The sequence below is a fragment of the Nocardioides sp. PD653-B2 genome (assembly GCF_002117935.1).
GTDB lineage: Bacteria > Actinomycetota > Actinomycetes > Propionibacteriales > Nocardioidaceae > Nocardioides.
The window spans coordinates 172223-229893 of record NZ_BDJE01000004.1 but is presented as its reverse complement, the minus strand read 5'-3'; the positions used below and the strand labels follow the sequence as shown (position 1 = coordinate 229893).

Genomic DNA, 57671 nt, shown 5'->3' with positions numbered 1-57671 from the left:
TCGCCTCAACCCGAAGTACACCTTCGAGACGTTCGTCATCGGCTCCTCGAACCGCTTTCCCCACGCCGCCGCGGTGGCCGTGGCCGAGGCGCCGGGCAAGGCCTACAACCCGCTCCTGGTCTACGGCGACTCGGGGCTCGGCAAGACCCACCTCCTCCACGCCATCGGCCACTACGTGCGCTCCCTCTACACGGGCGCCAAGGTGCGCTACGTGTCGAGCGAGGAGTTCACGAACGAGTTCATCAACGCGATCCGTGACGACCGGCAGGACCGGTTCAAGCGGCGCTACCGCGACGTCGACGTGCTGCTGATCGACGACATCCAGTTCCTCGAGGGCAAGACCCAGACGCAGGAAGAGTTCTTCCACACGTTCAACACCCTCCACAACGCCAACAAGCAGATCGTGCTCACCTCCGACCGGGCGCCGAAGCGGCTCGAGGCGCTCGAGGACCGGCTCCGCAACCGGTTCGAGTGGGGCCTCATCACCGACGTGCAGCCGCCCGACCTCGAGACCCGGATCGCGATCCTGCGCAAGAAGGCTGCGATGGACCGGCTCACCGCTCCCCCGGACGTGCTCGAGTTCATCGCCTCCAAGATCCAGACCAACATCCGTGAGCTCGAGGGTGCCCTGATCCGGGTCACGGCGTTCGCGAACCTCAACCGCCAGGAGGTCGACATGACCCTGGCCGAGATCGTGCTCAAGGACCTGATCCCCGAGGGCGGCGAACCGGAGATCACCGCCGCGCTGATCATCGCCCAGACCGCGGCGTACTTCGGGCTCTCCATCGAGGAGCTGACCGGCCCGAGCCGCGGCCGGCACCTGGTCATGGCGCGCCAGATCGCCATGTACCTGTGTCGCGAGCTCACCGACCTCTCGCTGCCGAAGATCGGCGCCCAGTTCGGCAACCGCGACCACACCACGGTCATGTACGCCGACCGCAAGATCAACCAGCTGCTCGCCGAGCGCCGGGCCGTGTTCAACCAGGTCAGCGAGCTCACCAACCGCGTCAAGCTGCAGGCCCGCCAGTCCTGACCTTGTCGTTCGTCCGTGCGCCGTCGCCAGCCTGTGGACGAGGTGTGGGTCGAAATGACATCCACGGCCATCGCCTGTGGACGCGCGACGCCGCCACCACGAGACCCGGGTCGCCGTGCACACCCACCCCCGAGCGGGGCCCGCTGGTTCCACAGCCCCTGTGCACGAGGAATCGCCGCGCTGACCTGCACGGATCCGAGTTGTCCACAGTTTCCACCGTTGCTATGACTACGACGTACCTCCAGACAGATCGATCATCCGTGAACATCCATCTGGGCCCCTGCCTGGGGACAACCCCTCGATCCGGGACTCCTGTCGTCCTCCGGGCCGGTGCGGAAACCACACCGAACCTCCCGCTGCGGGTGCCTGCATGGCAGGATTCGCATCCCAGCACCCACCCCTGTCCGTCCGACCCGAAGGAACCACTGTGAAGTTCCGCGTCGAACGCGACGTGCTCGCCGATGCCGTCGCCTGGGCTGCCCGCAGCCTCCCGGTCCGCCCGAGCGTGCCCGTCCTGGCCGGACTCCTCATCGATGCGAGCGACGAGGGGCTGGTGCTGTCCACGTTCGACTACGAGACCTCGGCGCGCGCGACGCTCACCGCACAGGTCAGCGACGAGGGCCGCGCCCTGGTCAGCGGCCGGCTGCTCGCCGACATCTGCCGCAGCCTCCCGAACAAGCCCGTCGAGATGGTCCTCGACGGCTCGCGCGTCTCGCTGACGTGTGGCTCGGCCCGCTTCAGCCTCCAGACCATGCCGGTCGAGGACTACCCGTCGCTGCCCGACATGCCCGCGGCGACCGGCACCGTCGCGAGCGACGTCTTCGCGCACGCCGTCGCCCAGGCCGTCACGGCGGCGGGTCGCGACGACATGCTCCCGGTGCTGACCGGCGTCCGGATCGAGATCGACGGTTCGACCATCTCGCTGCTCGCCACCGACCGCTTCCGGCTCTCGCACCGCGAGCTCGACTGGAGCCCCCGCAGCCCCGACGAGTCCGCGGCCGCCCTGGTGCCGGCCCGGGTGCTCGGGGACACCGCCAAGTCCCTGACCGCCGGCGGCGAGGTGACCATCGCCCTCGCGACCACCGGATCGGGCGAGGGCATCATCGGCTTCGAGGGCCAGGCCCCCGGGGGCACCCGTCGTACGACCACCCGGTTGCTCGACGGCGAGTTCCCCAAGGTCCGCAGCCTCTTCCCGGCCGAGCACCAGACCACCGCCCTGGTCGACAAGGCGGCGCTGATCGAGTCGGTCAAGCGCGTGGCGCTGGTCGCCGAGCGCAACACCGCGGTGCAGCTCGCGTTCAGCGACGGCGTGCTGACCCTCGACGCCGGGTCCGGCGACGAGGCGCAGGCATCGGAGTCGATCGAGGCCACCGTCACCGGCGAGGACATCACCACGGGGTTCAACCCCCAGTTCCTGCTCGACGGACTGTCGGCGATCGACCAGCCCGTGGTCGAGCTGGCCTTCACCCAGGCCTCCAAGCCCGTCGTGCTCAGCGGCTCGGTCGCGGACGGCGAGCGGGACACGTCGTTCCGCTACCTGCTGATGCCGCGCCGCCTGCTCTCCTGACCCACGCAGCACGGGCCTAGGCTGAGGACGACCGCACCACAGCACGGGAGGAACTCGATGGACATCGGACTGGTCGGGCTCGGCAAGATGGGTGGCAACATGCGCACCCGTCTGCGCGACGCCGGGCACACCGTGGTCGGCTACGACCGCAACCCCGACGTCGCCGACGTCGACAGCCTCGCCGCGATGGTCGAGCAGCTGCCCTCCCCCAAGGTGGTCTGGGTGATGGTGCCCGCCGGCGACCCGACCCGCGAGACCGTGCACGCGCTCGGCGAGCTGCTCGGCGAGGGCGACCTCGTCGTCGACGGCGGCAACTCCAAGTGGACCGACGACCAGGTCAACGCCGAGATGCTCGGGAAGTCGGGCATCGGGTTCGTCGACTGCGGTGTCTCGGGTGGCGTGTGGGGCCTGAAGAACGGCTACGCGCTGATGTGCGGTGGCACCGACGAGGACGTCGCCAAGGTGCAGCCGGCGCTCGACGCGCTCAAGCCCGAGGAGGGCGGCTTCGTCCACGCCGGCAAGAAGCCCGGCGCCGGCCACTTCGCCAAGATGGTCCACAACGGCATCGAGTACGCCATGATGCAGAGCTACGCCGAGGGCTGGGAGCTGCTCGAGAAGGTCGACCTCGTCGAGAACGTCACCGAGGTCTTCGACTCCTGGCGCTCCGGCACCGTGATCCGCTCGTGGCTGCTCGACCTGCTGGTCGCGGCCGTCGAGGAGGACCCGCACCTCGACAAGATCGCCGGCTACGCCGAGGACTCCGGCGAGGGCCGGTGGACCGTCGAGGCCGCGATCGACAACGCCGTCCCCATGAACGTCATCGCCGCCTCGCTCTTCGCGCGCTTCGCCTCGCGCCAGGACGACAGCCCTGCGATGAAGGCGATCGCCGCGATGCGCAACCAGTTCGGCGGACACGCCGTGCACACCGAGCCGCCCGTCGGCGGCGACGCGAACCCCGGGTAGACCCCGACCCTGCCGTGTACGTCGCCCACCTGTCCCTCCACGACTTCCGCTCGTACGCCTCCGCGGAGGTCGAGCTCGAGCCGGGCGTCACCGCGTTCATCGGCCGCAACGGACAGGGCAAGACCAACCTGGTCGAGGCGATCGACTACCTGTCGCGGCTCGCGTCGCACCGGGTCGCCAGCGACGCGCCGCTGGTCAGGGCCGGTGCGCAGCAGGCGGTCGTGCGTGCCGCCGTGGTCCGCGACGGGCGGACGGCGGTCCTCGAGGTCGAGCTCAACCCGGGCAAGTCGAACCGGGCCCGGGTGAACCGGTCGCCGCTCCCCCGCCCCCGCGACCTGGTCGGCCTGGTGCGGACCGTCGTCTTCTCCCCCGAGGACCTGACCCTGGTGAAGGGCGACCCGTCGGACCGGCGACGCTTCCTCGACGACCTGCTCGTGCTCCGGGCGCCCCGCATCGCGAGCGTCCGCGCCGACTACGACCGGGTCCTTCGGCAGCGCAACTCGCTCCTGAAGACCGCCGGAGCCGCGCGCCGCGGCAGCTCGTCGCAGGAGTCCGCGCTCTCGACCCTCGGGGTCTGGGACGCGCACCTCGCCCGCACCGGCGCGGAGCTGCTCGCCGAGCGGCTCGCGCTCGTCGAGGCGCTGCGGCCCTACGTCGGCAAGGCCTACGAGACCGTGGCGCGCGGCGCCACCCGCGACGACGCGGAGATCGACTACCGGCCGTCCTTCGAGCTCGGCGGTCTCACCGACCGCGCCGGTCTCACCGACGCCCTGCTCGCCGAGGTCGAGCGACGCCGCAACGACGAGCTCGACCGCGGCATCTCGCTGGTGGGTCCGCACCGCGACGAGCTGGCGCTGTCGTTGGGGCACGGGCCCGGTGACAACCGGTTGCCGGTGAAGGGCTACGCGTCGCACGGGGAGTCCTGGTCGTTCGCGCTCGCGCTGCGGCTGGCGTCCTACGACCTGCTGCGGGCCGACGGCGACGACCCGATCTTGATCCTCGACGACGTCTTCGCCGAGCTCGACACCGAGCGGCGGGCCCAGCTCGCCGACCTGGTCGCCGGTGCCGAGCAGGTCCTGGTGACGGCCGCGGTCGCGGCGGACGTGCCGGCGGCGTTGGCCGGGGCTCGCTTCGCGGTCGGCAACGGCGAGGTCGTCCGTGAGCTCTGACGAGAAGCCCGAGAAGCCGGAGGTCGCGGGGCCGCCGGAGCAGCCGGATCGCCGCGACGACGGGCTCGACCTGGCCAAGGCGCTGACCCGGGCGACGGCCAAGTCGACCCCGGCGGCGAGGTCGCGGCAGCGGAAGAAGGACCAGCGCCCGGCGCGCGGCCGGGTCACCGGGTCACACCCCGACGACCGTGACCCCCAGCTCCTCGACAGCACGCTGGGCCGCCTCGTCGACGACCACGGCTGGGGGCTCGACCTGCGGATGCACGGCGTCTTCGGCCGCTGGGCCGAGCTGGTCGGCGCCGAGGTCGCCCAGCACTGCACGCCGGAGACGTTCGCCGACGGGCGCCTGGTCGTGCGCACCGACTCGACCGCGTGGGCGACCCAGCTGCGGCTGCTCGCGCCGACCGTGGTCCGCCGACTCAACGAGGAGCTCGGGCACGGCACGGTGGCGCTGATCGAGGTCCTCGGCCCGCACGGACCGACGTGGAAGAAGGGCCCCCGCTCGGCCCGCGACGGTCGCGGACCGCGGGACACCTACGGCTGAGGCGGGTGCGGCGTCGAGAGCCGCACAGAGACGATCTCGCGGACCCGCCGACGTACCGGGACCTGTCCGCACCCCCGTTCGGCGCTCCCGTCGCCGCTCACGAGCCCCTCAGACACCATTTTCCACGCCGGTCGTCCCCAGCGCGGGGGTCGTGACGTGGAATGCGGCCTTCTGACGGGTACCATGGAGATCGGGCCGCCGGCGCTGTGCTGCGGCCCGCTCCATGTCAGCAGGCATGTCAGCGCTCCCCGGCCGGTGGCCGGGAGGCCCGTCGTGAAGAGGTGTGTGTGTCGGACGAGACCCCGATCGAGACTCCGGACAACGAAGTGGTCCCCGCGGCCCCCGCGGAGCCGACCGACCTCCGCCCCAACGGCGTCGACTACGACGCGTCCGCGATCCAGGTCCTCGAGGGCCTCGAGGCGGTCCGCAAGCGTCCCGGCATGTACATCGGCTCCACCGGCGAACGCGGCCTGCACCACCTGATCTGGGAGATCGTCGACAACGCGGTCGACGAGTCGCTGGCCGGCTACGCCGACCGGATCGTCGTCACGCTCACCGCCGACGGCGCCGTCCGGGTCGAGGACAACGGTCGCGGCATCCCGACCGACACCGCGCCCGGCCAGGAGATGCCCGCGGTGACGATGGCGCTCACCATGCTCCACGCCGGCGGCAAGTTCGGAGGCGGCGGCTACAAGGTCTCCGGCGGTCTGCACGGCGTGGGCGTCTCGGTCGTCAACGCGCTCTCCTCCCACCTCATCGTCGACGTCAAGAACCGCGGCCACCTGTGGCGCCAGTCGTTCACGCACGGCGTGCCCGACGGCGACCTCGAGCAGGTCCGCCCGATGGAGCCCGGCGAGCAGACCGGCACGACGGTCACCTACTGGGCGTCGCCCGACACGTTCGAGACCACGACGTACTCCCTCGAGACGATCACCGCACGCCTGCGTGAGATGGCCTTCCTCAACAAGGGCCTGCAGATCGTGCTGCGCGACGAGCGGCCCGCGGCGAGCGAGGTCGTGGAAGCGCTCCAGGACGACACCGTCAGCAACGACGTCGACCAGCGCGGAGCCGACGCGGTGCGCGCCGCCGAGGGCGGCGGGCTCGAGCAGGTCTTCAAGTACGACCGCGGCCTGGTCGACTACGTCGAGTACCTCAACCGCAGCAAGCTCAAGGCCAACCCGACCGTCATCTCCTTCGAGGCCGAGACGCCCGACAGCGTCGAGAACCACATGAGCCTCGAGGTCGCGATGCAGTGGAACACCTCGTTCGCCGAGTCGGTCCACACGTTCGCCAACACCATCAACACCCACGAGGGCGGCACCCACGAGGAGGGCTTCCGTGCGGCGCTGACCGGCTTGGTCAACACGTGGGGCTTCGAGTGGGGCCTGATGAAGAAGCCCGAGGACCGCGTCTCGGGTGACGACATCCGCGAGGGCCTCACCGCGATCATCTCGATCAAGATGGGCGAGCCCCAGTTCGAGGGCCAGACCAAGACCAAGCTCGGCAACACCGAGGCGAAGGGCTTCGTCCAGCGCCTGATGAACGACCAGCTCGGCGCCTGGCTGGAGCAGAACCCGGCCGAGGGCAAGGAGATCGTCCGCAAGGCACAGGCCGCGCAGCAGGCGCGGATCGCCGCGCGCAAGGCGCGCGACCTGGCCCGCGGCCGCAAGGGCCTGCTCGGTGGCGGCGGCCTGCCCGGCAAGCTGTCCGACTGCCAGTCGACGAACCCGGCCGAGTGCGAGGTCTTCATCGTCGAGGGCGACTCCGCCGGCGGCTCCGCGCGCCAGGGCCGCGACCCGCGGGTCCAGGCGATCCTGCCCATCCGCGGCAAGATCCTCAACGTCGAGAAGGCCCGCATCGACAAGGTGCTGGCCAACACCGAGGTCCAGGCGATCATCTCGGCGCTCGGCACCGGCATCCAGGAGGAGTTCAACCTGGAGAAGCTGCGCTACCACAAGGTCGTGCTGATGGCCGACGCCGACGTCGACGGCCACCACATCAACACCCTGCTGCTGACGCTGCTGTTCCGCTTCATGAAGCCGTTGATCGAGCACGGCTACGTCTACATGGCCCAGCCGCCGCTCTACCGGATCCGCTGGAACAAGCCGGCCGAGCACGAGTTCGTCTACTCCGACGTGGAGCGCGACACCCTGATGCGCGACGGCCTGGAGCAGGGCAAGAAGCTGCCCAAGGAGAACCCGGTCCAGCGCTACAAGGGTCTCGGCGAGATGAACGCCGAGGAGCTGTGGGACACCACGATGAACCCCGACGCCCGGCTGATGCTCCAGGTGACGCTGGACGACGCGGCCCAGGCCGACGAGATCTTCTCGACCCTGATGGGCGAGGACGTCGAGCAGCGCCGGTCCTTCATCCAGCGCAACGCCAAGGACGTCCGATTCCTCGATATCTAGGGCTCTAGCACTTTTCCTAGATTCGAGTAGATCCGATGAGAGAGAACAAGACACGTGACTGAGACCCCCACCGACGGCGGCACCACTCCTCCTCCCGGGCCGGGCGGCCGGATCGAGCCGGTCGAGCTGAAGACCTCGATGCAGCGCGCCTACATCGACTACGCGATGGCGGTCATCGTCGGCCGCGCGCTGCCCGACGTACGCGACGGTCTGAAGCCCGTGCACCGTCGGGTGCTCTACGCGATGTACGACGGCGGCTACCGCCCCGACCGCGGCTTCTCGAAGTGCTCGCGCGTCGTGGGTGACGTCATGGGTCAGTACCACCCGCACGGCGACACCGCGATCTACGACACCCTGGTCCGCCTCGCGCAGCCGTGGGTGATGCGCGCGCCGCTGGTCCAGGGCCAAGGGAACTTCGGATCGCCGGGCAACGACTCGGCGGCCGCGATGCGGTACACCGAGTGCCGGATGGCGCCGCTCGCGCTCGAGATGGTCCGCGACATCACCGAGGACACCGTCGACTTCCAGCCCAACTACGACGGCCGGTCCTCCGAGCCGACGGTGCTGCCGGCGCGCTACCCGAACCTCCTCGTCAACGGATCGGCCGGCATCGCGGTCGGCATGGCGACCAACATCCCCCCGCACAACCTGCGCGAGGTGGCGGCCGGCGCCCAGTGGGCGCTCGAGCACCCCGACGCCAGCCGCGAGGAGCTGCAGGACGCCCTCATCGAGCGGATCAAGGGCCCCGACTTCCCGAACGGCGCGCTGATCGTCGGCCGCGAGGGCATCGAGCAGGCCTACCGCACCGGTCGCGGCTCGGTCACCCAGCGCGCGATCATCGAGATCGACGAGGACAGCCGCGGCCGCACCTGCCTGTCGATCACCGAGCTGCCCTACATGGTCAACCCCGACAACCTCGCGCTGAAGATCGCCGAGCTCGCCGACTCCGGCAAGGTGCAGGGCATCTCCGACGTCCGCGACGACTCCTCGGGTCGCACCGGCCAGCGGCTGGTGGTCGTGCTCCGCCGCGACGCCGTCGCCCGGGTGGTGCTCAACAACCTGCTCAAGCACACCGAGCTGCAGACCAACTTCAGCGCGAACATGCTGGCCCTGGTCGACGGCGTGCCGCGCACGCTGACGATCGACCAGTTCATCAGCAACTGGGTGTCCCACCAGATCGAGGTCATCCAGCGCCGGACCCGCTTCCGGCTCGCCGAGGCCGAGCGCCGCGCCCACGTCCTGCGGGGCCTGGTCAAGGCGCTCGACCAGCTCGACGAGGTCATCGCGCTGATCCGGCGCTCGCCCGAGGTCGACGACGCCCGCGAGGGCCTGATCGCGCTGCTCGAGATCGACGAGATCCAGGCCAACGCGATCCTCGACATGCAGCTGCGCCGGCTGGCCGCCCTCGAGCGCCAGAAGATCATCGACCAGCTGGCCGAGATCGAGCTCGAGATCGCCGACCTCGAGGACATCCTCGCCAACGAGGTGCGCCAGCGTCAGATCATCGGTGAGGAGCTCGCCGCGATCGTCGAGAAGTACGGCGACGACCGGCGTACCCAGATCATCGCGGCCGACGGCGACCTGTCGATGGAGGACCTGATCCCCGACGAGGACCTCGTCGTCTCCATCACCCGCGGCGGCTACGCGAAGCGCACCCGCGCCGACCAGTACCGGACCCAGAAGCGCGGCGGCAAGGGCGTGCGCGGCGCGAGCCTGCGGGGCGACGACGTCGTCGAGCACTTCATCTCGACGACCAACCACCACTGGCTGCTGTTCTTCACCACCGCCGGCCGCGTCTACCGGACCAAGGCCTACAACCTGCCCGAGGCGTCGCGCGACGCGAAGGGCGGCCACGTCGCCGGGCTGCTCAGCTTCCAGCCCGACGAGAACATCGCCCAGGTGCTGGCGATCCGTGACTACGAGCAGGCGCCGTACCTCGTGCTCGCCACCCGCAACGGGCTGGTGAAGAAGACCCGGCTCGGCGACTACAACAGCCCGCGCCAGGCCGGCGTCATCGCGATCAACTTCCGCGAGGACGACGACGTGCTGATCGGCGCCGAGCTGGTCAACGCCGAGGACGACATCCTGCTCGTCTCCCGCAAGGGCCAGGCGATCCGCTTCCGCGCGGACGACGGCCAGCTGCGGCCGATGGGCCGGGCGACGTCGGGCGTCACCGGCATGAAGTTCCGCGGCGACGACTCCGTGCTGTCGATGTCGGTCATCCGCGCCGCGCAGGTCGCGGCCGAGGCGGCCGCCGGGCTGAGCGAGGTCAACGAGGACACCGCCGACGTCGAGGTCTCGGCCGAGGCCGCTGCCGAGGTCAAGCCGCAGTACGTCTTCACGATCACCGACGGCGGTTTCGCCAAGCGCTCCCGGATCAGCGAGTACCGGCTCACCAACCGTGGTGGTCTCGGCGTCCGCGCGATGGCGCTGGCCAACGAGGACCGCGGCGGCCTGGTCGGCGCGTTCATCGTGGAGGAGGGCGACGAGGTCCTCTCGATCACCCAGAACGGCCAGGTCGTGCGCAGCCCGATCAACGACCAGTTCCGCGCCACCGGGCGCTCGACCATGGGCGTCAAGTTCGTGACCCCGAAGGCCGGCGACGCCGTAGCGGTCGTGGCCAGGTCGGTCGAGGCGCGTGACGAGGAGGACGAGGTCGACGAGACCGCCCCCGAGGGCGGCGCCGAGACGGTCTCCGAGGTCGGGGAGTCGTCCGATGAGGGTACGGATGCAACAATCGAGGACGCGGCCGACTCTCAGGCTGTGACCACCGACGCCGAGCCCGACACCGACGGGGAGAGTGAGGGCGGATGACCGACCGCCAGGACACCGCCGTACGTGCGCCCCTGGGTGAGCGGATCTCGGCGAAGCTGAACAAGGCCGCCGACGAGCACAAGGCGAACGCCCAGCCCGAGTCGCCGCGTGCCGCCAAGCAGGCCGTCGGCGGGCGTCGCCCTCCGCGCCGGGCCCGTCTGCGGCTCACCCGGATCGACCCGTGGTCGGTCATGAAGACGTCGTTCCTGCTGGCGATCGCCTTCGGCGTCGTGACGGTCGTGTCGGTCTTCATCATCTGGTCGGTGCTGTCCGCCGCCGGTGTGTGGGACTCCATCAACAACACGGTCCAAGACGTCGTCGGCGGTGAGGACGCCGGCAGCTGGGACGTCGAGAAGTACGTCGGGATCTCCCGCGTCATGGGCTTCACCATGCTGGTGGCCGTCGTCGACGTCATCTTGATCACCGCGATCGCGACGCTCGGCGCGTTCCTCTACAACATGTCGGCAGCCCTGCTCGGCGGCGTGGAACTCACCCTGGCGGAGGACGAGCGCTGACCCGGATCCCCGGAGTGCCCCGGCGTTTTGTCGGGCCGTTCCGGGGTGGGGTAATGTCTCCCCTCGGTCGCCCTCGGGCGGCCTTCTGGCACTGGTCGGTCTCCCGGCTCAGTTCCGGGCCTATAGCTCAGACGGTTAGAGCGCTTCCCTGATAAGGAAGAGGTCAGAGGTTCAAGTCCTCTTAGGCCCACCATCCCGGCACGTCACCCCGTCATCTGGGAGCCACCATGAAGAAGATCCTCCTCGTCCTGATCGCCGTCGGCGGCGCCGTCTTCGCGAAGAAGAAGATCGACGAAGGCAAGAAGGAGCAGGCGCTCTGGGCCGAGGCCACGGACACCGTGGACCGCGCCTGACGCAGCGCCACCGGGGGCCTTGGCGCAATTGGTAGCGCACCTGCTTTGCAAGCAGGGTGGGCCAGCTAACTGAACAAGGGGACTTAGCTCAGCTGGTAGAGCGCTGCCTTTGCAAGGCAGATGTCAGGGGTTCGAGTCCCCTAGTCTCCACGTTTTCCCAGTTCAGGGGCCATCTCCGCAGCGCGGAGATGGCCCCTGACGTCGTTTCACGGGTGGAGCGAGAACGGCCTTGCCCGACGGGCTCCGACGGCCAGCCGTCAGGCGGTCAATGAGCCCCTGGTGCCAGAGTGGTGCCAGATCAGACAGCGAACTGGCGAGCGAGGTGCTTCGAGAGGCCGCGCTGGCCGTGTCCGTGGCCGCGAAAGGTCGTGTACCGATCGACGGCGCATCATGGGAATCCGTCGGACGGTGACATACCGTCGATGGGAGCCCGACGGGGTCGCCGCACGTGGTCACCGTCAGGAAGACCGAGGAGAAGGGGTCCGACGTCGCGCTCGCCAGGTGGGACTACTCTCGCCCCTGCAACCGAAGCGCGCGAGCAACGAGTTGAAGCAAACTCAACCGCTGTGGCACAGTCAGATCACCGTCGCGGATATTGCAGCTTGCCAGCTTCCCGACGAGGTCCCCGACGCTCACGGCCCAGTGCGTCGCCCTACGAAGTGGGCCCGAAATTCCGAAGATCCCGCCGAAGCGGGGCCTTCTAACCAGTAGCCGAAGCATCTGGGGGTGTATCACCACAGTAGCGCGCGCGTGTCCATTTGGGCACATCCCAGCTCAGGGTTTCGCCCGGCGCGCGAAGGCCCGCACGGCGTACGCGCCGTCAACCTCCGGCGAGCGACCCATTGGGATCGTGGCGCGGCGGTCGTGGCGCCTCGCCACGCACGACCGCTGTCGCACCTGCCGGATAGCGGCATATCCAGATCAACGCGGTGAGTCAATTTCGGAATGAGGCGGGTGCCATCTGGCTGTCGACTGGCTAGTCCCGGGTCTCGCCAATGGTCGGGGGTGAACGTGAATCGGTGCGCTGAGCGAGCGTGGAAAGACGCGCTTGGCCGCGAAGTGTCGGCGCTGGTCCCTAACCTGCGTGTAGGGACCAGTCCGAGATGAGGGTCGATGGGGCGAAGCGGACCGAAGAAGTTCACCGAAAGCCAGCACAAGGGTCATGCCGGCATCGGTCTGATCCACATGCTCATTTCCGAGATGGGGCACGAGTGGCATGACCGCGTCGTGGATGTCGGTATCGACGGCAGCATCGAACTGCGTGACCCTTCGACCGGCCTGATGTCCAACCAGCACGTGATGGTGCAGTCGAAGGCCTCGGACGACAAGTTCTCGGGCGAGACAGACGACGGATTCTGGTATCTGTGCGATGAGGAGGACATCGAGTATTGGATGAAGTCACAGGACACCCCAGTCATCCTCATCTGCTCCCACCCCAAGGACCGGAAGGCATGGTGGGCCCATGTCCAGCCGTGGTTCGAGGTGCCGGCCAACAGGGCGTCGCGTCGCATCGACTTCAACAAGGCGACCCAGGCCTTCGAGGGCGACTTCACCGGCAAGCTGTTCGCTATCGCAGATCCCCACGGTGTGGCGCACACGCCGGCGGCGGAGAAGAAGCACGAGCGGCTTGTCTCGAACCTCTTGCCGGTCGCGGTGCCTGACGTCGTGTACGTCGCAAAGACCAAGCACAGAGGACTGAAGTCGGTATATGACTCGCAGCGAGACTCCGGGCTGGTCTACAGATCAGACTTCGTCCTGACGAAGGGTCGCATCTACATGTGGTCACCGGCCGAGGGCACATCGCTCCAGGACGTCGTCACCGGCCCGGTTACGGCTATGGCATTCGGTGAGCTCGCTGGTGGCGATGCGGACGAGCAGCGCCTGGCGGTCTGGCTGCTGAACGCAGCACTGAAGGACGATCTACAGGACGACCTTCGCTGGAACAACGACCGGAAGTTCCTGCACTTCAGGGCGACTGACGACCTGACCGAGCGGCGCATTACGTCGATGTCAGGCAAGCAGCGACTCGTCTTCAAGGGTTACTACCAGCGGGTCGACGACCCGACACGACCACAGTTCTACCGGCACGCGGCCCTCCGGACGTACTTCTTGCAAGTCGACGACGAGTGGTTCTGCGAGCTCGTTCCGGACTACTACTTCACCGATGACGGCTACGTGGAGTTCAAGTTCGCAGACAAGAACTTGGCCAAGATGAAGCGCATCGAGAAGAACCAGGCACGCCTGAGCGAAACGCTGATGTGGGTCAGTCTCTTGATCGGGGAGACGACACCAGACCTCTTCTACGAACCGCCTCCCCGGATCCTGGACTTCGGGGCGCCCATCCGATTCGACCTCAACCGCGGCATCACCGACAAGCATTGGCTCGCCCCCGACGCCGACACAGGCGTCGAGCCCACGGACGAGGTCTCTCCATTCACGGTGGCCGAAGACGACGACCTGCTCGACGCCCTCGACGAGCTCGAGGAGGCCGGGCGGTGAGGGCCACATTCATCGAGGAGCCACTGCTCGAGTTCGCCGGCGGCGGACGGCACATCGATCCGCGACACGGCATCTGGGACTACGGGCCCGCAGACATCAAAGACCCCACGCCACGTATCGTCAGGGCAGCCATCATCGGACCCCAAGAATCAATCGACGGACTGCAGGCCTGGCTCGATCGCTGCCGGCTCGGAATCGGCGCCATGACCGACACCCACCTCACCCGTCTGTACGTCCCGTTCCCCGGCTTCGACGTCACCCACGGGTTCCGATCCATCATCAACTTCACCCCGCGACTCACCCGAGCCATCCCCAAGCGGCAACTCGATGCCCTGAACGGACTGCACCCCAAGAAGGCGGTCGCGGCCGCGGTCGACATCTACGACACTGAACTTGCCGCGCTTCACGACGAGCCGTCCTGCGACGTCGTCATCGTGTGCCGTCCCGACAACCTGAACGACGCCGCAATGTCGAAGGCACCGAAGAGCCCAGACGTGCTCGAGGTCGACGGATCATCCAAGGATGGCCGCGACGTCTTCGTCGCGGACTTCCACGCACTACTCAAGGCACGGTCACTGCGGTACAAGCAGCCCATCCAGATCGTCCGCCGCAACACCTGGGACGCGACCTTCAAGGACCCGCACACCGGACGTGCCGGCGCGAACCAGGACGAGGCAACCAGAGCATGGAACCTCCACACGGCCTTGTACTACAAGAACGGCGGCGTTCCCTGGCGCCTACCACGCGAAGCCTCCGACCTAGCGTCGTGCTACATCGGCATCGCCTTCCACAAGACCGCGGACACAAACCTGCACACCTCTGTCGCCCAGATCTACAACCAGCGCGGCGACGGCGTCATCGTGCGCGGCGGCCCGGCCACCGTGTCCAAGGAAGACCGGCAACCGCACCTGTCCGAGGACGACGCGCGCGACCTGCTCGAAACAGCACTCCAGCGCTACCGCACCGAGCACCGAACCGCCCCCGCCCGGGTCGTCCTACACAAAGCCAGCAACTACACCGCCGCCGAGACGGCCGGGTTCAACCAGGCTGCGAACACCGAACGCCTCGATGTCCTGGAACTGTTGTGGCTCACGAGCTCCGACCAACTCCGCCTGTACCGAAAGGGTCAGCAGCCACCGCTGCGCGGCACCTTCGTCAGCATTGGCGAGAAACGCCACCTGCTCTACACAACCGGCGCCGTACCGTTCTACAAGACCTACCCCGGGCACTATGTACCTCAGCCACTCGGGATCAGAACCGTCCAAGCGGAGTCAAGCCCGGAGACCCTGGCGGCCGAAACCCTCGCACTCACGAAGATGAACTGGAACCAGACCCGGCTTGACGGTCGGATCCCCATCACGCTTCGCACCGCGCGCACCGTCGGCATCATCCTCAGGCACCACGAATCCGACGCGCCGGTGTCGGGACGCTATGCCCACTACATGTAATTCAAGAGGTTTGAGACGTGCTGGGATCGGGCGTAGGAGGCCGGGACCCTCGGCGACTCAACCCCGCCGGCGTTCGCGAGTGGTCACAGTGACCGCTCCGATTCCGTAGCGCCGTCCGGACGCGTCCGGAGCCCGACCGGGTTCTACAGGTTCGTGCCGAGTCGATCAGCCAACTGCCGAGCAAAGCTCGAATAGCCCCGTCGGGTGTCGTATCCCTGATGGTCGACGCCGGTACTCGAGACCTGAAGCAGAACGCTGCCGCGGCTGCGGGTCAAGGCGACGTAGAAGCCACGCCGCTCTTCCTGGAGAGCTCGACCCGTCTTCGGCCTGCGGCGCCTGACCGGGCCCGTCCAGGGCGGGATGACCCCTTCGCTCAGCCCGGGAATCACGACGGCCGAGAACGTGCGCCCCTTTGCGCCGTGGAAGGTGGAGATCACGACCCTTCCAGTTCCCGCGGAGTCGGAGGCAAGGTCGGCGAGTGCAACGTGTTCGGAGGTCGTGAGCAGCTCGTTGAGTTCATCGTGCGACCGTGGGTCACCCACGTCCCGGGCAAGCTCCTCGAGGTCCAGCGATTCCACGACCCGACGCAACCAGGCGCGCACCGTGAGGTCTGGCGCCGAGGTATCGCCCAGCAGCGTGGCGTGCAGTTGAGCTACTCGCGCGAGCCGGGGCTGGCTGGGCCTGGGGTTGCCAGCGACCCGGCGCAGCGACTCCAGGCGATCCAGGAGGCGGTTCGCGCCGACCTGGGGCGGCAGGTCCGCGACAGACTGGTCCGACATGCGCACCGCATAGAGCGCGGCTGCCTCGAGCCACCGCCCCAGCTCGGTTGCGGGTCCCGTTGCCAGCCCGCCGTGCTGCACCGGTATCCCCGCGGCGCGGAGCCCTCGCTCGGTCAGGGGCGCCAACGGCTTCCGGTTCCGCACGAGGACGGCCACCTCCTCAGCGGCAAGCCCAGCGTCGAGAAACTGGCGCACCGCAGCAACGACGTTGCGAGCCTGTTCAGCCGGGGTGCCCTCGACCACCCTGAACTCAAGCACGCCTGGATCGGTGCGCCGCGGGTCTGCGCTGTAGCCCCGCGCCTGATCGAGGGTGAGTTCGGCTGCCGCGACCACGGCCGACCCACAGCGATAGTTCGTCACGAGCCGGCGCACCGTGAAGTCATCGCGGTGACACAGCTCTTCGAGATAGACCGGATCGCCGCCGCTGAACCCGAAGATGCTCTGGTCGACGTCTCCGACTGCGGTGATCTCGACCCCCGAGGCCAGGAGCAGCTCGACCAGTCGATGCAGACCGGCACCTAGATCCTGGTATTCGTCGACCATCACGACGGGAAACTTCGCCTGGATGACCTCAGCTATCTCCGGGTGATCCTCTAGGAGCCGCACCGAACTCAGGACGATTCCCTCGAAGTCCCAGATGCCGCGACGTTCGCACAGCCTCTCGTAGTGCTCGACCGCGCGCACGTAGGCCGGCGCTTCGCTGGAGACATCCTCGCCCGCAGCCACTCGTCGTCGCAGCCCGGGGAAGTCTTCTTGCAGATCCCACACGTTGACCCCGATCGCGTCTGCGCACTCCTGCTCGAGGTCTCTGATCTGTGGTCTCGTCATCAGGCGGTCCAGCGGCGGAAGGTTGGTTCCGACCAGCGTTGCGTACGGCAGGACGTGAGCGAGACAGAACGAGTGCATTGTGCCGGCGAACAGGCGCTGCGTAGCTTCCACCCCCAGCTGAGCGAGTCCCTCGCGAAGCTCGGATGCGGCTTGATTGGTGTAGGTGATGGTCGCCAACCCGCGCGGAGCCTGGATCTGGGTCGAGAGGAGGTAGCCGGCCCGGGCCACTACGGTACGGGTCTTGCCGCTTCCTGGCCCCGCCGTGATGACCAGATTGCCCTGTGCGGCCAGCGCCGAACGTTGCTCAGCGTCGAGTTCCTCGATCGCCTCGGCAAGGCGACGCGGCAGGCCACGTGGTCTTCTCACGGAGACGGCCACGTCACGACTCCGTCGGCGGCAGGAGAGCGGTGCCTCGGACAGCTCTGCTCACGCGGTCCAAGGCGCGCAAGTATGCGCGGGCTGGTCCGCTCGACGCGATCAGCTCGGCGTCGACCTCCGTGCTGCCGTCGGTGATGTCACTGTCGACCTGCGGACCCAGACACTCAAGCAGCGCTGCCAGCCACTTCCGCAGATCCACATCCTCGATGTGATGCGCCCAGCGCTGCGCGATGCGTCCCTTGCCGCGAGCCTCCACGCGTGCGAGGACTCGGTCCAGGCGGTGCTGGTGCGTGGCGCGACTTGAGTTCTCTGCGCTCGCCCGATCGGCCAGAGCCTGCGTGGGGGCCGTTATCATGTCTGCTGTTCCCTCGGCGTCGAGGATGAGGCGGATGTCGCGAGCCATGCCCTCCGCTCGGCCCTCGCTCGCGAGCTCGGAGTAGGCCACGGCCAGCTCGTCGCCCAGCAAGGACAGCAGGTCGAGCTCGAGCGTGCTGTCGCCGACGAAGATGTCCTCGGCGGCGCAGGTGTCCTGCAGGGTGCGCCTGAGACTGAGTGCTTCCCTGTTCTCGCCCTCTTGCTCGAGCCGCCTCAGCTCTTCGATGTCGGCTTCGAGTTGCTCGCGGAGGTCATCGTCCTCGACGAGCTGGGCAGCTCGTTGCAGGCCTTGCTCGGATCTCTTAGAGCCACGGAGGGGATCGCCGTCGGTGATGACCACGTGGGGCACCTGGAGGCCGTGGGTTCCGAGCAATTGGACGTAGGGCGCGAAGTCGGTGCCGGCGACGTTGACGACGACGACGCCGTACTCGTCGAGATCGAACCCGGCGGCCCTTGCGATGGCAGGAACGACGTAGGTTTCCGCCGCTCCCTCAACCAGGATGACGAAGCGCGCGAACAGCAGTTCTGCGCGAGTGACGTCGAGATAGCGGCTGATGTCCTGGGACTCTCCGTCAGTCAGCCCCGCGTCGAGGGTGGTGTTTGCGATCGTGCCTGAGGTGCTCGCCCGCAGCAGCAGCAAGGACTCCAGGGGCGCGACAGCGGCGATGTGAGGGCTGTGTGTGGTCAGCAGCATCGCCGGCTCGGTGGCCAGGAGGTGTCGGAACAGGCGGCGCTGGACCGCAACATGCAGATGGGCCTCGGGCTCCTCGACCCCCAGGATTGTCGTCACGAAAGCGCTGGCGGCGCGCCGCACCGCCAGGGCCTCCATGAGCATCCCAAGATAGAGAACATTCGCCGCTCCGAGACTTGTGTCGGCCACGGTCCTGGTACGAGAGGAGTCCACAAATAGGCGCAGACCCCGCAGCAGGGAATCGGGATCCTTGGAGGCGATTCCTACATGGGGGTCGACGGGAAGCTGTGGTCCGACGAGTCGCTTTAGCCTGGCCGCCAGGTCCTTCTGGAGGCGGTCGACCTCTGGTTCGTGAGCCAGTCGGTCGGCGGCGGCATCGATGTCGCCGGCAATCGCCTCTAGCTTGGTCCGGTCGAGGGGCATCTCCTCGAGCAGCGTCCGCAGGGGGCTCCGGTTCCATCGGGCAAGGTCACTCTCGGCGTCGCGAAGGGCTGGCAGGACGCGCAGGCTGATGTAGCGCCGCACCCGTGAACCGTCGGCGTCGTCGTCGGTGCCCTGGGTCAGCTGGAAGTCGTAGTCCAACGGCGTGTACGCGACGCGATCGTCCCCGGGTTCGGGTGGCTCATCGATGTTGAGCGGTGCCCTCGGCGCGAACCGGTACACGAGCCGGGCACGACGCGGCCGCGTCACCTTGGTCAGCGCATCAGACAAGATCGCGAGGGCGTCCGCCTCGTCGTCGAATCCCTCGAAGTCGACCTCGACGACGACTTCGGCGCCGCCCGCCAAGCCATGCCCGAACGGCCCTGTAGCCCCCTCATGGATGTCCTCGGCCCTCAGCTGGCGTGCCGAGTCGGGCAGGTCCGGATCCAGAACGAGCCGGAGCGCGTGCAGCATGTTGCTCTTGCCGATACCGTTCTCGCCCACGATGACTGCCGGCGCGGGAAACGGGGCAATCTCGCACTCAGCGAAGTTGCGAAAGTTCGAGATCCGAAGCCGGCTGATGTGAAGCGCCACGTGAGTTCCCCATCCATCCCCGACCGCTTTGCACACGTCCGCTCGGACTCTAGCCAACTCCGGCGAGGGCGGATGCGTGGTTCGTTGATCAGTTGCGGCCTCTGTCATCGGTGACCGGTGTGGCCCGGGCTGCGTGGTGGTTCCGTCCCGTCGAAGGCCTGAGACAATCAAGCCATGACGTTCCACGCATAGGTCTGGCCGCGTGCTGACGAGCCGGTCTTCGGGCCTGCGCCCGGGCCGGGACCGGGCTGGCAGTGCGTGGGCGAGGTTGCCTCCGAGAGCGCGCCGGACCTCATGAAGGTCGCGCAGCGACGTTTGGGGCAACGGGGCGGCGCCGACCCAGCCAGCGTCACCGGATACATCGAGGGCTTCGCAGACCACCTTCTCAACGCCCAACTGCCGACGAGCGTTGGTCCCCTAGAGAAGCCGGCGCCGTGGTGATCGCGGTGCCGCAGAGTTCTTAGGGAAAAGATGAACCCGTACCACAAAGGAGGCGGGCGGTATGTTGAAAGTACGGGTCGCGGTCGCGGACTTAGCAAGCCGACATTCGGCGTGGTTCACCTCAGACAGGGCGCATCAACTCGTCGAGGTCGGCCCTCCTGACTCGGAGGCCGCGCTTACCACAAACGAACGCCGGTAGGTCTCCGGCGGCGATGAGCCGTCGCACGGTCTTGACCGATGTCGCAATGTAGACCGCGGCCTGCTGTAGGGTCATCCAAGGGCTTTCGTCGGGGTGTGTGAGACCGGTGCGGTTCGCGGTGGTCATGTCACTGACCTCGCTCCAGGAACCGGCGCAGGTCTCCGACGGTCGTGTAGAGTCGGCCGTTTCCGTTGAAGCGATACCAGCGCGGGACACTGCGTCCATCCTGCCGCCATGATCGGACTGTGCGCTGCGGAGTACGGATGAAGGCGCAGAACTCCTCGAAGAGGAGGATGCCGTTGTCGTCCCAATCCTCCGGGACGATGTTCGGTATGATGGTCATGGTCAGAGGTCCCTTCGTGGCTTCGTCCTTCCACGCAGGACAAGCAACCGGCCTCGCGACAGATCGGACATCGCGTGACCGCGCTATTTGGCGCCTGGCCGAGGTCAAGGAGCGCACCCGACGGGCCTACTAGGCCGGCTCCCGCAGCGATGTAGCAACCATGCCGGTGGCGGCTGCGGTGGACGACGCGCGTGGTCCCACCCGAAGTATCTCCGGGATCCCGGCTTCAGCTGCCGTCACTCGGAGTCGGCGGCAGGATTGATCAGGGTGCCAGCGCTGCGCCCGGTGGCGTAGGCAAGCCATCGCATCGTTGCTTCGGTGACGGCTTCTCGGTTGGCCTGCCATACAACGGGCAGGCGGGCACGCGTCCCTCGAGGGCGATCGGCGGTGACTAAGTCGAGGTCCTCGAGGACGGTGAGGTGGCGTGACACCCAGCTTCGTTCGGCGTCGACGAGGTCAGCCAGTTCAGCTGCGGTCATGGCGCGCGCGGCAAGCTGGTGGAGGATCTCGATGCGGGCCTTGTTGCCGAGCGTGTCGATGATCGCGGCCACGTCAGGGGGCATCGAGGCGGGGGACGAGAGGCGCGGCACGGATGCATAGTGCCAGACTTGTCGGCCCCCTTCGTGCTAGTGTGCTTAGCACACAAAGGGCGTTAACCCCCCGTTAGGGCGCCTTTCCCTTGCTGACAACGCGTTCGACAATGACCCTCTCCCGGCGTCCGCGAGGCCGGAGTTTCGGAAAGACACAGGCGCGGCATGGCTCGGAAACACCAAGACCTGTACCCAAGGGGCACTAAGCTTCTCGGGCGGGAGAGTGCGGCCGCCGCCACGCGCCTCACCCCGATGGATGTCAGCACTTCATCGACGCCTAAGGCGCGCAACCGACCGTTTCGACTGAAGCTTCCGATCAGTTCGTCGACGCTGGCTACCGCTTGCCCACGCCCCGGCTCCGGCGCCACCGCGAGTTCGACAGCCCAGCCGCCAAGAGATTCCTCCGGAACTTCTGGCTCTGAGGTGTCCGATCCCGCCCGTGACCAGTTGCTCTCACCAGGTAGCGCGCCAATAGAGGAAGGGGACTTCGACTTGAACCCAATGCACAGGGAGGCGAACACGGGCGCCACCTGTCGACCACGTTCGCTCATGTTGGTGCCCAAGGCTCGTCGACCGGGCACCTCGGGCTCAGGAAGGACCCCCGTGAAACGCACCGTCGTTGCCGCGATCGCCCTCACCCTCGCCGGGACCCTTGCCGGCTGCGCGGGAGACGACGAGCCGAAGACTAAGCCCACCCCGAGCGCTCCGACGAGCAGTGTGCCAACGGCGTCTCCGACACCGACCGCAGACCCTGACGCATGGCGGGCCAGGTTCACTCCGGAGCAGCTCAAGGCGTACGACGCCGCTCTCCAGCGCTTCGAGTCCTACGAATCCCGCTCCGAGCCGATCTACGCGAAGGGGGAGGCGACCAAGGCAGCACAGCAGCTCTTCCGTGACTACTTCCCAAGTCCGGCATGGCGAGTCCGATTCGACGAGCTCAAGACGTACGAGCAGTACGAGGTCAAGATCACCGGCACCCCGAAGGTCTACTGGTCGAGAGCCACGAAGATCAGCGACACGGGCGGCTCAGTGACGATCCGGCAGTGCGTCGACTGGAGAGAAGTAAAGACGACTCAGCACGACAAGCCGACGAAGCCCATCGCCTCGCGGCAGGTTCCTGTGCTCCGTGAGATCAGCCTGAGCAAGCCCGAGGGATACGACTGGCTCATCTACGCACTCATCGACACCCCCGGCGCCGGAGGCAAGAAGGACAAACCATGCGATCCCAACTCCTGACTCGGGCGCTGGGCGGGGCGCTGGCAGCGCTGGTTTCCTCACTGTTGTATGTCCCGGCCGCCACCGCCGGCGACGATGACCCGCCCGCCTGCCCGCCCGGGACTGTACCCACTCAGGCCGGCGCCGGATGGGTCTGCATCCCAGTCTCGATCCCCGGAGATCCGGGCGATCCGGGCGGTGGCGACCCCGGTGACGAGGGCGGCAGCCCTGGCTCTACGGGTTGCCACGACGCGAGTGGGGCCGAGGTGCCGTGCACTGATGGCTATGGCGGAACATGGGACCCGTCGCACCAGTGCTACTCGTTCGCGATCGTCCCCCAGCCGCCAGCCGGTGATCCGATGTGGGAGGGTCACGACCCGAGCGAGGGCAGCGTCTACAGCTGTGACTACACGATGTCGATCCCGGATAACACTTGGTTCGTTCCCGGCGGCGAGGCTCCTCCTGACCCGGGACAGATAGCGGAGTCCATCGTTGAGTCGATGCCGCTGGCGAAGCCAACGGTACACATGGCTCCCCAGCCGCCGTTGATGACCTATGTCGGGTTGGAGACCTGGCTGTGGATGAACGCCGACCAGTGGAGCAACGTGACCGGCAGTGCCACGGTCGGCAACACGACCGTCACGGTGGTCGCCAGGCCGGTTCGAGTCACGTGGGATCTGACTGACGGCACCAAGAAGTGCACCTCCGCCGGGCGGGCTTGGGTGAATGGCATGAGCTCGAGCGAGACCACGGACTGTTCCTACGCCTTCCAGAAGGTGTCGGACTTCCAGCCCGAGGGAGAGTTCCCGGTGACCGCCCAGATCACCTACAAGGCCGACTGGACCTGCTCGGGGGTCTGCATCGACGGCGGCGGCACGCTCGGCGAGGTTCCAGGGTTCGTCAGCGACCCGACCGCGACCCGCGTTGGTGAGCGTCAGTCGGTCGTCATCGACTGAGGAAGGGCAAGAGACCGGTGAGCAACGCGATGGCAAGAGACAGCACTACCAAGGGCCAGCCAGCGCGGAGCCTGCGCGTACCAGTCGAAGGTCTCTTGTCCGGCAGCCGGCGGGCTGCCACTGGCCCGCCCGGTAGGCAGCGCCACCGTTCCTGGGGCCTGGTGACGCTTGCCGCGCTGCTGGTGATTGGAGCCGGGCTCGCGGTCGCGGCGTGGGGCCTGCACGTCGGGCAGCGGGAGTCAGTTCTCGCTGTCGGTGAGCCGATCGCCAAGGGGCATGTAATTGCCCGAGAGGACCTGGTGTCCACCTCAGTCGCGGGGGTGAATGGGGCGATTCCAGTCGCGCAGATCGACACCCTGGTCGGCAAGACCGCGGTGGTCGACCTGGTCGATGGACAGATCCTGACCGCCGGCATGGTCACCGCCTCACCGGTCCCCGGCGCTGGACAGTCCACTGTCGGCCTCGCACTCGACCCGGCCCGCGTGCCCGGTGCTGGTTTGGATCCGGGAGACGTCGTTGACGTGATCGCAGTCCCTGCCACTGACACCGCCCAGAACGACCCGACCGCACTCGATACCCCAGAGGTCCTGGCTAAGGGTGCGGAGGTCTATAGCGTCGAGGGTGCAGCCGCGTCCGGCGGGCAGGTGCTCGTGACGTTGATCGTGGATGCCTCCGATTCGGGGCGGATCTCGGCCTACTCGACCCAGAACCGCATCGCCATCGTGGAGACCGCACCGCCCGGCGCCCAGAAGGCGGGGGAGTGATCCGGTGACGGTGATCGGCCTTTGCTCGATGAAGGGGTCGCCGGGGGTGACGTCGACGGCCCTGGCACTGGCTGCGGTGTGGCCGCGGCCTGTGGTGCTGCTCGAGGCCGACCTGGCCGGTGGTGACCTGGCTTACCGGTGTCGGGCGGCCCCCGGGGGGCCGATCCCGGCGGCCAAGGGCTTGCTGCGACTGGCCGCCGCTGTTCGGGGCGGTGTCCCAGACGGGCACCCTATCCTCGAGGAGGCCGAGCTGCTCGGCTGCGGGGCCAGCCTCGTACCGGGAGTGTCCTCTTCAGCCCAGGCCCGAGGGCTGAGCGGTCTGTGGAGCTCGATCGCTGCCGCGTGCACGGCGGCCGAGGTCGACGTGATCGCCGACCTGGGTCGGCTGGACCGTGCGAGTGCGCATCTCCCGCTAGCGCAGGCGAGCACGTACTTGTTGCCGGTGCTCTCGACCTCGTTGGAGTCGGTTATGCACCTGACCGATGGGCTCCAGGACCTGATGGGTGCCTTGGCGCAGCATGGTGCGGAGAGCGTGATGCCGGTGTTGGTTGGCCCCGATGCCCGCGCGGCACGCGACCGGGCTGATCTCGACGAGCTGCTGGGAAAGGCGGGACTCCCGACCCTGGCCACCCGATCGATGCCCCACGACCCCCGGGCACTGGCTCGGCTCGAGCAGGGCGAGCGAGCCTCTGGTCGGCTGGGCCGCACGCTGCTGCTGAGGGCCGCGAAGGCAATGGCTGGCGAGATGGTCCCGGTCGAGGAAGGTGTGTCGGCATGAGCGAGGTGGACCAGGATCTGGTCAAGCACATCCATCGGCGAACCGGGGAACTCCTACACATCGAGAAGGAGCGGCGCGAGGCGGCCCAGCGGCGAGGGGAAAGGGTGGCGGAGCTGAGCGGCATGGCCGAGCAGCAATTCGCGAGGAAGATCATCGCCGACGTTATCCGTGGACATGCTGAGCAACTACTCGCCCGCGGCAAGCCCACTCTGGGCGACGAAACCGAGTTCGCTCTCGCCGAGGGCGTTCACGCGCGGATGTTCGGCGCCGGGCGGCTCCAGGTGCTGCTCAACGACGAGTCGATCGAGAACATCGACATCAACGGGTGTGACGAGGTGTGGATCACCCGGGCCGGCTCAGCCCATCCCGAGCCGTTCGAGCCGGTCGCCAGCACCGACGAGGAGCTCATCGAGCTCGTCCAGACCCTGGCATCTTACGCGGGGTTGAACTCCCGGCCGTGGGACTCAGCGAACCCTGAGCTTGACCTACAGTTACCTGATGGCTCCCGCCTCTCGGCGGTGATGGGTGTCTCTGTCCGACCATCAATCTCGATCAGACGGCACAGGTTCGAGAAGGTCGCGCTGGCCGACCTGGTCGGCCTGGGCTCGGTCACCGAGGAGGCGGCCGCATTCTTGACAGCCATCGTCAAATCCCGAGCCAACGTGATGATCGCTGGGGCCACCGACGCCGGGAAGACGACGTTGCTGCGGGCCATGGCCGGCGAGATCCCGGCTGAGGAGCGCATCATCACCATCGAGAAGGCCTTGGAGCTCGGGCTGCGCAAGGACATCGACCGCCACCCGAACTGCGTGGAGTTCGAGGCCAAGGTGGCCAACAGCGAGGGGCATGGGGCGGTCCCGATGGCTCGCCTAGTGCAGCGCACACTGCGGCAGAACCCCGACCGCGTCATCGTCGGGGAGGTCCTCGGCCCGGAAGTCATCGACATGCTCAACGCCATGGGCCAAGGCAACGACGGCTCGTTGTCCACGATCCACGCCCGATCGGCCCGTGACGTGTTCAACAGGATCGCCACCTACGCCATCCAATCCGAGGAGCGGCTGCCGCACGAGGCCAGCTATCAGCTGATCGCGGGCGGCCTGGACTTCGTCGTGTTCATCTCCCGCGACCCACACACCGGCGACCGGAGGCTGGACTCCATCCTGGAGGTCAACGGTTTCGAAAAGTCGGTGTTGTCCTCGGAGATTTTCGCCGCGCCCGCAAAGGGCCACTCCGCGGTCTGGACGGGCACCGTCCCAGGTCGCATAGATGAGCTGGCGGCGGCCGGCTGGGTGCAGCCCGGAGCAGGACGCTGGTGATCTGGCCATGTCCCTGACCATGTTCACCGGACTCCTTCTCGGCCTGGCGCTGGGTGGCAGCCTGCTGCTGCTGGTCGCGGCTCTGTGGGGGTGGCGACCGACGCGACGGCTCAGCCGTACTGGGCACGCAGAGATACTGTTCGGGCCGCAGGCACGCCGGCGGCTCGGGATCGCCCTGGCGGTGGGGTTGGTGGTCGCTGTCCTGACCCGCTGGCCCGTTGCTGCGGGTGCGAGCATCGCCGTGATCTACCTGTGGCCCACCATGTTTGGTGGCGCTCGGGACGCCGCCTCGCACATCGAGCGACTCGAAGGGCTCGCGGTGTGGACCGAGTCTCTGCGCGACTCTATCGCCGGGTCGATCGGGCTCGAGGAGGCGATCGGTCACTCGATCCATGCCGCCCCAAGTGTCATCCAGCCGCCCCTCCAGCGCCTGATGAGCCAGATCCGCTCCCGCAACCTCCTTCCCGCCGCACTGGCCGGGTTCGCTGATGAGTTCTCCGACGCGGCGGCCGACAAGGTCGTGGCTGCACTGATCTTGAACTCCAAGCTCCGGGGGCCTGGCCTGGTCGCCACGCTTACGGCGCTTGCCGACTCCGCGCGCGAGGAGATCGACAGCGCGCGGCGCATGGAAGAGAAGCGCAAGGTACTGCGGCGCACGGCCACGATCATTGTCGTCTTCACCGCGTGCCTCGGCGGGACGCTGACACTGTTCTCACGCGAGTACGTCGCGCCCTACAACTCGCCGTTGGGCCAGATGATGCTCGCGATCGTGCTGTGCACGCTGGGAGCCGGACTGATGTGGATCAGGGCAGCGGCGAACATCACCCCACCCGAGCGGTTCCTCGTCGGCGTCGACCAGGTCGATGCCGCGGTCTCGGCGACGGGAGGTACCAGTCGATGAGTCTTGGACTCCTGTTGGGTTGCAGCCTCGGCGCTGCGGTGTGCCTACTGATCTTCGCGCTCGTGCCACCCCGGCCCGCGCTGTCCTCGGTGGTCAGCCGGTGGGAGCGGCAGCGGACCCGGGTCGCCGTTGCCGCGGCCCCTGATGCCGGTGAGGTCAGCACCCAGGCACGGCTCGGCCGATGGATGGCCACCCAACTCGCCCAACGCGGTATCACCCTAAACAAGTTGCGCGCCGACCTGGAGATCACCGACTACACCCTCGAGGCCCACCTGGTGAAGAAGCTGACCTTCGGGCTGCTGGGACTGATCGCCCCGAGCATCGCAACACTCGCCGTGATGGCGGCGGGCATCACTCCACCGCTGACGGTCCCCCTGGCCGCCGGGCTGGTCATGGGAGGGATCTTCTTCTGGGTTCCCGACCTGTCAGTTACCCAGGCCGCTGAGCGGCGCCGCACCGAGTTCCGTCGCGCCCTGGCCACCTATCTCGACCTGGTCTCGATGAGCCTGGCGGGCGGCCGAGGTATCCCCGAGGCCCTCCCCACGGCCGCCCGGATCGGGCAGGGCTGGGCCTTCGAGCTGATCCGCTCCACCATCGAGCGGGCCCGTCTGGTCGGCGAGACCCCGTGGGCAGCGCTCGCCGATCTGGGCGAGCGGACCGGGATGCAGGAGCTCGTCGACCTCGGCGGCGCGTTGAACCTGGTCGCTGACGACGGCGCCAAGGTCAGGCAGTCGCTTACCGCTCGCGCCGCCACGTCGCGGCGCCGTCAGCTGGCCGAAGCCGAGGGAAGAGCAGAGAAGGCCAACCAGACCATGGAGTTCGGACAGATCGTGCTGTTCCTCGGCTTCTTGATCTTCCTTGGCTTCCCCGGCGTGGTCGCAGTCATGGGGTTCTGAGCGATGAACGGCACGTGTCACATCACCAGCCCGACGCCAACCGCGCCAACCGGCAGTCGCCCCGAGCGCGGGGCCGCCGGACGTCTCGGGAGGGCCTAGCCGAGCGCAGATCACCTGAAAGGCCAACGGAAAGGAACATTCGATGAACACCGAAGTACGGATGCTCACCACCTTGATCATCGTCGCGCGGATGCGACTTGCGCAGCTCAAGAAGGACGAGCGCGGCGCCGTCGAACTGACCACGATCGTCATCATCACGGGCCTGATCGCCGTCGCCGCCATCGCGATCATCGCGATCATCGTCGCCAAGCTCACCAGCAAAGCCAACAACATCCCCACTGAGTAGTTCCCGCTCAGGCAGGAGTGGTTGTCATGGCACGACACAGCAGACGCGACGAGCGCGGCGCTGCCTCGCTGGTTCAGCTCGTCATCGTCATGCCGACCCTGATGCTGATGAGCCTGCTGGTGGTGCAGTTCGGCCTCGCCTTCCATGCCCGTCAGGTGGCCGAGCAGGCCGCCCAGGAGGGCGTCGCGTCAGCGCGCCGGTTCGACGGAACCGCCGAGGAGGGCCGTGCTCAGGCTCTCGACCTGCTTTCCGCGATCGGGCCCTCCACCCTCAAGGACCGCAACGTCACCGTGCAACGCGGAGCCACCAGCGCCTCGGCGACTGTGACCGGCACCGTCATCTCGGTCGTGCCATGGGTCCACCTCAGTGTCTCGGAGACAGCTGAAGGGCCCGTGGAACGCTACGTTCCACCCTCCCGTGAGTTCACGAGTTCTGAAGGGTCTGGCGATGGGAACTGACGCCTTCAGCCTCGCATACGGCGCGGTTCCGACCCTGAGTTCGCGAACTCAGGTGGTAGGTCAACTACAGGCTGAGCTGCTTCTGGATGGCTTGGCGGGTCACGCCAAGCTCGCGGGCGATGTCTGCCTGGGAGAAGCCGGCGTCGATGAGTCCGCTGATGATGTCGCGCCGTTCGCGGTGGAACTGGCGCGCCAGTTTCCAATGCTCAAGGGCTTGGGCGGCCACTTCCTGAAGGTGTCGGAAGGTCTCTCGATGGTCTTCGACGCTGGGTTTCTTGGACATGTCTTCACATTGACAAGCTGGGTTGTCGCGGTCAACCCAGGTTGTCGCGGGGCTCGCCTGCCGCGGGAGGACGAGGCGGGCGGCCGGCAGCGTCGTGGGGACTCCGGGGATTCACGAATACGAGTAGCGCCTCGAGATGGCTGCTCCGTCTCCAGGAATTCCGAAAGAATCTCAAGGGCGGGAGGGGTTGCCGCATGCCCCCGATGAGCAGGGACGACGGCCGGAGCGGCGATCCCGGGCTCACACGAACTCACGGCATTAGGGACACCCTCCCGAGGCGACGCCATGACTGAAGCCATGACTGAAGCCATGACTGGCGCTATGACCATGGTGCGGGCAACGCTTCGTCGAGGACGAGATCGGCGCCGGAGCCACGGTGAGCGGGGCACAGCCGTCCTGAGTATCACCCTGATCACACCACTGATACTCGCCTTCGTGCTGTTCGTGGTCGGGCTCGGGCGGATGGCACATGCTCGACAACAGGTGGAGGCCGTCGCCGCCGACGCCGCCCGTGCAGCTTCGCTCCAGCGGAACACCAGCCAGTCAGCCAGCGCTGCGCAGACCGCCGCACGCGCCTCGCTCGGCTCTGCCGGCGTCTCCTGCCAGGACCTCGACGTCGATGTGGACGTGAGCAGCTACCACCCCGGCGGACGGATCACCGTGACCGTCTCCTGCACGACCAAGCTCGACGACGTCGCCCTCGCCGGGTTCCCCGGACACAAGACCTTCACCGCCCGCTCGGTCGTGCCTATCGAGACCTGGCGCAGCGAGTAGAGCGAGTTCACCAATGCTGAACCGACCACCGAAGTCGAGGAGGACGCGATGACGTTGCTGACCCGGCTGCGACTGCGGGCCACCGCCTGGATCGCGGGCCACCGCAAAGGCGCCCGGGACGAGCGCGGCGACGCCGTCATCGCCTACGCCATCATCTTCTCCCTCGTGTTCTTCGCAACCGCCGGCCTGGTGATCGACGGCGGGTACGCACTGGGTGCCAAGCGTGAGGCGATGAACGACGCCGAGCAGGCGGCCCGGGTCGGCGCCGATGCCCTCAACACCGGTGCGCTACGTGACGGGCAGACCGTGGTCGACTCCGGCCGAGCCGTGACCGCGGCGCAGGCCTATCTGAACTCGGTCGGCGCCAACGGCACCGTCAGCGTCCACGGCGGACAGGTCACCGTCACCGTCACTGGACATCAGGACACCACGCTGCTCAAGGTGGTCATGATCAACGCGATTCCGATTAAGGCAACGGCAACCGCCCTGTCGATCGACCAGGACGACTGATGAGAGACGGCCGATAAGAGACGACTGATGAGAGCGGACACGCCTGTGCGGAGGAGCGGATAAGAATGATGCGGCTGTTGAAGGCCCTGGTGGCTGCGCTCGCACTGGCGGCGTTGGTGGTCGGGCCGCCTTGGGCTCTGCTGGGCTACATCGGTAACCCGTGGCCAGCAGAGGGTGTCTCGCTCTCGGCGCCGATCACCGACGGCGCGATCATCGGGCTACTGGCTGTCGTCGTGTGGGTGCTCTGGGCGCAGCTGATCGTGTGCGTCGTGGTCGAGGCGATCGCAGCCCTCACCGATGACAGGATCACGTTGAAAGTCCCATTCACCCTGGGCGTCCAGCAGGATCTGGCCAGGCAGCTCGTCACGGCCGTCGTGGTCGCCTTCGTAGCCACGCCGGTCTGGGCAGGCCCCGCGGTACTGGCCCCTGGACAGACCCCCGGCCCGGAGCCCGCGCCGACGGCACCGACGACTTCCCTGCAGGTCGTCTCTGCGCACCATCGCGCCGGGGACCAGACAGATCAGCGCCTCGCCCGGGCTCCGGTTGCCCAGGCGGGACCCCACACCGGGACCCACACGGTCTCCGGGAGACAGCAGGGGCTTACCACCACAGTGACGGTGATGCGGCTGGACTCGTTGTGGTCGATCGCCGAGCGTCACCTTGGCGAGGGGGACAGGTGGCCAGAGATCGCCACGCTCAACGAAGGCCGCATCATGAACGACGGCACTGTGTTCCACGCAGCGAACCCGATCCGCCCCGGCTGGGTGCTGCTGATCCCCACTCTTGGCGGCAGCGCCCGACATGCCGAGGCGGTCATCGAGCGCGAGGAGATCGTGGTGAAGGGCGACACCCTCTCCGAGATCGCGCTCGAGGAGCTCGGGGACGCACAGGCCTACCCCGAGCTATTCGAGGCGAGCAAGGACATCGTTCAGCCCGGCGGGGTGCACCTGACCGACCCCGACCGGATCTTTCCCGGGTGGACGATCAAGATCCCCGGCCAACCCGCGCCCGCTGAGAACGAGACTCCGCCCCAGGTCAACAACCCCAAGCCGCCGCCGGAGGTCAGGACCCACCAGATTCCCCAGGGACCGGCTCATGACCAGGACGCCCCACAAGAGGTCGCACCGCACGAGGTCGCACCGCCAAACGCTGTGGACACGCCAGCTGCGGACCAACAGCCCGATGCCGCCCATGCCGCCAACCAGGACAGCGATGAGGGCGGCGTCAGTGCGCTGCACGCATTGCTGGCCACTGCCGCGTGCCTGTCGGTAGGCGCGTTGGGCCTGGTCGCTGCCAACCGGCGCCGCCAGTTCCGGCACCGCCGCATCGGGCGCACGATCGCCTCGATCCCCGAGAAGCTCGTGGATGTCGAGCAGACGATCATCGAGAGCGGGAGACAGGGTCAAGACGATGTCGTGTTCTTGGATCGGGCCCTGCGGCATGTGGGCGCCTCCTGCAAGGTCTCGCCATGCCCGCTGCCGCAATTAGGCGCGGCGGTGCTGGGTGCCGAGGACCTGACGCTGCTGTTCACTCACCCGGCCACCGGACAGGTGCCGGAAGGATGGTCGGCGACCGAGGACTCCCGCGCCTGGGTGCTCCCGCGGGAGACCTTCCTCGAACAGGATCTGGAAGCCCAGCCCGCACCATATCCGGCGCTGGTGAGCATCGGGCTGGACGAGGGCGGTCGTACCTGGCTGCTGGATCTGGAGACCCTGGGCATGTGCGGCATCGGGGGTGAGCCACAGCAGGTGGCTGACCTGGTGCGGTTCATGGTCGCCGAGCTGGCGGTCAACGCGTGGTCGGAGGGAAGCGAGGTGCTGCTGGCCGACCGGTTCGGTGCCGAGAGCCTCGGCCTCAACCCCGCCCGACTCCGCCAGGTCCAGCGCAGGGAGGCACTGACGCGCGCGGCGGTGCTGGCCGGAGAGATGGATGCGGTCGAGCAGAACCTAGGGGTTGAGGTGTTGGCTCGCCGCCGCGACGGGGTGGTGTTGGACTCCACGAACCCAGTGGTGGTCGTGGTCTCGTCGCCGCCGGGGGGCGAGTTCCTGGCCGACATCGCGCAGCGCGACCGGTCCCGGGTGGTGATCTTGTACGGCGACTCGGGAGGGAACTCGGGTGCAGGGGAGTCGGGTATGGGGGAGGAGGTCCCGGCGGTCGAGCTGGCTCCCGATGGGATGGCGTTCTTGCCGATGTGGGGCATCAGCGTGAAGGCCTTCAGCCTGCCGGCCACGCAGGCCCAGGTCATGGCGGAGCTGCTGGCCTCGACTCGCAGCCTCAAGGACGAGCCGGTGCCGGCCACGCGGTCCGATGACGGCCCGCTGGGCAAGTACGCCAAGGCTGACGGTTCGCTGCGCGAGGAGTACACCGGGCCCCGGCGCCGAGAGGGGGGTGATCCTTCCTCGATGCTGCCGGAGGCCGACGAGCTCTACCTGGCCACCGCGGCAACCACGGCCGAGGACTTGGCCGCGGTTGCGCCGAGCGTTCCCGAGGAGGTCCGCGCGGAGTTGGCCGACCTCGACCCGACCCTGGACCAGGATCTCGCCGACTGGCTGGACCACACCTCACCACGGCCGAAGGTGCATCTGTTGGGGCCCGTCGAGGTGACCGCACTGCACGGGGGCGACCCGGCCGCGATCGACAACGCCAAGGGAACGGTCTCCTTCATCGCCTACCTGGCCTGGCTGGAGAAGGGCGTCACCGGGGAGCGGGCCGCCGCGGAGTGTGGGTGGACGTCGGTCAAGACGGTTCAGAACCGCGGCACCAACGCACGCTTCCTGCTGGGTAAGCAGCCCGATGGCAGCGATTGGCTGCCGGACGCGGCGATGAGCTCTGGCGCGCAGCGGGGCACCAGCCCAACCTATGAGTTGCTGAAAGGTCCCGGTGGGGTGCTCAACAGCGCTGACCTGTTCGTGCGGTTGCGGCACCGTGCCCAGCGGCGCGGCGACGCCGGTTGTCAGGAGGACCTGGTCAGGGCGCTCTCGCTGGTCACCGGCGCTCCGTTCGAGGGCGCGACCGAGCACCGGTTCAAGTGGCTGACGAAGACGGGCCGCCCCGACGACATCTTGGCCGGGGCGATCCACGAGGTGGCCCATACCTTGGCGACGCGGGCCGTCGCCGAGGGCCGCATCGACCTGGTCCGGCTGGCCTGCGAGACGGCCCGGAGGGCGAACCCGAACGCAGACATCTCGTGGCTGGATCAGGCCGCGGCGACCGAGGCTGAGGCGGGTCGAGACGCCGCCAGCGAGCTCGTTCGTGAGCACGTCGTGGACCGCTACGACGAGGATCTGCCCGCGCGCTCGGAGACGGTCATCGAACAGCGTGAGTGGTGGGCCACCGGGTAGTCATCCGGCTCTACCACACCTACCGGCGGCCGCGTCTTTCCCAATGGTGAGACGCGGCCGCCACGTCACTTTGGGGTCTTCAGCCCCGGGTCTTCCAACATTCCTTGGACCGTTTTCGCCTATCCACCCGCGAGGCGCCAGAACCAACGCTGACCTGCGGGTTTGTCGTTCTGGTGAGCGTTCTGGTGAGCGGCCTGTGAGGGCCTTGGGTCGTTGGTGGCCGCAGTGGTGAGCGAGGTGGTGGGGGGTGGGTCCTGCAGTGGGCGCGTCCAGTTCGCCCACCGCCCCGGAGGATCGCCATGTCGGCCAGGACTCCCATCTCGACAGACCCCGACAACGACACGTTGTGGACCCCGCGGGGGGCCTGCGCCGATCGCCAGCGTGGTCGTCGCCGGCGCTCTCCAAGCCCCTTCGCCTCCTCGGTCCTCAGCAGCTTGACGGCGTCGGGGAGGTGGGCGCGGTGGCAGAGCATCGACCCGCGCCTGGAGGGGTTCGCCAGCCTCGAGGACGTGCACGATGCGTGGCGGCGTCGCGAGGCACGCTGCTATCTGGTCGTGGCGGGGCTGACTGCGCTGGGTTCGCGCCGCGGTGGCGATGACGACGACGCTGCCCTCGCTGTGACGGCGTTGCTCGACCCGGGTGCGCAGCGAGTGGCAACGAGCCTGCGAGACGTGTGCGAGGTCGACGATGTGCGTGCCGCGGTGTGGGAGGCAGTCAAGGCCGCCGAGCCCCAGCTGGGACCGTGTGCTGCCCGGTACCTTCTGCAACGCGCCCGACAGCAGCTCAGCCGACCGGGCGGCGGGATGGTGGCCCGGGTACCAGCGACGTCGCTGGAGCAGTGGCTCGGCGGTACGGGAGTCGACGGCCAGCGGCGTGGTGATTGGGGGGAGCCGCTGGCCGACCGTGACGCTGTGATCGCGTCGCCCCCGGTCGAGGACCCGGTCACCGACCTGGTCGACTTGCTGACCTGGGCGAGGGACGTCGGTGAGATCGACGCTGACGGCATTGACCTGCTCGTCGAGCTCTTGGCCGCCGAGAACGGCGGGCTGCCGCGTGAGGAGGCCCAGCGGATCGCCGGCGAACGCCGCGGTGTGGCGATGCGGACCGTCCGGCGGCGACGCGACTCCACTGTGGCCCGGTTGCGGGCCGCGATCCCGAGGTACTTGGCTGCGACCGCGTAGCCGATCGCGATCGAGTCGGTTTCGCAAGAACCTCGCCGCTCCCTGTCCGTTCCGGGCGGGAAGCAGTTGCTTGTCCCAGACATGAGCGAGCAGCCACACACCGTAGGCGCTGTCACCGAGCCGACTCCCGACGTCGTTGCGCGGCTGTTGGACATGGTGGCCGAGAACAGCGTCGAAGTCGCACTGACGGACATCGAGCGGATGATCGCGCGCCTGCGAACAGACGCCGAGGTAGCCGCCGAGGCGCGCGACATGCTGCGCACGATTCCCGCGGCAGTGCTGCGCGAAGCTCTTCGACTCCGGGCCGCTGCCCGGACCGAGGCCGCCCGATGACCACCACCACGGCTGCCGGAACCACGGCGACCGGAACCACGCCTCGGTACTCCACCCGCGAACTCCAGGCCGCGGCCGCCGCACTGGCCGCAGGCCGGTTCGCCACCACCCTGGCACCCGAGCGCCCCACGGGGGTGACCCGCGACGTGGCCGTCCCGCCACCCGATTCCTCCGCCACGGTTCCTCGTGTCTCGACCGGCGCTCTGGCGAACGGCGGTGCCCCCGGGGCGGATGCTGCCGCGTTGGGCACGTGGATGGTGCCGGGTCCGCTTGTGCGGGTGCGCGCGGCAAATGCCGGAGCCGGGGCCTCCACGATCACGCTCGCCCTGGCAGACGCTGCTGACGCGGCCGGTGCCCGCATCCGCGTGCTGGACGCGGCCGCCCCTGGCTGGTCGGGTCTGCTCGGGGCCACAGCCACCGAGTTGGGCGCAACCGACGGGTGGCGCCGAGGGCGTCGAGGCGCCGGTGTCGTGATCGACCGCGTCGAGGAGCCCATCGCAGTGCCCTCGGAGGTGCCCGCCCCGCGACCGCTCGACGGGATCGACCTGACGGTTCTCGACGCGGGCTGGTCGACGCGTGAGCTCGCCGCCGCCCACCCTCAGGCATGGATCGCATCGAGTCCGGTGCGGGCCGAAGTCCTGGTGACCCGACCGGGCGGGCTGGCGCTGAGCCAGGCCGAGGCGGCGCTGTCCGACCTCGAAGAGCTGGAGGACCTCGTGGTCGTCGACCGGGTTGTGGTGGTGGTGGTTGGCGCCTCCCGTTGGAGGGACCGCGACTTCACGATGGCCGGCCGGCACCTGCGCACTCTGCGAGACAAGGACGCCGTCCTATTCGCACCCCTGCTGTCCGCCAAGGCCCTGCCGGGCCTGGGCCCGGACCCGCTGCCCAAGCAGCTCACGACTCCAGCCCATCGCCTGCTGGAGCGGGTTACCACCATCACCGGACCGCTCACGGCAATCCGGACCTGAGAAGGAAAGAAGGAGAAACAATGTTGGTTGAAGCCATCTCCGAGGTCGCCACCCAGCTCGTGGTCGCGGGAAGCATCAAGGCCGAGGGCGTGGGCAACGTGTGCGCCCAAGCACCCACCGGGGTCAAGCCGTACGTCAACGACATCCTGGGCTGGGTCAAGTACGGCGTCATCGCCATCATCATCGGCGCCGGCTTCGCCTCGTCGGGAGCCCTGATCGTGGGCAAGTTCGGTCAGATGGGTCGGGCCGCGCAGATCGGTGCCTCCGGCTTGTTCTGGACCGTGATCGGCGCGGTCGCGTTCGTGACGATCTACGCGATTCTCAACGGCATCGTCGGGGATGGCTGCTGACATGTTCGACTGGACCCGACACGTCTACCAGACCCGACTGGTCGACCCTGACACCAAGTGGACCCGCCGACGCCTGCAGATCCTGCTGGCGGTCGTGGTGGGCGTCGCGTTCGCCCTTGTGGCGGGTGGCGTGTGGTCGATGGTCGGCCTGCTCACCGGGTCGCGGTCCGCTGAGGATGCTGGGTCCGGTTCACAGCAATCGGCACAGGACCGGCTGGCCGACCGGCAGCTGCCTGTGGCCCCGTTGGAGGCCGCACAGCCCGGCAGTCTGTCGTCTGGCCAGACCGGAACCCTCCAGATCCCGCCGCCGGTGGAGGTGGGAGATGTCGGGGTAGCGACCGGGTTCCCACGCACACCGGAAGGCGCGTTGGCGCAGCTTGCAGCGATCGACTCCACGGCGTTGTCATCGGCGTCGGTGCGCGTGGCTCAGGATGTCATCGCGGCCTGGGCGGTCCCGGGCGGTCCCACTACCGAGAGCTGGTCCGGGGTGCAGGCGGTGGCAGCGCTCCTGGAGTCGGCCGGGATGGCCTCGGAGGCACAGAACGCGATAACGATCAGCGTCGAGCCGAAGATGGGTTTCATCAAGGGCACCGTGGGCGATGACTTCGTGGTCCCGTGCATCGACTTCATCATCACGGCGACCACCCTCTCCTCTGGCACGGCGGGCCAGCCTGCGCAGGTCGCTGCCGCCGACTGTCAGCGCATGGTCTGGCAGCACGGCGCCACCGGGGGACGGTGGGTGATCGGGCCGGGAGAGGAGCCAGCGCCGGCTCCGTCGCTGTGGCCGGGCTCCCAGGCGTCCTTCGATGCCGGCTACCAATGGCTGGAGGTGCCCCAAACATGAGCACAAACATCATGAGCACAAGCCTGAGCGCAGACATGAGCGCAGACATGAGCACAGGCATGGGCGCAGCCGTGAACACGAAGGCCGTCGCCCGAATCGTCCCGATGATCGACCTCAACCCGCTGCGCTGGCTCGGCGACAAGGCCAAGGAGACGCTCGCCGACGGGTTCACGTCGATGATGATGGCGATCTGGTCCGGTGCCATGTGGCTGCTCAAGACCGCTTTCAGCCTCATCGACTCCTTCACCCCCAGCGTCGATGACCCCGACCTGGTCAAGCTGTACTCGGTTACCTTGTGGATCGCGCTGGTGATCGCGCTGGTGGTCGGGTTCGGCCAGATCGGCCTAGCGGTTCTTCGACAAGACGGTCGCGGGTTCGGCAACCTGGCCGCCGGGATCGTGCAGTACGGCGTGGTCTTGTCCTGTTGGGTCGGCGTCAGCGCCGGACTGATCACCGCGGCCTCCGGGCTGACCAAGAGCATCTTGAATACGCTGCTCGGGGTCGACAGCTTCTCCGGCTACGCCGCCGGAGACGGGTTCGTCGACACCGTCTCGGGGACGACACAGGCAGCCGTGCTGGGTATCTGTGGACTGTTCATCCTGATCCCCGCCGCCTTCGGGCACATGGTGATCATGATGGTGCGCTCGGCCGCGCTGCTGATCTTGGTGGCGACGATGCCGATCGCGGCCGCTGGGGCACTCTCCGAAGGCACGAAGTCGTGGATGTGGAAGTCGATCCGCTGGTTCCTGGCCTGCGTGCTGATGCAGCCACTCCTCGCGCTGGTGGTCGGGATGGGAACCCAGTTCGCGTGGGCCGGGATGCCAGACAACAAGGCGGGCGAAGGGGCACTGGGTTCGACGACGAGCAACATCGGCGTCTCGGTGGTCGGGTCGATCATCATGCTGGTGGCCTGCTTCATGCCGCTGGTGCTGTTCCGGATGCTGGCCTTCGTCGACCCGGGCACCGCCTCGGGTGTCTCGCTTCGTTCCACGATGGACGCCAACGGGAACCTCGCAGGCCTGCTGAATGGCAAGAGCGCAGCAGGGAAGGCTGCCGGGTCTGGTGCGGCGGGCGAGACCGCGACCGATGGGCGTACGACCTCGGAGAACGGAGCCGAGGCCCAGACCGCGAACCGGTTCCAGTCCTCGGGAGTCAAGGGGCTCGGCGGCACTCTCAGTGGTGGGGCTGGTGGCAGGGTCGGCGGGGCCATCAGCGGAGCGATGGAGAAGACCGGGAGGGTCGCTCAGCTGGGTGCGGCGATGAGCGTCGACGTGCTCGGCCAGTCCGGGATCGGCAACCAGGGCTACTACCCGGTCGAACACACACCCAAGCAGAGACGACATGGCCAGCAGGGGCAGCACGGCCAGGAGGGGCAGCAGCTGCGGCCGTTCAACGACACAAACGGCGACGGTGTCGCCAACGACATTCCCCCCGAGGCAATCGAAGCAGCTGAGTTGGCATGAGCGTGTACGGAGCATCAGCAACCCGAGACCGGCAGGCATGGCTGTTCGGGCTCACCGGCCCCCAGTTCTTCATGGTGCTGGCGGCCGGGTTCCCCACCTGGATGGCGATCGCCATCGGGCAGTGGGTCGCCCTGCTCGTCCTGCTCCCGCTGTGGATGATGGTCGGGCTTCTCGTCTGCCTGCCGATCCGTGGCCACTCGGCAGTCCAGTGGGTCGGCGTGCTGGTCCGGCACCTGGCCGGCGCAGCGTTCGGGTGGTCGCGGTTCCAGTCCAAGGCTGCCGCCGGTGACCTCGACTTGGGCGACGACGAGAACGTGGAGGACGCCGGTGAGGCGGACGACGCAGATCTGCCCGGGGTTCTGGTCGGAGTCCAGATCCACGACGGGCCACCGATGACCGGGCAGACCGCGCGGCCGGCGATCATTCAAGACCACGCCAACCGCACCTGGGCCGCGACAGCACGAGTCATCCATCCCGGCATCGGGATGAGCGACGACGCCGACCGATTCCGGATGGGTGCAGGGCTAACGGAGATGATGGAGGCCGCGACCGCAGGCAACCAGATCGACCTGATCGCTGTGCAGGTACGCACCATTCCCGACGACGGCACCGAGCGCGCGGAGTGGGTGCGTCACAACGCCCGGCCCGACGAGCCCGAGGTGTCAGCCCGGGTCAACGCCCAGCTCGAGGCGTTGACCGCTGGTGCGGCGGTGCGCCGTGAAGCGTTCGTCACCGTAGTGGTCCGCGAGGACGTCATCAACAAGGACGCCAAGCGCGCCGGTCGCGGGGTGATCGGCCGGGCCCGCATCCTGTACTCGCTGCTGGGCGAGATTGAGGCCCGGTTGACCGGGACGATCGGCTGCACGCGGGTGAACTGGCTGGATAGTGCTGAGCTGGCCGTGGCGATCCGCACCGGCTTCGAGCCGGGCGATGCGCCGGCACTCGCCGACGCGACGATCCACCATCGCGACGACCCCTCCATCGCGGCCGGCATGCCGGTCGCAGCCGCTGGCCCGACCAACGCCTCGACCGCGTTGCGGTCCTACCGGCACGGTGAGTGGGAGTCGGTGTCCTCCACGATCCTGCTGCCCCGCAAGGGCGCCCGGATGGGGGCACTGGCCCGGGTGCTGGTGCCCTCGCAACCCGGGGAGCGGCGGGCGTTGACGGTGTTCTACCGGCCGGTCTCCCAGCAGGCGGCCGACCGTGGCACAGGCCGCGCGCAGATGTCGGCGATGATGGCCGGGACTCTGCGGGAGAAGGCCGGCAAGGTCGAGCGCGCCAAGGACCGCCAATCGGTCGACACGCTGGCCGAGCGTGATCACAAGCTTGAGATGGGCCGGTCCTTGGTAAAGGTCTCCTCCGCGGTCTCGATCACCGTGCCCTCGGGATGGAACGTGCAGGACTTCGGCCGCCGGCTCGACGCCTCGATCCGAATCAGCGGGTTCACCCCGCTCCCACTCGACGGGGCGCATGACGCTGCGTTCGCCGTCGCCGCGATCCCGCTGGGGGTCGGCCTGCCGAAGCGGCGTCGCTAACCCGACAAGGCACACCGTCCCCCGGCCCCCGCTGGCCAAACAGCCCGGCCGTCAGATGTCCGATCTGAGGGCCGGGCCGTTGCTTGTCCCAGATATGACGAACGGCATGAAGCGCGCCATCGGACGGGGCATTGAACGCGGGATGGAGCGACCCGACGACACGGCGGGGTTGTGGTGAAACCCAACACCAAGAGGGCTGCCACCAGGATGGCCACCCAGACCCGCCGCCGCAGCGGCAACGCCCGACCGGGGTCGCGGACGATCGACGATCTGCTGGCTGACTTCGGGACCACGATGCCGCGCAAGTTCGCGCCCCCGTCGGCGCCGCCGGCGGACAAGCTGTTCCCGAACTCGGTCAAGGCCCACGGTGTAAGGCGTCCGGGGCACGGGTGGGCGCCGACGATCCCGCCGCTGGCCGGCTACCAGATGACCTCGGAGGAGACCCCGGTCATGTGGCCCCTGATCTCCGGCGACGGGCTCCCGCCCTGGGGGGCGGAGATGGGCTACGACGTGCTGTCGGGTGGGAAGTTCTACTGCGACCCGATGAATTGGGTGCTCGACGACTCGATCCCGGTCACCAATCCCAACATCTTTATCTTCGGCAAGCCGGGCCGTGGCAAGTCGGCGACCGTCAAGGCGTTCATGCTGCGGATGATCCGGTACGGCTACCGATCCCTGGTGCTCGGCGATGTCAAGGACGAGTACGAGGACCTCTCGAAGTTCCTCGGCGTCGACCCTTTCCGGATCGGCCCCGGTCTGCCGGGACGGATCAACCCGCTAGACCTCGGCGCCCTCGGGGTGGACTGGGAGAAGCAGACCGCCGAAGAGCAGGAGAAGCGGGCCTCGATCATCTTCAATCGCTGGCTCATGCTGATCCGGGGTCTGGTCGGCTCCCAAGGGGTGACGTTCACCCCGACAGAGGAGACCGTGATCAACGAGGTCCTTCAGGACCTGACGGGTTGGGCAGTCGGCGCATCGCGTCTCAGTCCGGTCACGATCCCGCAGGTATGGGCAGCGCTCCACTCGCCCACCAAGGAACTGGTTAGCAACAACCGCTACGAAGACCCCCAGGCCTTCTACAACGGGACCCGGCCGCTCCGCGACGCCCTTGGAGCCCTCTGCAAGGGCTCGCTTCAGGGCATGTTCGACGCCGAGTCCACCTTCCAGCCGGACTGGCGAGCACCGATCCAGACGTTGTCGCTGCGCTCGCTGCACGCGACGGGCAACAAGGTGGCGGTCGGCATCGCCTTGATGTGTCTCAACTCGTGGGGCCAGGGGATCCGCGAAGCCGCCGCGGCTGGTGACCGTCGGATCGTGCTGCGTGATGAGGCGTGGCTCCAGACCCGTCTCTCGCTCGAGGCGGTCGAGGCACTCGACGCCAACCTGCGGCTGTCCCGCACCGAGGGCGACATCCAGATCGTCACTTACCACAAGCCGTCGGACCCGCTGTCGGCCGGCGACCAGGGCAGCCAGGCGGCCCAGATCGCCAAGGACCTGCTCAGCCTCTCCGACGTCCGCATCCTGATGGGCCAAGACGAGTCGGTCGCCGACGAGCTCGGCCGCTTGATGGGGCTCTCACAAATGCAACAAGGCGTCATCACCAACTGGGCGATGCAGGAGAAGGGCCGTGCCCTATGGATGGTCGGCGACCAGCGGTACAAGGTGCAGACGCTGCTCACCCCGCTTGAACGTCGGCTGACGTACACCAACGACGCGATCGACGCGAACCTATGAATGTTCGTCGCATTTCTGACGGTTCGTCAGCGAGAGTGAACATCCTTGGCGGGCCCCGGCGGGGTGCGGGGTCGTGAAGAAGTCGTTCCTGTTGGGTCTGCCCTTGGTGTTGATCTGTCCGCTGATCCTGCTTGTGCTGGGCATGGGCAGCGCGAACATAGAGGCCGTCCGGGCGGCTTGTGCCACGGCGGTGAGCCAAGGCACTGGTGGGTCGTTCGGGATCGGCACGCTCAACTGGCGCGGCGCGTCGCACTACTCGAGTAACCCCCACCCCGGGGAGCGGCCCTACGCCGAGCGGGTGCCGAACATGGTCGCCAAGATCGGTGCGTCGGGGGCCTCGATCATCGGGTTTCAGGAGTTCGAGCCGCAGCAGGCGAAGGCGTTCCTGGAGGCCACTGACGGCGCGTGGGCGATTGTGAAGGGGAAGAACGGCAGCGGCGAGCCGGCGACGGCGAACGCGATCGCCTATCAGCCGGGCGTCTGGGCGGTTGTGGAGGTGCGGTACGTGTCGATCCGCTACGGCAGGCCCATGATCAAGATCCCACTGGTGCGGTTCACTTCCACGTCGGGTGGGGGGACGGGTCTGGGGTCTATCTGGGTGCTCAACACCCACAACCCCGCCGGTGCCGTCGGCGGCACTAAGGCGATGCGCGCTGCCGCGGTGCGCGCCGAGGCCACAGCCCTTCAGCACCTGCAGACCTCCGAACCGGGCATGCCGCTGTTCCTGACCGGTGACATGAACGACAAGACCAGGTTCAAGCGCCTGTTCTTGTCGCTGGCCTCGGGCTGGTCGCCGGCCAACCCCACTGATCAGCAGATCGACTGGATCATGGGCAGCCCCGCCGCCATCTTCTCCGGCACGGTCGTGGACCAGAGCACCAACGACGGGGCACACGACTACACCGACCACCCGTTCGTCCACACCACCGCACAACTGGCCACCGGCACCACCGACGGCGAACCCGGCACCGCTGGCGCGGCCGAGCAGGGGCGGTCTGGCAGCGGGACTGTGCTCGGCCAGATGCCGACGGAGATCGCAGCGTCGCCTGGTGGACCTGTCACCGGCAGCATCACCATCGCCAGCGCGAACTTCAAGTGGGCAGCCGAGAAGGGCCTGCACGCGATCAACGGCGCTGCGCACCCCGATTTCATCACTCTCAATGAGATCTGGACGTACCCCACCGCGAAGCTCTCGGGCATCCTGCCCGGATACGGCGCCTACAAGGACCCGGCCAAGACGGGCGACGGCAACACCAGCCAGTCGATCAACAACGCCATCATGTGGCGCACCGAAGCCTGGACGATGCTCGACGGCGGCCGCGTGAAGATCGTCGACAAGGACCAGACGGTCTTCAACGGCAAGAACGTCCAGTGGGACCGCTATGCGACCTGGGGATCATTCCAGCGGAACACCGACGGCGCCGTGGTCTCGGTGATCGCCACCCACCAGATGACCAACGCCTACCGAGTCCGCCGACAGTGGGGCAACCCGCCGATGACCCGGCCCGAACAGTACGGCCTCGGCATGGACTACCTGATCGACCTGACCAACGTCCTGGCCCCCTACGGGCCGGTCCTGCTCGGCGGCGACATGAACTCCCACCCCGATGACGGACCCAACGCCGCCGCGCCCCGGATGGAGGCAGCGGGGTTCAACTGGACCAAGGACTCCGGCGTCATCTACCAGTTCTACAAGGCCCCAGTGGCCGCGCAGCGGACGTGGGAGCTGAGCACGTCTGCCGTGGGTTCTGACCACCCCGCCTTGCTGACCACGCTGGCGATGAACGACGCCGGCCCCGGCTCCAGCACCCCGACCGGGCAAGAGTCCTCCGGATGCCCGCCGTGCCCGGACTTCGGAAACCTCGGCACGGTCCTGCTCCAAAACGTCTCCACACCCGGGAACACGAACGCTGCTCAGACGGCGGCGGCGGTCGCTTACCAGGCAGGGTTCCGTGGCGAGGACCTGGTGACCGCGGTGGCGATCGCCGGGGTGGAGTCGACCTGGAACCCCCAGGCCACCAACGGAAGCCACTTCGGCCTGTGGCAGATCTCCGCCCAGCACAAGGGCAAGGTCGCCGGGGGGAACACGCGCGAGGACATCTTCGACCCGCTCCTCAACGCCCGGTACGCCTTCGCCCTCTACTCCGCGCGCCCGGGATCAGGCGAGGCGAAGTTCGCCGACTGGATCCCGTTCGAGAAGACCGACTACCACCAGTTCCTCGACCAAGCCCGGCAGGCCGTCGCCGCCACGGCAGGCGGCGCGAGCAGCAGCAACACCGCCTGCACTGCGTCGCCGATCCAGGTCGCCGGCGAACTCTCCGCCGCGCTGTCGGCCCGCGTCGACGTCATGCTCAAGACCCCGAACGGGCTGTGTCAACTGTCGTGGACCAGCGCAGCTCCATGCACCTACAAGAACCAATGCCCCAAGGTCGTCGACGCCGTCTACGGAGGCCCCGGTGTCGGCCGTGGCTACGGCAACGGTGAAGACGTGGCTCAAGGCATCATCAACGCCGGGCTGGCCCAGGCCCACGGCACCGGGCTCGACCCGCTCCCGCCGGCGGGTGCGGTGATCTCCTACAACCGCGGCGACGGCCGCGGGCACGTGGCGATCTACGTCGGGAACGGCAAGATCTTCGGCAACGACTACGGATGCGCCGCGAACGGGGTCTACGGCTGCGTGGGGTTCGCCGATGTCCACGCCCCGGCCGGGTCGGTGACCTGGGCGCTGCCCAAGCAGGCCTTTGACCTCGGCGGGATGCCCGCCGCGGCCGCGTAGCCAAGCCTCGGCCCGCAACCGCCCCGAGCCGACAGTTGCTTGCTCGATGGTGTCCGATCGGAGTCCGTGCCGGTTGCTTGTCCCGGGCATGGACGTACGCATCGGCATCACACCGGACGGGCGCAGCGCCGGGTTCAACACCTACAGTGACCTGCCGCTTCTCCTGGTCGGCGACGCCGGGCGCGGCAAGACGACGATCGCACGCTACCTGACCCGATGGTGGCTGGCCGACATCACACGGCATGCGCACGTGTACGCCCCTGTCACCATCGAGTGGGCAGACCTGCGCTGCGAGCGCCTCCCGGTCGAAGACGTGGTCGACCTGGTCGACCCGGTCGGCCGGGACGGTCGGCCGGAAGACTGCCTGATCGTGGTCGACGGCATCGACACCCTCTGCGAGAACCAGCTCGCGCTCGCCGCACCGGGCGCTCCCCACGTGATCTGGACCTCCCACGGCGACCTCAGCCTGACGACGCGACTCCGCGCCGCCGGCGCGCTCAGGTGCCTGGGCCTGGTCCGTCGCGAGCATGCCGACGCGGCCGAAGCTGCGGTTCTGGAAGGACAGGGCCGTCTGGACTGGCCGATCGGCACGATCGCCGTCATTCCCGATCAGCGGGGCCTAATGGACTTCCCGCGCCACCGGTGGCAGGCATCCGTCCCCACCAACAGCACCTACACCTGTTGGCGGGCGGTGGCGCGGTGAGCATGGAGCGGTCCCGGCGCGCCCGATTCACCAACATGGCCCCCTCGACGGGGGAGTTCACCGTGGCCGTCCTCGTGGCCGGGGTCTTCTTCGTCCTGATCACCCCGCTGGTCGTCCAAGGCATCGCCGGCTGGGCGACATCGGGAAACCTCGCCTGGCCCGACGGTCGGCTGCTGGAGGCTTACGGCGGGCTGCTGCGCGGGCACTTCGGGGCGGGCCTCCCGCATCGCGCCGCCAACGAACTGCCCGCAGATGCAGTGATGTGGGCATTGACCCTCATCGGGGAGGTTGTGGTGCTGGCTGCCGCGGTCGTCGTCGGGATGTGGATGCGCGAGATGACCGGGTCCGGCTCCCGGCACGGTCTGGCCACCGCGGCGCATGCCGCCGAGGCGCTCGGGATCGTGCCGCTGCGCCGACGCGCCGATCAGATCCGGCCGGACCTCTACGCGACCCGGGCGTTGCGTCGAGAGCAACTAGTTCCCGGAAGAAGGGGAAGGAACCCAAGGGTGGCTCTGAAGAGCATGGCTCCGGAGCACGTGAGGCCCCACGAGGTGGGCTGGCGGCTCGGCCGCGCCGGACGAAGCGGCCCGGACCTGTGGGTGCCGTTCGACCGGACGACCTGCGTCATCGGACCCCAGGGGTCGGGCAAGACGCTGGATCTGCTGGTGCCCGCGCTCCTGGACGCTCCCGGCGGTGCACTGGTGACCCTGACCAAGCCCGAGGACCTGTTCCTCACCCGCGAAGCCCGGCAGCAAGGCACCGGGGGCGGCCTAAGGCCGGTCGCGGTCCTGGACCCGTTCAATCTCGCCCCTGGCACCCCCGAACTGGTGTGGGATCCGATCGCGGGGTGTGAGGAATCGATGCTGGCCGAGCGGCGGGCGAAAGCGTTCGCTGCCGGCACCATCAAGGGCGCCACCGCCCAGTCCTCCGATCAGGCGGCCCGGTTCTACGCCGGGGAGTGCGCCAAGGTGCTGCAGGCCTACTTCCACGCGGCAGCGATCGCCAGGATCGGGTTGGAGGAGGTGCTGATGTGGGTCTCCAGCCCGCGCGAATACCCCCAGGCCGAGGAGATCTTGCGCACCCACCCCGCTGCGGAGCCGCTGTGGGACGGCCTGCTGCGCGGCGCGCTGTACGGCGACGAGCGCACGGCCGGGAACACCATCACCACCGTCCAACAGTCGATGGCGCTGTTCTTCCAGCGCTCCATCCGGGAGCGTTGCGTGCCCTCAGCGACCCGGCCGGCCACCGACATCGAAGCGCTGATCAAGGCCGGAGGAACCATCTACCTGCTCGGCAGAGACGACCCGTACGCGAGCGCGTCGCCGCTGATGACCGCGGTCACCGAGCAGATCCTGGACTCCGCCAAGCGACTGGGGGAGACCTCACCCCACGGGCGGTTGTGCCCTCCGTTCCTGGCGTGCTTGGACGAGCTGCCCTCCACGGCGCCCATCCCAACCTTGTCAACCCGGATGGCCAACGAGCGCGCCTTGGGACTCTCGTTCATTCTGGCCGCGCAGACCTGGCGCCAGTTCGTCGTCGGCTACGGCGAGGATGAGGCCCGCACCATCTACGGGCTGTCGAACAACCTGATCGTCTTCGGTGGCGGCAAGGACATCCGCTTCTACCAAGAGCTCTCGGACCTGATCGGCTCGACCAGCCACACCGAGATGCGCTACTCGGCCCGTGGCCACGAACTCTTCGGGCTGATGGACCGGTCCTGGGACCAGCGCCGGGTGCCGATCCTCGAACCGGCCGAACTGCGCCGCATCGAGCAGCGCAAGGCCCTGGTCCTGTCCGAGACCTACGACCCGATCGTCGCGACCCTGCACCGCTGCATCGACGGCAGGCGCGGCAAGGAGCTACTGGCCGCACAGAACCACTCCCGCGGCATGGCCCGAGGCCAGGTGACCGACCCCGAGCCCACCAGCCCAGGCGCAGCCGCGCCCCTGACCCCGGTCGAGACCGTGGCACGGACCCGGCAGCGCCTCGGGATGCCGAAGTGGGCCAGAGGAAAGTAGAGGGGAGGAGCCCGCATGACGACACCGACAACTCTGACGACACCGGGCTTCACAGGCCACCCCTCGGAGGTGGTCGCCCGCCGCCCTGGAAGTGCCACGCCGACCGGGAACGGGATGATGCCGCCGGCGGGGCTGATGGTGCGTCCCTTCCCCGAACCCGGTCCGACCATCCGCACCGCGATGGAGCAGCTGCAGCAGGCCACGATCGAGCCACCGGGAGACGAGGAGGAGCTGCGCGAACTCGCGCAGATGCCACGCCCCTGGGACCCGGGAACCTGTAGCGGGAAGATGCGCGCGGAACTGTGGGCGTGGCTGGACCTGGTCGCGATGTGGGTCAACGAGCAGCACCTATGGAACGTGACCCGGCCCGGGATCCCCGAGTGCTGGCCCGCGCACCCCCATCTGGTGCACGACCTGGCGGTCCTGGCGTGCAGCCGCTATTACACCAGCTTCGCCGTCTCCCCGGCCGCTCTGGAGGACTGGCACCGCTACGGCCTCCCCGGGTTCCTCGAGCGGCTGCGCGACCGGCTCGGCGACGGGTGCCAGCCGAGCAAGCACCAACCTCGGCCGCGGCGCGAGCGCGACGAGAGCCACGCCTCCACGCGCGCGCGCCGTGACCGCCAGCAGCGTTACCGCGACGACGCCGACCAGGCCGGCGAGCTCGCCACGGTCGTCGATGCGCCCGGCGATACCAGACGCGACCCTGACGACCTTCACGAGAGGTGGTAGCAGCGATGACCACAGCAGACAGCAGCAGTCGGCGACTCCGGCTCGTCGCCGAGCAGCACGCCCGCGACTTGGAACCGGCCACACCGGGCGCAGACGAGTTGAGCGTCCAGCAGGCCGCGGCATTCGCGGCTCTGGTCGCGGGTGCGAACCAGTCGGTTCTCGAGCGCACGCTGGAGGAGATGAATACCGCCCAGCTTCGAGAGCTCGCGATCGCGCTCGCCACCCAGGTCAATGCCGCCGAAAGCGCGACCGGCGAGGTGGCCGACGTCGGCCCGGACGGCGTGTGTGCGCTCGCGGTCGCCACTGCTGCCCAGGCTTTCGGCACCACCCGTGCTGCAGTTCTCAGCGCTGACCGCCACCGGGCGGTGACCGACGCGCGCGCAGTCGCGATGACCGCGGCTCGTCGTGGCGGCCTGACCCTGCCCGCGATCGCGTCGTACTTCGGCAAGGACCACACCAGCGTCATGTACGCGCAGAACAAGGTCGCCAACAACCCGCGACTCAACGCCGTGTGCACCCCCATCGTCAACCAGCTTGAGCAGCACTACGCGAACCCCACAGGTGTTCTCCGGGAGGAAGATCTCCTCGGCCGGTCGAGCGGACACAGCACGATCCTGCAGCTGGCCGCCCTCGACCAGGCCCGCAACGACACCCTTCACCGGCGTGACGAAGACACGCAACGGCCAGCCGTCGCGACCGCACCCACCAGGGGAGGAGGGTGAAGGGCGGAATGCTTAGCCGGGACAAGCAGCAACTGCTGGCCACGCTGGGCGCCGGCATGGCAGCCGACGCGCTCCTCGACCGGCTCCGTGAGCGCGCCACCATGGAAGGCGGACGTTCGGCGCCCCAAGACGGCTGCTGGGTCTCCTACAACCGCAATGCGGTCTGGCTCGAAGACCACACCGGCTTCTCCGAGGCGATGCAGGCGGCAGGCAACGACAAGGATGCCTGACGACGGATCAGGCCGAAGATCGTATTGAAGGTGACTTGGGCCGGAGCCGCAGCGTACGGCGCGAGCCTGCCACAGGCATTGCGCACCGAGATGGAGACGTTGCGTCGCATCGAGCGCGACGAGAACCGCAACTGGAGCGAGTTCAGCGGTGCGCGCGGAGGCTGGCCATGGCGCCGACGCTTCGACTCAGACGAAGAACATCAGGTTGCCCAAGCCGAGTGGGACGAGACCTACGACAAGCATCTCGTCGCATTGCGTGAGGTATGGGAGCACCAGAGAGTCGCGATCGCTCGGGCGCTCCCGCTCACCGTCAGCGACGAGCCCGTCGATCTGCTCGAGCTCCTCGACCAGCAACCAGCGGGACCTGACGTGCCGAGCCAGGCCTCGGCCAGATCCGCAGGCATGCAGGCGAACGCACTCCGCGCCACGGCCGCCGCGCCGACACCGACGGTGGAACCGGCAGAAGGACTCTTCGCACTCTCGATTACCGATCCGAGGATCGGCCGTTGGAGTCCCCGACCATGACCGCGCTGACAGTGTCGGCGCCGACCTCTGCGTTGGCTCCACTAGTCGTCGGCCGTCTCTCAGATCGTGGTTGGTGGTGGTAGCACCCGTACCGTCGGCGCGACCGTGGGGTCCTGGGATGCTGTGGTGGGGTCGGTCCTGAAGATCGGGTCGAGCGTGGACGCGACGTGGGCCATCTGCTCATCGAGGTCCCCCTCGCTGATGCCTTCCATGCCCTCCTTGCGTCGCCAGGCTGCCCACTTCGCCTGACCGACGGCCCCGTAGCCCTCGATCGCATCTGCGATGGGTTGGAGGTCCACGCCACGGTGGCGGGCGACGGCTTCGGCGGAGCGCCGCAGTTCGTGGGGATCCAGTTCCTGGGTGTTGGTCAGTCGCACGATGTCGACGTAGTCGCGCCAGCGGGTGCTGGTGATGCCTCGTTCGAGGATCGTGACGCCCTTCTCGGCGATGATCGTCTCGGGGGCGTACCCCCACATTTCGATGTCAGCTCCCATCACTCGCGGGACGCGCACGCGTCGCGGCGACGGGACAATGGGGTCACCGGTAGAGATGTCCCAGGAGATCTGACAGGTCTGGGTGCCGAGCCTGGCCTTCACCCGGACGCGCAGGCCCGGGTAGTCGTCGTGCTCGCGGATCTCCTGCACGCTCAGGGAGGCAAGGTCGAAGAGTAGGCCGTCGTCGGCGTCGACCTCGGACAGGTCGCGCACGACCTGCGCGAGGTGCTCTGCTGACACATCGGCACTGACCGCCTCGGCGTCGACGTCCTTGGTGGGTCGACGAACGTCGTACGCGGCGAGCAGGATGCCTCCTTTCAGCACGAAGTCGTTGGCGTGGTCGGTTCGCGTGAGCCGGTCCATGAAGGATTCGAGTGCATGCCGCGTCAGGAGTTCGGAGGTGGGTGCGGGTCGCCCTTGTGTGTCGGCGATGGAGCGGGCCTGCCGTTGGATCTGGCCGAAGACCTCGTCGCCGTCTCTCACGACAGCAGTTCCAGCGCGTGCAGAATCGGACGCTTGGCCCGGGGCAGCCTTGATGCGATCGCCATGAGTTCGGCGGGCTTTCCGCCTTGCCGCAGCCACTCGCGAAGAGCGTCGCGGCCGATCTCGTAGCCCAGGTCCCCACGCAGCCGGAAGGCGTCCGCGATGCAGCGCGCCGGCGAGTAGATGCCGATGGTGAGCTCGGTGCCGGGGATCGTGGTCTCGGTGCGTCCGAGCTCGAAGGTCTCGGCTGCGAAGTGATGCCAGGCGATGGCCGAGGTGGTGGCAGGTGCCCGGGTTCCTCTCGGGATGGCGATGTCCAAGGCGGCGGGGATGGTGTCGGTGAGGTCGTAGTGAGCCAGCGCGGAGGTCAAGCAGATGGTTGCCTCCGGTCGTCGAGCGGCGGCCTCGATCCAATCGAAGTCGGCAGGCGGGGCGTCGGCAGGCCGGTAGATCCCTCGGGCGATACGGTCGAACTCGCCCGCCCGGATGGCGCGGTACAGCGCACTGCGGGACATGCCGAGGTCTCCGGCGTGTTTGGCATGCAGGGTCTCCATCGCTCCCCCTTGGTTCAGTTCGTACACACGTAATCATAGCTGTAAACGATTTGTTCCGCGCGCACTACGGCGTACGACCAAGCTAGGACAGGACCTGGAGAGCCCCAGCGAACGCTCAGATCGCTTCCACGAACTTCACAACACCTCGAAGTCGAGCCTGACCGCTCAGATCTGGGCAGAGCTTTCCTCAGAGGGATCCTTGAGCCAAGCCGGTGTTACCGCGACGGACTGGCCGGCTCTGGCCCCGCAGGTGGTGCAGGGTGGTCGGGTCGGGTAGTGGCGGTGCCGGCGGCGAGCCGTTGCTCGGCTTCGCGCGGCCGGGACTGGGAGGCTGTCCTTGCGGCCTGCTTGCGGGCGTCGTCGTTGATCTCGTCGATGCGGGTCTGGGCGTAGGCCAGCCGGTTGCGTTCGCGGTCCATGCTCTCCGTGACGGTTTGGTGCTCGAGGATGCCGGGAGCGAGGTGCAGCTTGGCGCGGAGACGCTCGCAGCCGGGGAGCCAGTGCTCAGAACCGCGTACGGCGAGGAGCTGGGCGGTCTGGTTGATGAGCTTCTGGCGGACGTCGGTGTCGGTCCAGTGACCGGCGGTTCGGAGTAGGTTGTCGATCATCGCGTCGCCGAGGGGAGATCGGTGTTCGATCGCCGCCGCAATGGCGGTGGAGCCTCCGGTCTCGAACAGGTTGGCCGGGTCTAGGCCGTCGGGCAGATCGAGATAGGTGGGGTCGAGGTCGGCGGCGGTGAGGTGCCAGAACGCCTTCTGCGCTGACTTCCATCCGGCCGGGTCGGAGTCGGTGGCCACGGCGATGCGGTCGCGACCGCTGACGAGGCTGATGTGGGCGCGGAGCAGCTTGATCTGGTCGACGGTGAGCGCGGTTCCCATGGGGGCGATGCCGGCGGCGGCGCCGTTGCTGCCCAGGGTGATGGCCAGGGCGTCCATGGGGCCTTCGACGATGACCGGTAGCGCGCCCCTGGTGAGGAGCTCGTGAGCTTCGGCGTACCCGAACAGGGCCTCGCCCTTGGAGAACACCGGGGTGGTGCGGGTGTTGAGGTACTTCGGTCCGGCCCAGTTCCGCTCTTGGTCGTCGTCGGTCTTGGTGGGGTTGCGGCGGCCGATGAAGCCGAGGATCGCCTCGCCGGTGGGGTCGTGGGGATCGCGGATCGGCATGATGAGTCGGTCACGGAAGAAGTCTCGGTAGTAGGTAGTGCCGTTGTCGCGTTCGCGCAGGGAGACGAGTCCGGCCTGTTCGACCTCATCGAGGGCGGCGCCCTGCTCGGTGAGGTGTCGCATCAGGCTGCTGCCGCTGCCCGGGGCGTACCCGACTGTGTAGTTCGGCTGGTCGGCCAGGTCGGTCCCGAGGCGTTCGCGTAGGTACGCCGGTGCCCAGGACCGCGGGTAGCAGGACTCGAAGAAGGTGAGTGCGAGCCGGTTGAGTTCGCGGATCCGCGCGGCAGGGACTTCGTTCGGCTCGGGGAAGGCGTGCTCTACGCAGGCGTCGTCTGGCTGCTCCCAGGGCGGCAGCGGTGTGTAAGGGTCGACATAGCTGGTGGCGGGGTGCTCGTACGCGGCGTCGCCGGGGCCGGTGAAGGGCGGGTCCCATCCTGGTGGCTCCTCGGCTGGGTCGTACCCGATGTCGGACCCGGTGTCGAGCTGATCGCGGTAGAGCTCGGCCATGAACTCGGCGGCGTCCTCCGGCGGTAGCAGGTCGGGGTCGTCGTAGAGCGGTGGCTCTTCGTCGCTGTGCAGGGAGGCTTCGGATGGTTGATCGGTGAGCATGGCGATGCGCAGCACGAGTGCGTCGGCGACCTCGATGCCGCTCAAGGACCCGTCCTTCGGAATCCCGTCGAGTGCGCTGGCGAGGATCTGAGTCGGGCTACACCCGTGGTGTTCGCAGGCTTCGTCGACGGCCGCGACGAGCGCGGGCCATGCCGGTGCCCTGTGGAGGTAGTCGGCTCTGGTGGCCCCGACGAGTTCGGTCAGTGCGGTCCGCCAGGCAGGCTGGAGCAGGTCGGCGGAGCGTTCGTCCGCGGCGAGCGCGGCCGGTCCCAGGTGGGGAACTAGCCGCCACCACAGCGCCGCAGCCTGTTGTTCGTCGGGAAGTGGCCGCGCAGTCAGTGGCCGCGCCGCCGCGGCAGTGTCAGTGTTGGTTTCGGGGCTGGTCTGGCCGCCGGGGAGGCTGCTGGGCAGTGAGGGATCGGTGGCGAGTGCCTGCTGGATGTAGTCGGCCACCGGCAGTCCGGCGCGCTCGAGGCGAGCGAGCCGCTGGCACAGTGGGGTGATCCACGAGTCGGTGCGGACAGTCTCGGGCAGCACCTGGTACCAGGTGCGCCGGGCGAAGGGGTAGCTCGGACGTGCAGTGCGGACGGCCCGGTTGAGCTTGCGCTGATGGAGGCCGGGCGCGCCGATGGCGCGCTCCCCCGTGGGTCGCAGGTCGTTCACGTCGGTCTTGGCGACGGCCCGCCAAACCGCGATGTCTGCGCGCAGTTCCGTGTCCTCCTCCTCGAGGAGTGGCTGGGCCCAGGCCGGTGCGGTTGCGCCGGTCCATCCGCGCGCTTCGTGACGGACCGCATCAATGTGTTCACGCACGAGCCGGTGGTAGGCGGCCGCGAACGGACCCCAGTCGTGAGCTTGGGCCAGCCGGGCCGGGATGCCGGGCAGCCACGGCAACGGCCCTTCGGCAGCAGTTGGGGAAGTCGCCGGAGGCGTGCTCGTGTCGTACAGAATTGCCGGGGTGAGTCCGGTAACCCCTGTGGTGAACCCTGTGGCGAGGAGGTCGTCGATGCGGGTGTCGAGGACGGCGGCGGGGTCGCGTGTGTCGGCCAGGGACCCGATGCTGACGGCGGCGCTGAGCAGCTTCAGGGGGCTGTGGTCGTTGAGTGCGAGGAGTGCGAGGTGGGAGCGCAGGGTGGGCCAGGCGTGGGCCTCGGTGAGCCCGGTGAAGAGTGCTTCGGCGTGGGTGTCGATCTTGTTCATGCCAACCGGGCCGATGAGGTGCTCGGCGCCGGCGGTGACGGCGTCGTGGTACCGGGCGGCCATGTCGCCCAGCCGTTGGTGTGGGTCTCCTAGTTCGCGCATCGTGGTGGTGGCGGATACGGGCGACCCGTCGCGCCGGAGCATCTCGACGATGCGGTCGAGCGCGGTCGGGGGGATGAGGGCCTCGGGTCGTATCAGGTTGTGGGGGTCTCCGTCGGAGGCGACGTTGAGATAGAGGTGGTTGGCGAACTTGCCGCGCGAGAGTGCGACGTAGAGCAGGTTGCGGTCCTCCCCGCCGGTGAGGACGACATGACTAGTGCCGGTGGTGATGCCCTGGGCGCCGTGCACGGTGGTGGCGTAGCCGAGTTGGACTGTCTTGGAGACGTAGTCGGCGGGCAGGGTGATGGTTTTGCCGAGTTTGTCGTGCCTGACCTTGAGCGATCCGTCGGTGTTGACCTTGGCCACGTGCCAGCGGTCGCCGTTCTTCACCCAGTCGGTGTGCGTGATGGGTAGCCGGCGCTCGTTCTGGCGGGTGATGATCCTGTCGCCTGCGGAAACCTGGGTGCGGTCGGCCAGCGTCAGGACGCGGCCGATCTGTTCTTCGCCCCCGTTCGCATGGAGGGCGTCGAGGCGGTCGTTGCGGGCGCGGTTGTTGAGCTCGGCGACGAGGTCGCGGGTGGGTGCGATTAGGATCGAGTCGATGCCGGCGGCGTGGTCAGCTGCCCAGGCGGCGTAGGCCTGGTCGGCGCAGGTGCCGAGGTCGCCGATATGGATGCGACCGCGGTCGGCGTAGAACGCGACCGCCGATGGGTCGCCCTCGCGCAGTGCCAGGGTCGCGGCGGCTTCGGCATGATTGAGACTGCCGTCGGGGTTGCGGAATCGGTGTACCTCGCTGAGAGTGACGGCGCCGATCTGGTGGGCGATGTCGCGCAGGACTCCGCCGGCTGCCACTGAGGCGAGTTGCCGGTCGTCACCGACGAGCCTCACCTGTCCGCCGCGCGCGGTGATGTAGTCGATCGCGACGGCGAGATCGGTGGTGGCGGCCATGCCGGCCTCGTCGATCAGGACGAGGGTCTTGTGGTCGATCTTCTTCATCCATTCGGTGGGACCGACGTACTTGGCGTGGAAGACGAGCTTGGCCAGCGTGTCGGCGCGGACCTTCTTCCGACCCGGACGCCACGGCCGGTTCAGCGGCCCCCTGACGTTCGCTGCAGCGTTGGCGCGAGTGCTGTCGGGTGTCTCGAGATTGATGGAAGCGCCGAGTTCTTGGGCGGCGACCGCGGAGGGGGCGAGTCCGATGACGGTGCCGCCGGAGTCCTGCCAGGCGCGGGTGAGGACTTGCATGGCGGTGGTCTTCCCGGTGCCGGCGGGGGCGAGGGCGAGCTGGACGGCTCGTCCACTGGTGGCCATCTCGCGCACCAAGGACTGTTGGGCTGCGTTGAGCTGGAGCCCCGTCGTCGCACTGTTGGCGGCGGCTTCGGCGATCGCGATACCGACCCGGACCTCGCTGATGGTGCGGCCACCGGTGCGGCGGGCGGACGCGACGATGCGTCGTTCGGCGTCGATCACAGCCTGGGAGGTGTACTGGCGGGCGCCGGCGAGGCTGTAGACACTGACGACCATCTCGCCTTGTGGGCCGTGTTCGGTCCGCTGGAGGCGTGCGGGGATCCTCACGACGGGCCCGTCCTGCCTCTCGGTGAGCCCGGCGGTCGTGGTCATGGCGGTGGCCGCGTGGGTGAGCGGGTCGGGGTCACCGAAGGCGATGGAGTGTTTGCTGATCGCGGTGGCGACGACGCGGTCGACGGCGGTGTCGTGGTCGGCCAGCCGGACGCCGTCGGCGCGGACCTGGCGCTGCGCTTCCGCACGCAGGTGCCAGACCTGCCAGGTCGCGCGGTCCTCGGCGACCCGGTTGACGACGCGCTGCGCAGTCTCGGCAACCCACTTGTCGGTGACATCTTGGGCGGCGGGCAGGTGGCCGAGGCAGCCGGTGACCATCTCCCGGACGGCCTGCTCGCTGCCGATGATCGCGCAAGCCTCGGTCATCCAGCCGGCGCGTTGGTCGGCTTCGGCGCGAGGTTCGTGCTTTGCCTGCCGGGTCTGCTCCCACGCCTGCTCTTTGAGGGTGACAGCCTCGCCTTCGGTCGGCGGGCGTCCGTGCTCGGCCTGGAAGGCAGCCGCGAGTTCGCGGCGACGGGCCTCGATCATCGTGTCGCGCTTGGACCATGTCGTGGCCAGCCGCTCGTCGAGCCCGACGATCTCGCGCACGGGTCGCTTCTCGACGCCCTTCTTCACACCCGCGTGGCGGTTCTCGAAACGCACCCCTAGCCGGGTGATCAGCTCGGCTTCCAGGCGCGTGTTGTACATCTCCGAGAGCGTGACGTTGGCCTTGAACAGCACCCGTCCGTCGACCGCCAGCCAGCGGTCGGTCGCGTCTTGGACTTTGTTGCTGACCGCCACGTGAGTGTGCAGATGAGGGTCGCCCGAGCGGGCATCACGATGGGTGAATATGCCGGCGATCAGCCCCTTGGCCCTGACCTGCTGGATGCCGCTGCGGCCACGGCGTGTGAACAGGACCTCCTTCTCCAGCCACGCAAGCGTGGCCTCGACCGCCCCGTGGTGGGCCGCCTCGATCTCCTTGGCGACCTCACGATCGGCGAGTGCCCACAGCGTCGAGACGGACTTCACCGGAGTGAACGTGAGGTCATAGCCGGCCACGGCGGTGGTCTGCTGACGGATGGCCTTGGCCATGAAGGAGCCACGCTCACGGTCGTCGATCGGTGCCCGGTCGTGCTCGCGGACGAAGTGCTCGTTGGCCAACTCGGTGCGAACCCGCGCACGTACCTCGGCTGGCACGGGTGTCTTCCAGTGCTCGCCGTGGGCGAGGTTGTAGGCGATGTATCGCTTGGCGGTCTCCCGAATGAACTCCGGCTGGTTGCCCAAGTAGCGAGCGAACACCCGGCCAAGCTGGGAGGCCTTCTTGGCCTGCTCGACGCTCTTCCCGGCGTCCAGCGCGGCGTTCTCCAGCCGTTCAGCGTCCGGGTGACGGCCCTCGCCGAACAGGTTCCGCATCTGGGTCTCGGTGACCTGCGAGCCCGCGGCGAGGTCGAGCACCGCGAGCCCTGTCCCGAACCAGCGGCCCGGCGACTCGCCCTTCTCGGCGTAGTAGTCAGCCAGTCCAGCGTGGCCGCGGTCGCTCGCATCGTGCACCGCGACCTGTCGGGTCAGGTACGTATACCCATCGCCAGCAGTCAGCTTGTGCACACCCATCACACCGGTGACAAGCAACTGCGTCGACCCGGGTTCGGACACGTGCCCGGCACCCGGGTCCGACAGTGCATGAGGTCCGAGGGTGTTGAGGGTTGGAAAATCTGGGTGAGCTCGTCGCAGTCGGTTGGTCGTCGGAGAGAGACTCGGGGGGTGATCCGAGGTGTCCGATCCGGGTCGGTGGAGGTTGCTTCTTGCTTGTGAGGTGTCGCGGTGGATGTCGCGACGTTCCGGTTCAAGGGAGAGGTGATTCCCAGTGGGGAAGGCGGCACAGGCACAGGCGGGTCGGGATCGGGCGCGCGAC

The 57671-nt window shown here is 68.1% G+C and carries 47 protein-coding genes and 2 tRNA genes (1 of these 49 cut by a window edge); 40 read left to right on the top strand and 9 right to left on the bottom strand.

Annotated features, from left to right (window positions below; translation table 11 throughout):
- From dnaA to PD653B2_RS01690, 13 genes are all read left to right on the top strand, one after another.
- Nucleotides 1–1033, top strand: the 3' portion of a protein-coding gene (gene dnaA, locus PD653B2_RS01745) for a chromosomal replication initiator protein DnaA (RefSeq protein ID WP_085870588.1). Its footprint begins 413 nt before the window's first position; the window shows 1033 of its 1446 coding nt (coding positions 414–1446); its start codon lies beyond the left edge, outside the window; its stop codon occupies nt 1031–1033.
- A 427-nt stretch (nt 1034–1460) separates the two neighbouring features.
- On the top strand, nt 1461–2600 hold the full coding sequence (dnaN, locus tag PD653B2_RS01740; RefSeq protein ID WP_085870587.1) for a DNA polymerase III subunit beta: 1140 nt from the start codon (nt 1461–1463) through the stop codon (nt 2598–2600).
- Nucleotides 2601–2657: 57 nt separating this feature from the next.
- Entirely contained in the window at nt 2658–3563 is a 906-nt protein-coding gene (gene gnd / locus PD653B2_RS01735) for a phosphogluconate dehydrogenase (NAD(+)-dependent, decarboxylating) (protein ID WP_085870586.1), read from the top strand.
- Nucleotides 3564–3577: 14 nt separating this feature from the next.
- Complete coding sequence (recF, locus tag PD653B2_RS01730; RefSeq protein ID WP_085870585.1) at nt 3578–4732, top strand: DNA replication/repair protein RecF; 1155 nt, start codon at nt 3578–3580, stop codon at nt 4730–4732.
- The gene (locus PD653B2_RS01725; RefSeq protein WP_085870584.1) at nt 4722–5276 is read left to right on the top strand and encodes a DUF721 domain-containing protein; all 555 of its coding nucleotides are present in this window, start codon (nt 4722–4724) and stop codon (nt 5274–5276) included. The genes recF and PD653B2_RS01725 overlap by 11 nt, the downstream gene beginning before the upstream one ends.
- A 287-nt stretch (nt 5277–5563) precedes the next feature.
- The gene (gene gyrB, locus PD653B2_RS01720) at nt 5564–7687 is read left to right on the top strand and encodes a DNA topoisomerase (ATP-hydrolyzing) subunit B (RefSeq protein WP_085870583.1); all 2124 of its coding nucleotides are present in this window, start codon (nt 5564–5566) and stop codon (nt 7685–7687) included.
- A gap of 138 nt (nt 7688–7825) precedes the next feature.
- Nucleotides 7826–10501 (top strand): DNA gyrase subunit A, encoded by a 2676-nt coding sequence (gyrA, locus tag PD653B2_RS01715; RefSeq protein ID WP_242665098.1) that lies wholly within the window; start codon nt 7826–7828, stop codon nt 10499–10501.
- The gene (locus PD653B2_RS01710; protein ID WP_085870581.1) at nt 10498–11016 is read left to right on the top strand and encodes a DUF3566 domain-containing protein; all 519 of its coding nucleotides are present in this window, start codon (nt 10498–10500) and stop codon (nt 11014–11016) included. Before gyrA ends, PD653B2_RS01710 begins: the two co-directional genes overlap by 4 nt.
- 116 nt (nt 11017–11132) lie before the next feature.
- Nucleotides 11133–11209, top strand: a tRNA-Ile gene (locus PD653B2_RS01705).
- A gap of 34 nt (nt 11210–11243) precedes the next feature.
- Nucleotides 11244–11369: a DLW-39 family protein gene (locus tag PD653B2_RS25525; RefSeq protein ID WP_242665085.1), complete on the top strand. Its 126-nt coding sequence runs from the start codon at nt 11244–11246 to the stop codon at nt 11367–11369.
- A gap of 77 nt (nt 11370–11446) precedes the next feature.
- Nucleotides 11447–11519: transfer RNA gene (locus tag PD653B2_RS01700), tRNA-Ala, on the top strand.
- Between the two features lie 963 nt (nt 11520–12482).
- The gene (locus tag PD653B2_RS01695) at nt 12483–13868 is read left to right on the top strand and encodes a DUF4365 domain-containing protein (protein WP_085870580.1); all 1386 of its coding nucleotides are present in this window, start codon (nt 12483–12485) and stop codon (nt 13866–13868) included.
- A complete protein-coding gene (locus PD653B2_RS01690) occupies nt 13865–15316 on the top strand; it encodes an argonaute/piwi family protein (RefSeq protein WP_085870579.1) in 1452 nt (483 codons plus the stop codon). Before PD653B2_RS01695 ends, PD653B2_RS01690 begins: the two co-directional genes overlap by 4 nt.
- A 143-nt stretch (nt 15317–15459) precedes the next feature.
- Here the strand turns inward: PD653B2_RS01690 and PD653B2_RS01685 are convergent, their stop codons facing one another.
- The 5 genes from PD653B2_RS01685 to PD653B2_RS01670 form a co-directional block, all read right to left on the bottom strand.
- A complete protein-coding gene (locus PD653B2_RS01685; RefSeq protein ID WP_085870578.1) occupies nt 15460–17301 on the bottom strand; it encodes an ATP-dependent helicase in 1842 nt (613 codons plus the stop codon).
- A 1-nt stretch (nt 17302) separates the two neighbouring features.
- A complete protein-coding gene (locus PD653B2_RS01680) occupies nt 17303–19381 on the bottom strand; it encodes an ATP-dependent nuclease (protein ID WP_165763296.1) in 2079 nt (692 codons plus the stop codon).
- Between the two features lie 562 nt (nt 19382–19943).
- Entirely contained in the window at nt 19944–20147 is a 204-nt protein-coding gene (locus PD653B2_RS24365; RefSeq protein WP_207559280.1) for a helix-turn-helix domain-containing protein, read from the bottom strand.
- Nucleotide 20148: 1 nt separating this feature from the next.
- Entirely contained in the window at nt 20149–20364 is a 216-nt protein-coding gene (locus PD653B2_RS24360; protein ID WP_123061211.1) for a hypothetical protein, read from the bottom strand.
- A 236-nt stretch (nt 20365–20600) separates the two neighbouring features.
- Nucleotides 20601–20915, bottom strand: coding sequence for an ArsR/SmtB family transcription factor (locus PD653B2_RS01670; protein WP_165763295.1), 315 nt, complete (start codon nt 20913–20915; stop codon nt 20601–20603).
- A 642-nt stretch (nt 20916–21557) separates the two neighbouring features.
- On the opposite strand from PD653B2_RS01670, the gene PD653B2_RS01665 reads away from it, so the two are divergent.
- From PD653B2_RS01665 to PD653B2_RS01625, 9 genes are all read left to right on the top strand, one after another.
- Nucleotides 21558–22190, top strand: a complete 633-nt coding sequence (locus tag PD653B2_RS01665; RefSeq protein ID WP_085870574.1) for a hypothetical protein — start codon at nt 21558–21560, stop codon at nt 22188–22190.
- Nucleotides 22172–23125, top strand: a complete 954-nt coding sequence (locus tag PD653B2_RS24570; protein WP_133058907.1) for a hypothetical protein — start codon at nt 22172–22174, stop codon at nt 23123–23125. The genes PD653B2_RS01665 and PD653B2_RS24570 overlap by 19 nt, the downstream gene beginning before the upstream one ends.
- 161 nt (nt 23126–23286) lie before the next feature.
- Nucleotides 23287–23889: an SAF domain-containing protein gene (locus PD653B2_RS01655; protein ID WP_085870572.1), complete on the top strand. Its 603-nt coding sequence runs from the start codon at nt 23287–23289 to the stop codon at nt 23887–23889.
- Between the two features lie 4 nt (nt 23890–23893).
- Nucleotides 23894–24667 carry a hypothetical protein gene (locus PD653B2_RS01650; RefSeq protein ID WP_085870571.1) on the top strand — a complete coding sequence of 258 codons (774 nt, stop codon included), beginning with the start codon at nt 23894–23896 and terminating at the stop codon, nt 24665–24667.
- Nucleotides 24664–25983, top strand: a complete 1320-nt coding sequence (locus PD653B2_RS01645; protein ID WP_085870570.1) for a CpaF family protein — start codon at nt 24664–24666, stop codon at nt 25981–25983. The genes PD653B2_RS01650 and PD653B2_RS01645 overlap by 4 nt, the downstream gene beginning before the upstream one ends.
- Before the next feature lie 7 nt (nt 25984–25990).
- A complete protein-coding gene (locus tag PD653B2_RS01640) occupies nt 25991–26884 on the top strand; it encodes a type II secretion system F family protein (RefSeq protein ID WP_133058908.1) in 894 nt (297 codons plus the stop codon).
- On the top strand, nt 26881–27780 hold the full coding sequence (locus PD653B2_RS01635) for a type II secretion system F family protein (protein ID WP_085870568.1): 900 nt from the start codon (nt 26881–26883) through the stop codon (nt 27778–27780). Before PD653B2_RS01640 ends, PD653B2_RS01635 begins: the two co-directional genes overlap by 4 nt.
- A 142-nt stretch (nt 27781–27922) precedes the next feature.
- Complete coding sequence (locus PD653B2_RS01630) at nt 27923–28126, top strand: hypothetical protein (protein ID WP_085870567.1); 204 nt, start codon at nt 27923–27925, stop codon at nt 28124–28126.
- Between the two features lie 26 nt (nt 28127–28152).
- Nucleotides 28153–28584 carry a TadE/TadG family type IV pilus assembly protein gene (locus PD653B2_RS01625; protein ID WP_089503857.1) on the top strand — a complete coding sequence of 144 codons (432 nt, stop codon included), beginning with the start codon at nt 28153–28155 and terminating at the stop codon, nt 28582–28584.
- 64 nt (nt 28585–28648) lie between these two features.
- Here PD653B2_RS01625 and PD653B2_RS01620 read toward each other — a convergent pair whose 3' ends face one another.
- The gene (locus PD653B2_RS01620) at nt 28649–28867 is read right to left on the bottom strand and encodes a hypothetical protein (RefSeq protein ID WP_085870565.1); all 219 of its coding nucleotides are present in this window, start codon (nt 28865–28867) and stop codon (nt 28649–28651) included.
- A 285-nt stretch (nt 28868–29152) separates the two neighbouring features.
- Between PD653B2_RS01620 and PD653B2_RS01615 the strand changes: the two genes are divergently transcribed.
- The 18 genes from PD653B2_RS01615 to PD653B2_RS01530 all read left to right on the top strand — a co-directional run bounded on the left by PD653B2_RS01615 (nt 29153) and on the right by PD653B2_RS01530 (nt 49603).
- Entirely contained in the window at nt 29153–29641 is a 489-nt protein-coding gene (locus tag PD653B2_RS01615) for a TadE/TadG family type IV pilus assembly protein (protein ID WP_207559281.1), read from the top strand.
- Between the two features lie 54 nt (nt 29642–29695).
- Nucleotides 29696–30151 carry a TadE/TadG family type IV pilus assembly protein gene (locus tag PD653B2_RS01610; protein ID WP_207568275.1) on the top strand — a complete coding sequence of 152 codons (456 nt, stop codon included), beginning with the start codon at nt 29696–29698 and terminating at the stop codon, nt 30149–30151.
- Between the two features lie 65 nt (nt 30152–30216).
- Complete coding sequence (locus PD653B2_RS01605) at nt 30217–33492, top strand: LysM peptidoglycan-binding domain-containing protein (RefSeq protein WP_085870564.1); 3276 nt, start codon at nt 30217–30219, stop codon at nt 33490–33492.
- 911 nt (nt 33493–34403) lie between these two features.
- Nucleotides 34404–34673: a hypothetical protein gene (locus PD653B2_RS25520; protein ID WP_242665084.1), complete on the top strand. Its 270-nt coding sequence runs from the start codon at nt 34404–34406 to the stop codon at nt 34671–34673.
- Between the two features lie 81 nt (nt 34674–34754).
- Entirely contained in the window at nt 34755–35006 is a 252-nt protein-coding gene (locus tag PD653B2_RS01595) for a hypothetical protein (RefSeq protein WP_085870562.1), read from the top strand.
- Complete coding sequence (locus tag PD653B2_RS01590) at nt 35003–35974, top strand: hypothetical protein (RefSeq protein WP_085870561.1); 972 nt, start codon at nt 35003–35005, stop codon at nt 35972–35974. The genes PD653B2_RS01595 and PD653B2_RS01590 overlap by 4 nt, the downstream gene beginning before the upstream one ends.
- Before the next feature lie 20 nt (nt 35975–35994).
- Entirely contained in the window at nt 35995–36324 is a 330-nt protein-coding gene (locus PD653B2_RS01585) for a hypothetical protein (RefSeq protein ID WP_085870560.1), read from the top strand.
- A gap of 1 nt (nt 36325) precedes the next feature.
- Entirely contained in the window at nt 36326–37168 is an 843-nt protein-coding gene (locus tag PD653B2_RS01580) for a hypothetical protein (protein WP_085870659.1), read from the top strand.
- A complete protein-coding gene (locus PD653B2_RS01575; protein WP_242665083.1) occupies nt 37105–38631 on the top strand; it encodes a type IV secretion system protein in 1527 nt (508 codons plus the stop codon). The genes PD653B2_RS01580 and PD653B2_RS01575 overlap by 64 nt, the downstream gene beginning before the upstream one ends.
- Nucleotides 38628–40166: an SCO6880 family protein gene (locus PD653B2_RS01570; protein ID WP_085870559.1), complete on the top strand. Its 1539-nt coding sequence runs from the start codon at nt 38628–38630 to the stop codon at nt 40164–40166. The genes PD653B2_RS01575 and PD653B2_RS01570 overlap by 4 nt, the downstream gene beginning before the upstream one ends.
- 498 nt (nt 40167–40664) lie before the next feature.
- A complete protein-coding gene (locus PD653B2_RS01565; protein ID WP_242665082.1) occupies nt 40665–41900 on the top strand; it encodes an ATP-binding protein in 1236 nt (411 codons plus the stop codon).
- A 73-nt stretch (nt 41901–41973) separates the two neighbouring features.
- Nucleotides 41974–44676, top strand: coding sequence for an endonuclease/exonuclease/phosphatase family protein (locus PD653B2_RS01560; protein ID WP_207559283.1), 2703 nt, complete (start codon nt 41974–41976; stop codon nt 44674–44676).
- Nucleotides 44677–44764: 88 nt separating this feature from the next.
- The gene (locus PD653B2_RS01555; RefSeq protein ID WP_085870557.1) at nt 44765–45379 is read left to right on the top strand and encodes a hypothetical protein; all 615 of its coding nucleotides are present in this window, start codon (nt 44765–44767) and stop codon (nt 45377–45379) included.
- Nucleotides 45380–45441: 62 nt separating this feature from the next.
- Nucleotides 45442–47397: a type IV secretory system conjugative DNA transfer family protein gene (locus PD653B2_RS01545; protein WP_242665081.1), complete on the top strand. Its 1956-nt coding sequence runs from the start codon at nt 45442–45444 to the stop codon at nt 47395–47397.
- 15 nt (nt 47398–47412) lie between these two features.
- On the top strand, nt 47413–48126 hold the full coding sequence (locus tag PD653B2_RS01540) for a hypothetical protein (RefSeq protein ID WP_085870556.1): 714 nt from the start codon (nt 47413–47415) through the stop codon (nt 48124–48126).
- Nucleotides 48127–48131: 5 nt separating this feature from the next.
- Complete coding sequence (locus PD653B2_RS01535; RefSeq protein WP_085870555.1) at nt 48132–48848, top strand: helix-turn-helix domain-containing protein; 717 nt, start codon at nt 48132–48134, stop codon at nt 48846–48848.
- Entirely contained in the window at nt 48845–49078 is a 234-nt protein-coding gene (locus PD653B2_RS25290; RefSeq protein ID WP_207559284.1) for a hypothetical protein, read from the top strand. Before PD653B2_RS01535 ends, PD653B2_RS25290 begins: the two co-directional genes overlap by 4 nt.
- A 30-nt stretch (nt 49079–49108) precedes the next feature.
- Entirely contained in the window at nt 49109–49603 is a 495-nt protein-coding gene (locus PD653B2_RS01530) for a hypothetical protein (RefSeq protein WP_207559285.1), read from the top strand.
- Nucleotides 49604–49662: 59 nt separating this feature from the next.
- Here the strand turns inward: PD653B2_RS01530 and PD653B2_RS01525 are convergent, their stop codons facing one another.
- The 3 genes from PD653B2_RS01525 to mobF all read right to left on the bottom strand — a co-directional run bounded on the left by PD653B2_RS01525 (nt 49663) and on the right by mobF (nt 57370).
- A complete protein-coding gene (locus tag PD653B2_RS01525; protein ID WP_242665080.1) occupies nt 49663–50679 on the bottom strand; it encodes a nucleotidyl transferase AbiEii/AbiGii toxin family protein in 1017 nt (338 codons plus the stop codon).
- Entirely contained in the window at nt 50577–51161 is a 585-nt protein-coding gene (locus tag PD653B2_RS01520) for a type IV toxin-antitoxin system AbiEi family antitoxin domain-containing protein (protein ID WP_242665079.1), read from the bottom strand. Before PD653B2_RS01520 ends, PD653B2_RS01525 begins: the two co-directional genes overlap by 103 nt.
- A gap of 188 nt (nt 51162–51349) precedes the next feature.
- A complete protein-coding gene (gene mobF, locus PD653B2_RS01515) occupies nt 51350–57370 on the bottom strand; it encodes a MobF family relaxase (RefSeq protein WP_085870552.1) in 6021 nt (2006 codons plus the stop codon).
- Nucleotides 57371–57671 lie beyond the last annotated feature (301 nt).

Coding starts and splice junctions, on each gene's coding strand:
- PD653B2_RS01540 (WP_085870556.1), top strand. CDS start 47,413: ATGACGACACCGACAACTCTGACGACACCGGGCTTCACAGGCCACCCC.
- PD653B2_RS01580 (WP_085870659.1), top strand. CDS start 36,326: ATGTTCGACTGGACCCGACACGTCTACCAGACCCGACTGGTCGACCCT.
- PD653B2_RS01535 (WP_085870555.1), top strand. CDS start 48,132: ATGACCACAGCAGACAGCAGCAGTCGGCGACTCCGGCTCGTCGCCGAG.
- PD653B2_RS01635 (WP_085870568.1), top strand. CDS start 26,881: ATGAGTCTTGGACTCCTGTTGGGTTGCAGCCTCGGCGCTGCGGTGTGC.
- PD653B2_RS01695 (WP_085870580.1), top strand. CDS start 12,483: ATGGGGCGAAGCGGACCGAAGAAGTTCACCGAAAGCCAGCACAAGGGT.
- gyrA (WP_242665098.1), top strand. CDS start 7,826: ATGCAGCGCGCCTACATCGACTACGCGATGGCGGTCATCGTCGGCCGC.
- PD653B2_RS01645 (WP_085870570.1), top strand. CDS start 24,664: ATGAGCGAGGTGGACCAGGATCTGGTCAAGCACATCCATCGGCGAACC.
- PD653B2_RS01590 (WP_085870561.1), top strand. CDS start 35,003: ATGACCACCACCACGGCTGCCGGAACCACGGCGACCGGAACCACGCCT.
- PD653B2_RS24570 (WP_133058907.1), top strand. CDS start 22,172: ATGCGATCCCAACTCCTGACTCGGGCGCTGGGCGGGGCGCTGGCAGCG.
- PD653B2_RS01630 (WP_085870567.1), top strand. CDS start 27,923: ATGAACACCGAAGTACGGATGCTCACCACCTTGATCATCGTCGCGCGG.
- PD653B2_RS01625 (WP_089503857.1), top strand. CDS start 28,153: ATGGCACGACACAGCAGACGCGACGAGCGCGGCGCTGCCTCGCTGGTT.
- mobF (WP_085870552.1), bottom strand. CDS start 57,370: ATGGGTGTGCACAAGCTGACTGCTGGCGATGGGTATACGTACCTGACC.
- PD653B2_RS01565 (WP_242665082.1), top strand. CDS start 40,665: ATGGGCTACGACGTGCTGTCGGGTGGGAAGTTCTACTGCGACCCGATG.
- gnd (WP_085870586.1), top strand. CDS start 2,658: ATGGACATCGGACTGGTCGGGCTCGGCAAGATGGGTGGCAACATGCGC.
- PD653B2_RS01570 (WP_085870559.1), top strand. CDS start 38,628: ATGAGCGTGTACGGAGCATCAGCAACCCGAGACCGGCAGGCATGGCTG.
- PD653B2_RS24365 (WP_207559280.1), bottom strand. CDS start 20,147: ATGACCACCGCGAACCGCACCGGTCTCACACACCCCGACGAAAGCCCT.
- PD653B2_RS01555 (WP_085870557.1), top strand. CDS start 44,765: ATGGACGTACGCATCGGCATCACACCGGACGGGCGCAGCGCCGGGTTC.
- PD653B2_RS01640 (WP_133058908.1), top strand. CDS start 25,991: ATGTCCCTGACCATGTTCACCGGACTCCTTCTCGGCCTGGCGCTGGGT.
- PD653B2_RS01615 (WP_207559281.1), top strand. CDS start 29,153: ATGACTGAAGCCATGACTGAAGCCATGACTGGCGCTATGACCATGGTG.
- PD653B2_RS24360 (WP_123061211.1), bottom strand. CDS start 20,364: ATGACCATCATACCGAACATCGTCCCGGAGGATTGGGACGACAACGGC.
- PD653B2_RS01620 (WP_085870565.1), bottom strand. CDS start 28,867: ATGTCCAAGAAACCCAGCGTCGAAGACCATCGAGAGACCTTCCGACAC.
- PD653B2_RS01710 (WP_085870581.1), top strand. CDS start 10,498: ATGACCGACCGCCAGGACACCGCCGTACGTGCGCCCCTGGGTGAGCGG.
- PD653B2_RS01595 (WP_085870562.1), top strand. CDS start 34,755: ATGAGCGAGCAGCCACACACCGTAGGCGCTGTCACCGAGCCGACTCCC.
- PD653B2_RS01585 (WP_085870560.1), top strand. CDS start 35,995: ATGTTGGTTGAAGCCATCTCCGAGGTCGCCACCCAGCTCGTGGTCGCG.
- PD653B2_RS25525 (WP_242665085.1), top strand. CDS start 11,244: ATGAAGAAGATCCTCCTCGTCCTGATCGCCGTCGGCGGCGCCGTCTTC.
- PD653B2_RS01605 (WP_085870564.1), top strand. CDS start 30,217: ATGATGCGGCTGTTGAAGGCCCTGGTGGCTGCGCTCGCACTGGCGGCG.